This is a genomic window from Pseudomonas sp. B7(2017) (genome assembly GCF_002112745.1).
GTDB classification, from domain to species: Bacteria; Pseudomonadota; Gammaproteobacteria; order Pseudomonadales; family Pseudomonadaceae; genus Aquipseudomonas; species Aquipseudomonas ekonensis.
This window is the reverse complement of the sequence record NZ_NEIP01000023.1, coordinates 1-57,671: the sequence shown is the minus strand read 5'-3', so window position 1 is coordinate 57,671 and position 57,671 is coordinate 1. Positions and strand designations below refer to the sequence as shown.

The 57,671-nt window shown below is 63.2% G+C and carries 47 protein-coding genes (1 of these 47 running past the window's edge); 11 read left to right on the top strand and 36 right to left on the bottom strand.

Annotated features, from left to right (window positions below):
• The 4 genes from CAG29_RS26355 to CAG29_RS26340 all read left to right on the top strand — a co-directional run.
• On the top strand, positions 1 to 725 hold the 3' portion of the coding sequence (locus CAG29_RS26355; protein ID WP_085695382.1) for an alkaline phosphatase family protein. 721 nt of this gene lie to the left of the window's left edge; only the last 725 of its 1,446 coding nucleotides appear in the window; its start codon lies off the left edge, out of view; it ends in the stop codon at positions 723 to 725.
• Positions 704 to 1,843, top strand: a complete 1,140-nt coding sequence (locus tag CAG29_RS26350) for a hypothetical protein (RefSeq protein WP_085695381.1) — start codon at positions 704 to 706, stop codon at positions 1,841 to 1,843. The genes CAG29_RS26355 and CAG29_RS26350 overlap by 22 nt, the downstream gene beginning before the upstream one ends.
• Before the next feature lie 10 nt (positions 1,844 to 1,853).
• Complete coding sequence (locus tag CAG29_RS26345) at positions 1,854 to 4,229, top strand: hypothetical protein (RefSeq protein WP_085586546.1); 2,376 nt, start codon at positions 1,854 to 1,856, stop codon at positions 4,227 to 4,229.
• 72 nt (positions 4,230 to 4,301) lie between these two features.
• Positions 4,302 to 5,351, top strand: coding sequence for a hypothetical protein (locus CAG29_RS26340; protein WP_085695380.1), 1,050 nt, complete (start codon positions 4,302 to 4,304; stop codon positions 5,349 to 5,351).
• A 25-nt stretch (positions 5,352 to 5,376) separates the two neighbouring features.
• On the opposite strand, the gene CAG29_RS26335 is transcribed toward CAG29_RS26340, so the two are convergent.
• Together CAG29_RS26335 and CAG29_RS26330 are read right to left on the bottom strand one after the other, a co-directional pair.
• Complete coding sequence (locus CAG29_RS26335) at positions 5,377 to 5,919, bottom strand: hypothetical protein (protein ID WP_085586551.1); 543 nt, start codon at positions 5,917 to 5,919, stop codon at positions 5,377 to 5,379.
• Between the two features lie 78 nt (positions 5,920 to 5,997).
• Complete coding sequence (locus CAG29_RS26330; protein ID WP_218189833.1) at positions 5,998 to 7,257, bottom strand: CdaR family transcriptional regulator; 1,260 nt, start codon at positions 7,255 to 7,257, stop codon at positions 5,998 to 6,000.
• A 252-nt stretch (positions 7,258 to 7,509) separates the two neighbouring features.
• Between CAG29_RS26330 and CAG29_RS26325 the strand changes: the two genes are divergently transcribed.
• Positions 7,510 to 8,379 carry a phytanoyl-CoA dioxygenase family protein gene (locus CAG29_RS26325; RefSeq protein ID WP_085633745.1) on the top strand — a complete coding sequence of 290 codons (870 nt, stop codon included), beginning with the start codon at positions 7,510 to 7,512 and terminating at the stop codon, positions 8,377 to 8,379.
• A 62-nt stretch (positions 8,380 to 8,441) separates the two neighbouring features.
• Here the strand turns inward: CAG29_RS26325 and CAG29_RS26320 are convergent, their stop codons facing one another.
• The 8 genes from CAG29_RS26320 to CAG29_RS26290 all read right to left on the bottom strand — a co-directional run bounded on the left by CAG29_RS26320 (position 8,442) and on the right by CAG29_RS26290 (position 18,683).
• The gene (locus CAG29_RS26320) at positions 8,442 to 9,413 is read right to left on the bottom strand and encodes a YCF48-related protein (RefSeq protein WP_085695379.1); all 972 of its coding nucleotides are present in this window, start codon (positions 9,411 to 9,413) and stop codon (positions 8,442 to 8,444) included.
• Positions 9,414 to 9,423: 10 nt separating this feature from the next.
• Positions 9,424 to 11,838 carry an RND family transporter gene (locus tag CAG29_RS26315; RefSeq protein ID WP_085695378.1) on the bottom strand — a complete coding sequence of 805 codons (2,415 nt, stop codon included), beginning with the start codon at positions 11,836 to 11,838 and terminating at the stop codon, positions 9,424 to 9,426.
• A gap of 8 nt (positions 11,839 to 11,846) precedes the next feature.
• On the bottom strand, positions 11,847 to 13,490 hold the full coding sequence (locus CAG29_RS26310; protein ID WP_368665201.1) for a DUF1302 domain-containing protein: 1,644 nt from the start codon (positions 13,488 to 13,490) through the stop codon (positions 11,847 to 11,849).
• A 26-nt stretch (positions 13,491 to 13,516) separates the two neighbouring features.
• Positions 13,517 to 14,938, bottom strand: a complete 1,422-nt coding sequence (locus CAG29_RS26305) for a DUF1329 domain-containing protein (protein WP_085695377.1) — start codon at positions 14,936 to 14,938, stop codon at positions 13,517 to 13,519.
• Between the two features lie 423 nt (positions 14,939 to 15,361).
• Positions 15,362 to 15,508 (bottom strand): hypothetical protein, encoded by a 147-nt coding sequence (locus CAG29_RS28610; RefSeq protein WP_170930403.1) that lies wholly within the window; start codon positions 15,506 to 15,508, stop codon positions 15,362 to 15,364.
• Positions 15,509 to 15,589: 81 nt separating this feature from the next.
• Positions 15,590 to 16,252 carry a hypothetical protein gene (locus CAG29_RS26300; RefSeq protein ID WP_085633753.1) on the bottom strand — a complete coding sequence of 221 codons (663 nt, stop codon included), beginning with the start codon at positions 16,250 to 16,252 and terminating at the stop codon, positions 15,590 to 15,592.
• Between the two features lie 48 nt (positions 16,253 to 16,300).
• Positions 16,301 to 17,671, bottom strand: a complete 1,371-nt coding sequence (locus CAG29_RS26295; protein ID WP_085586566.1) for an FAD-binding oxidoreductase — start codon at positions 17,669 to 17,671, stop codon at positions 16,301 to 16,303.
• A gap of 124 nt (positions 17,672 to 17,795) precedes the next feature.
• Entirely contained in the window at positions 17,796 to 18,683 is an 888-nt protein-coding gene (locus CAG29_RS26290; RefSeq protein WP_085586568.1) for a phytanoyl-CoA dioxygenase family protein, read from the bottom strand.
• A gap of 401 nt (positions 18,684 to 19,084) precedes the next feature.
• Between CAG29_RS26290 and CAG29_RS26285 the strand changes: the two genes are divergently transcribed.
• The gene (locus CAG29_RS26285; protein ID WP_085586570.1) at positions 19,085 to 19,696 is read left to right on the top strand and encodes a TetR/AcrR family transcriptional regulator; all 612 of its coding nucleotides are present in this window, start codon (positions 19,085 to 19,087) and stop codon (positions 19,694 to 19,696) included.
• Between the two features lie 284 nt (positions 19,697 to 19,980).
• Here CAG29_RS26285 and CAG29_RS26280 read toward each other — a convergent pair whose 3' ends face one another.
• The 5 genes from CAG29_RS26280 to CAG29_RS26260 all read right to left on the bottom strand — a co-directional run bounded on the left by CAG29_RS26280 (position 19,981) and on the right by CAG29_RS26260 (position 26,233).
• Complete coding sequence (locus CAG29_RS26280; RefSeq protein ID WP_085586572.1) at positions 19,981 to 20,856, bottom strand: alpha/beta fold hydrolase; 876 nt, start codon at positions 20,854 to 20,856, stop codon at positions 19,981 to 19,983.
• The gene (locus CAG29_RS26275; protein ID WP_085586574.1) at positions 20,853 to 22,379 is read right to left on the bottom strand and encodes an NAD(P)/FAD-dependent oxidoreductase; all 1,527 of its coding nucleotides are present in this window, start codon (positions 22,377 to 22,379) and stop codon (positions 20,853 to 20,855) included. Before CAG29_RS26275 ends, CAG29_RS26280 begins: the two co-directional genes overlap by 4 nt.
• A gap of 372 nt (positions 22,380 to 22,751) precedes the next feature.
• Entirely contained in the window at positions 22,752 to 23,267 is a 516-nt protein-coding gene (locus CAG29_RS26270) for a transcriptional regulator (RefSeq protein WP_085586576.1), read from the bottom strand.
• A 40-nt stretch (positions 23,268 to 23,307) separates the two neighbouring features.
• Positions 23,308 to 25,620 carry a PqiB family protein gene (locus CAG29_RS26265; RefSeq protein WP_085695376.1) on the bottom strand — a complete coding sequence of 771 codons (2,313 nt, stop codon included), beginning with the start codon at positions 25,618 to 25,620 and terminating at the stop codon, positions 23,308 to 23,310.
• Entirely contained in the window at positions 25,613 to 26,233 is a 621-nt protein-coding gene (locus CAG29_RS26260) for a paraquat-inducible protein A (protein ID WP_085640983.1), read from the bottom strand. Before CAG29_RS26260 ends, CAG29_RS26265 begins: the two co-directional genes overlap by 8 nt.
• Before the next feature lie 226 nt (positions 26,234 to 26,459).
• Here CAG29_RS26260 and CAG29_RS26255 point away from each other — a divergent pair, with 226 nt between their 5' ends.
• On the top strand, positions 26,460 to 27,098 hold the full coding sequence (locus CAG29_RS26255; protein ID WP_085695375.1) for a paraquat-inducible protein A: 639 nt from the start codon (positions 26,460 to 26,462) through the stop codon (positions 27,096 to 27,098).
• 19 nt (positions 27,099 to 27,117) lie between these two features.
• Here CAG29_RS26255 and CAG29_RS26250 read toward each other — a convergent pair whose 3' ends face one another.
• The 9 genes from CAG29_RS26250 to CAG29_RS26210 all read right to left on the bottom strand — a co-directional run bounded on the left by CAG29_RS26250 (position 27,118) and on the right by CAG29_RS26210 (position 37,732).
• Positions 27,118 to 28,497: an aspartate aminotransferase family protein gene (locus CAG29_RS26250; RefSeq protein ID WP_085695374.1), complete on the bottom strand. Its 1,380-nt coding sequence runs from the start codon at positions 28,495 to 28,497 to the stop codon at positions 27,118 to 27,120.
• 83 nt (positions 28,498 to 28,580) lie between these two features.
• A complete protein-coding gene (locus tag CAG29_RS26245; protein WP_085695373.1) occupies positions 28,581 to 29,834 on the bottom strand; it encodes a diaminobutyrate--2-oxoglutarate transaminase in 1,254 nt (417 codons plus the stop codon).
• 89 nt (positions 29,835 to 29,923) lie between these two features.
• Positions 29,924 to 31,255, bottom strand: coding sequence for an APC family permease (locus tag CAG29_RS26240; RefSeq protein ID WP_085640990.1), 1,332 nt, complete (start codon positions 31,253 to 31,255; stop codon positions 29,924 to 29,926).
• Between the two features lie 10 nt (positions 31,256 to 31,265).
• Positions 31,266 to 32,423, bottom strand: a complete 1,158-nt coding sequence (locus CAG29_RS26235) for an iron-containing alcohol dehydrogenase (protein WP_085633769.1) — start codon at positions 32,421 to 32,423, stop codon at positions 31,266 to 31,268.
• Between the two features lie 151 nt (positions 32,424 to 32,574).
• Complete coding sequence (locus tag CAG29_RS26230) at positions 32,575 to 34,233, bottom strand: acyl-CoA synthetase (RefSeq protein WP_371916662.1); 1,659 nt, start codon at positions 34,231 to 34,233, stop codon at positions 32,575 to 32,577.
• A gap of 94 nt (positions 34,234 to 34,327) precedes the next feature.
• Positions 34,328 to 35,095 (bottom strand): SDR family NAD(P)-dependent oxidoreductase, encoded by a 768-nt coding sequence (locus CAG29_RS26225; protein WP_085695372.1) that lies wholly within the window; start codon positions 35,093 to 35,095, stop codon positions 34,328 to 34,330.
• Positions 35,095 to 36,267 (bottom strand): acyl-CoA dehydrogenase family protein, encoded by a 1,173-nt coding sequence (locus tag CAG29_RS26220; RefSeq protein ID WP_085586592.1) that lies wholly within the window; start codon positions 36,265 to 36,267, stop codon positions 35,095 to 35,097. The genes CAG29_RS26225 and CAG29_RS26220 overlap by 1 nt, the downstream gene beginning before the upstream one ends.
• A 53-nt stretch (positions 36,268 to 36,320) precedes the next feature.
• Positions 36,321 to 36,677, bottom strand: a complete 357-nt coding sequence (locus CAG29_RS26215; protein WP_085586594.1) for a DUF6285 domain-containing protein — start codon at positions 36,675 to 36,677, stop codon at positions 36,321 to 36,323.
• Entirely contained in the window at positions 36,674 to 37,732 is a 1,059-nt protein-coding gene (locus CAG29_RS26210; protein ID WP_085695371.1) for a phosphotransferase family protein, read from the bottom strand. Before CAG29_RS26210 ends, CAG29_RS26215 begins: the two co-directional genes overlap by 4 nt.
• A 203-nt stretch (positions 37,733 to 37,935) precedes the next feature.
• Here CAG29_RS26210 and prpR point away from each other — a divergent pair, with 203 nt between their 5' ends.
• Entirely contained in the window at positions 37,936 to 39,888 is a 1,953-nt protein-coding gene (gene prpR, locus CAG29_RS26205) for a propionate catabolism operon regulatory protein PrpR (RefSeq protein WP_085695370.1), read from the top strand.
• Between the two features lie 15 nt (positions 39,889 to 39,903).
• On the opposite strand, the gene CAG29_RS26200 is transcribed toward prpR, so the two are convergent.
• Positions 39,904 to 41,418, bottom strand: coding sequence for a sensor domain-containing diguanylate cyclase (locus CAG29_RS26200; RefSeq protein WP_085695369.1), 1,515 nt, complete (start codon positions 41,416 to 41,418; stop codon positions 39,904 to 39,906).
• A gap of 232 nt (positions 41,419 to 41,650) precedes the next feature.
• On the opposite strand from CAG29_RS26200, the gene CAG29_RS26195 reads away from it, so the two are divergent.
• Positions 41,651 to 42,589 (top strand): NAD-dependent epimerase/dehydratase family protein, encoded by a 939-nt coding sequence (locus tag CAG29_RS26195; protein ID WP_085695368.1) that lies wholly within the window; start codon positions 41,651 to 41,653, stop codon positions 42,587 to 42,589.
• Positions 42,590 to 42,619: 30 nt separating this feature from the next.
• Here the strand turns inward: CAG29_RS26195 and CAG29_RS26190 are convergent, their stop codons facing one another.
• The 3 genes from CAG29_RS26190 to CAG29_RS26180 form a co-directional block, all read right to left on the bottom strand.
• On the bottom strand, positions 42,620 to 43,255 hold the full coding sequence (locus CAG29_RS26190; protein ID WP_139831400.1) for a hypothetical protein: 636 nt from the start codon (positions 43,253 to 43,255) through the stop codon (positions 42,620 to 42,622).
• Positions 43,256 to 43,327: 72 nt separating this feature from the next.
• Positions 43,328 to 44,479, bottom strand: coding sequence for an N-methyl-L-tryptophan oxidase (gene solA / locus CAG29_RS26185; protein ID WP_085695367.1), 1,152 nt, complete (start codon positions 44,477 to 44,479; stop codon positions 43,328 to 43,330).
• A 131-nt stretch (positions 44,480 to 44,610) separates the two neighbouring features.
• Complete coding sequence (locus CAG29_RS26180) at positions 44,611 to 45,384, bottom strand: methyltransferase domain-containing protein (RefSeq protein WP_170930072.1); 774 nt, start codon at positions 45,382 to 45,384, stop codon at positions 44,611 to 44,613.
• Positions 45,385 to 45,674: 290 nt separating this feature from the next.
• Here CAG29_RS26180 and CAG29_RS26175 point away from each other — a divergent pair, with 290 nt between their 5' ends.
• Entirely contained in the window at positions 45,675 to 46,793 is a 1,119-nt protein-coding gene (locus CAG29_RS26175; RefSeq protein WP_085695366.1) for a histidinol-phosphate transaminase, read from the top strand.
• On the opposite strand, the gene CAG29_RS26170 is transcribed toward CAG29_RS26175, so the two are convergent.
• The 7 genes from CAG29_RS26170 to aepX all read right to left on the bottom strand — a co-directional run bounded on the left by CAG29_RS26170 (position 46,750) and on the right by aepX (position 55,726).
• Positions 46,750 to 49,038, bottom strand: coding sequence for an FAD/NAD(P)-binding protein (locus CAG29_RS26170; RefSeq protein ID WP_085695365.1), 2,289 nt, complete (start codon positions 49,036 to 49,038; stop codon positions 46,750 to 46,752). The two genes, CAG29_RS26175 and CAG29_RS26170, sit on opposite strands and share 44 nt — an antisense overlap.
• A gap of 13 nt (positions 49,039 to 49,051) precedes the next feature.
• On the bottom strand, positions 49,052 to 50,182 hold the full coding sequence (locus CAG29_RS26165) for an alanine--glyoxylate aminotransferase family protein (protein WP_085695364.1): 1,131 nt from the start codon (positions 50,180 to 50,182) through the stop codon (positions 49,052 to 49,054).
• A gap of 125 nt (positions 50,183 to 50,307) precedes the next feature.
• Entirely contained in the window at positions 50,308 to 51,705 is a 1,398-nt protein-coding gene (locus CAG29_RS26160; protein ID WP_085586610.1) for a class I tRNA ligase family protein, read from the bottom strand.
• Positions 51,702 to 52,067 carry a cupin domain-containing protein gene (locus tag CAG29_RS26155; RefSeq protein ID WP_139831532.1) on the bottom strand — a complete coding sequence of 122 codons (366 nt, stop codon included), beginning with the start codon at positions 52,065 to 52,067 and terminating at the stop codon, positions 51,702 to 51,704. The genes CAG29_RS26160 and CAG29_RS26155 overlap by 4 nt, the downstream gene beginning before the upstream one ends.
• A gap of 212 nt (positions 52,068 to 52,279) precedes the next feature.
• Complete coding sequence (locus CAG29_RS26150) at positions 52,280 to 53,287, bottom strand: hypothetical protein (RefSeq protein WP_218191448.1); 1,008 nt, start codon at positions 53,285 to 53,287, stop codon at positions 52,280 to 52,282.
• A complete protein-coding gene (gene aepY / locus CAG29_RS26145) occupies positions 53,284 to 54,411 on the bottom strand; it encodes a phosphonopyruvate decarboxylase (RefSeq protein WP_085586613.1) in 1,128 nt (375 codons plus the stop codon). Before aepY ends, CAG29_RS26150 begins: the two co-directional genes overlap by 4 nt.
• Positions 54,412 to 54,415: 4 nt before the next feature.
• Positions 54,416 to 55,726: a phosphoenolpyruvate mutase gene (aepX, locus tag CAG29_RS26140; protein ID WP_085634119.1), complete on the bottom strand. Its 1,311-nt coding sequence runs from the start codon at positions 55,724 to 55,726 to the stop codon at positions 54,416 to 54,418.
• Positions 55,727 to 56,469: 743 nt separating this feature from the next.
• Between aepX and hutC the strand changes: the two genes are divergently transcribed.
• Positions 56,470 to 57,207 carry a histidine utilization repressor gene (gene hutC / locus CAG29_RS26135; RefSeq protein ID WP_085586615.1) on the top strand — a complete coding sequence of 246 codons (738 nt, stop codon included), beginning with the start codon at positions 56,470 to 56,472 and terminating at the stop codon, positions 57,205 to 57,207.
• 179 nt (positions 57,208 to 57,386) lie between these two features.
• On the opposite strand, the gene CAG29_RS26130 is transcribed toward hutC, so the two are convergent.
• On the bottom strand, positions 57,387 to 57,671 hold a 285-nt coding region (locus CAG29_RS26130; RefSeq protein WP_170930459.1), incomplete at its 5' end, for an aromatic amino acid lyase.

Below are 57,671 nucleotides of genomic sequence, written 5' to 3'. Positions count from 1 at the left end.
TGCTGCTGTCCGAGTACGGGATCGAAGCCGTCGAACGTTCGGTGTCGATCAACCGCACACTGCGTTCGGAAGGCCTGCTGCAGGTGCGCCAGTCGCTGACCTGGGAGCTGCTGGATCCGGGCGCCAGCGCCGCCTTCGCGGTGGTCGATCATCAGGTCGCGCACATCTATGTGAAGCACGCCCGCGACATCCCTAGGGTCAAGGCGCTGTTGCAGCGGGAACCGGGCATCGAACAGGTGCTGGACAAAGGCGAACAGCGCGCCCGGCAACTGGATCACCCGCGCAGCGGCGAGCTGGTGGCCGTGGCTGCCGCGGGACACTGGTTCGACTACCGCTACTGGCTCGACGACCGCAAGGCGCCCGACTTCGCCCGCACCGTGGACATCCACCGCAAGCCGGGCTACGACCCGCTGGAGCTGTTCATCGACCCGGCCATCCGTTTTCCGAAACTCAAAGTGGCGCGCCGCCTGCTGCAGAAGAAGCTCGGCTTTCGCTACTACATGGACCTGATTCCGCTGGACACGGCACTGGTCCGCGGCAGCCATGGCCGGCCGCCTGCCGACGAACAGACCGGCCCTTTGCTCATCACCGATTGCGACTTGCCGTTGCCGCAGCGTTTGGCGGCGACGGCGGTGCAACAACTGCTCCTGCGGCATTTCCTGGGGCAGACCTACACCCACCTGGCCAATGCCAAGGAGCTCACATGCGGCGAGCCATCTCCATAACCGTTCTCAGTACCCTGGCAGGATTAGCCCAGGCGGGAACGAACGACACCTTCGATTGCAGCAACTTCCTGCAATTCGGCGGCGACCTGAACAAGACCCGGGCCGAATTCGCGCAAAGCCCGGAAACCATGAGCTGGAACTGGTTCGCCTGTCTGAACCAACCGGCCTCCGCGAACAGTCCCGACCGGGTCTGGGAAACCATGAAACCGTCGGATCAGGTGTACCTGAGCAACGGCGCCCAGCCCCTGCCCTACGCCCAACGCGTGCCGACGCCCCAGGCCGTGCTGGACAAGGCCACGCAGCAGCAGATGAACCTGAACCGGGTGTTCCACAACCTCAACGCCATCCAGCAGGTGGACGGGCTGATCCTGGAAATGGGCGGTGACGTGCCGGAGGCCGAGCGCGGCAAGCCGGTGCGGTTCCAGTTGCTGATGGGCGAAGGCACCTTCGACTACATCGTCGAGAAGCAGGTCTACAACATGAATGGTCAGTACGCGCTGACCAGCAACCTGGCCTTCCCTTCCGACGCCTGGGAGCTGAAGTCCGGCTGGCTGTGGATCGGCAATGACCCGGCCTACCAGAAGCGGCTGGAAGACGACGGTTACTACATCGGCCAGGCCTACTACCAGGACAAGGACGGGTATCAGGTCGGCTACGCCGCGCTGAGCGCCCTGCACGTGATCAACAAGCTGAACCCCGGCTGGGTGTGGACCACCTTCGAGAACCGCAACAACAGCAAGTACACCGTGACCAATGCGATCCCGCCCACCCCGATGACCAACAGCACCGGCCCCACCCCGGCGGCGCAGCCGGTCAACACGCAGTTCCAGGGCCAGTTCCCGCAGTTGGCGCAATACGAACAGATCGGCACGCAGATTCGGACGACCCCCACCCTGCTCGCCAACTCTCAGCTGGAGTCGGCCTTCCAGAGCCAGTCCTCGTGTTTCGCTTGCCACGACACCGCCGCGTACTCGAAGAAAGACGGCTACTTCAATTTCGCTCTGAAACAGCAAGGAGGCATCGTTTACCCCACTGCCTTGGTGCCGGCATCGGATTTCGCCGGTTACAACAAACTGGATTTTGTCTGGTCGCTGAAGCGCGCCCAGTGGCAACGCTAAGGAGCATGACATGAGCGTACTGAACTTCCCCCGCATCTACATGAACGGCCATATGTTCTGGAACCCGCCGACGGCCAACAACAACGACACCTACCCGCTCTACGACGCGGTGAAGATGGAGATGAACTGGCGGTTCCTGGAGCACTACAACGTCACGCCGGAAAACGCCGCCGCCGACCTGATGCCCTGGATCATCACCCCACGGGTGCTGCACGAGGCACCCGCCTACGTCACCCAGGTGCCGGGCAACGTCGGCATGAGCTCCCCCACCATGCTGCCCGGTGAATGGGATCTGTTCGGCGACAACGCCTGCGGCACCGTCAACTACGACCAGACCCGCTCCGTCATCATCGGCGGCGAGTTGCCCAACGGCGGTTACGTCGATCAGGATCCGCTGATCAACCAGACCTACAACCTGATCGGCAACCCGTTCGGCAGCACCAGCCCCACGGCGGCCCGCTTCGTCGACGTCAGCCCCTGGGAGAACACCTTCACGGCGCTGTACTTCGACAAACTGGTGCTGGGCGACGACCAGTGCGGCCTGACGCTCAACCGGCAGTACCGGATGCTGGACCGCTTCCTCAACTTCAACTGGGCGGCGACGCTGCGCGGCCTGATCTACGTGACCGTCACCTGGCAAACCTGCTTCCCGAGAGAGAACCTGAACTGGGCCGTCGGCGATTCGGCCCTGCTGCGAAACCTCAAGGAACAGATGGAACAGCAGAACGCCCAAGGCTTGATGTTCCGGTTTTCCTCCTACCTGACCTGCTACGACAGGAACGGCGTGTTCAACAACTACCCCTTCGTCGATACCCGTTCCGATTCGCCCTTGGCGTTGGCGAAGCTGCAGGACATGTACCAGCAAGGGCTGGACAACGTCGGCAGCATTTTCTTCAACCCGGCCTACAGCCGCACATCAGGCACCCTGGGCCTGTGGCTGGACGGCGAGTACCCGACGGCGCCGTCGGGCCGGCGTCTGGTTCCGGCCAAGCCGGTTCCCGTCACCGGCATCGGACAAGCCGACAACAAGGTGACGCTGGGCGTCATCTCGGCGCAGGCCCATGGCGACACCTTGTCGCTGGATCTGTTGAACACCTTCCCCAGCTACGCGTTCGACTCGAAGGCCCCCATACCGGTGGCGGAAAAGTTCGAGGCCGGCAACTACAAGCTCGGGATACGCCAAGGCGACCAGTTCACCCCGTTGGCGGGTTTCGGCTTCAAGGAATACCGGCAGTCCGAGTTCGACAAACGCTCGGGCATCCTCGATCTGCCGCTCGACGCCGAGGCGCAGAAGCAACTGCAAAGCGGCACCCTTGAGCTGCAATTGCAGACGTCTCCCCCCGTGGTGGCCGCGACCCAGCAGATGTGGACCGCCGAGGTGGTCGAAAGCGGCAGCTTCATCGACGTGGGCGAGAGCCGCACGCTGCACATCATGGTGCAGCGCGACGGCCAGCCCGCGCCGCAAGGCACCGTGCTGACGGTGGCGGAGTACAACAACCCGTACCTTGTGGGCACGTCCGATTACTACCTGGCGTTCAGCAACCCGGCCGACTTCACTCTGTTCATCGATCATCCGCAAGACCGTTCGAAGAACACCTCCAACCTGCCCCAATTCGAAGGCATGCCTGCGGTTGCCCGCAAGGTCAACGAAGGTACGGGCCGTCAGCTCGTCGCGACCCGCGAAGCCGTGTCGTCCCCCACCGAGCAGCCGGTCAGCTACCGGCAGTACCTGCCCACGCCAGGCTCGGTGGCCCTGAGCCCCTGCCTGTCGTACGAGAACCCCATCCTGGCAGAAGGGCAACTGAAGGATGAGCCCAACGGCTCGGTACAGTACAGCTACACCCGGATCCAGACCGACGCCAACGGCGTTGCCCGGTTGACCGTCACCGGACGGGCGGCGGGCTTCCCGACCCTGCGTTTCTTCTTGCACGACAGCGGGCAGCCGCCGGCCATCCCCTTCAGTTTCGAGACGGGGCAGGCCTACCTCGACTTCCTCTCGCCGCTGCGCGTCCTGCCGCGGGAGCCGCAGATGGAGCAGGACTTCGTGGATGCGTGGAACAGCATCTACCGGCAAGCCGACGCCGGCGAGCTGATCTGGACGACCTTCATCTACCCGCGCATCCTGGAGCCCTTCTATTACCTGTACCCGATCATGAACAAGTACATGCCGCTCAATTCGCTGCCGCGGATCGAAGGTGCCATCGACCAGTTCATCGTGCTGATCAGCAAGGAGTACCAGGAAGAAAGCACCCTGGCGATGCCCATCACCCGGGACCTGCCGCAGAGCCGGCGGGCGATCCTGGAGCTGTGGGCGAACGCGCTGGTCAAGCATAACTACCCACCCGTCCCGCTCAGCCTGAGCGACTACCCGCCACGCAAGGCCTGAAGCGGCAGCGCTTCACGCAGGAACGCCGGGTGACAGGCCTGTCACCCGGCGCTTGTCCACGGAGAGAGACCCATGCCTATGCACATCCCGGCGCAGCCCCACGAGGTTCTGCGCCCCCAGACGATCATCGCCGAAGGCCTGCTGAACCCCCGCGGCGTCTGCGCCGAGGCCGACGGCAGCCTGCTGCTGGCCGAGGCCGGTTCCGGCCTGCCGGACGAACCGTTCAGCGGCCGGATCAGCCGGCTGCGGCCAGATCCGCACACCCCCGGCGCTTACCTGCCACGGGAAACCCTGGCGCAGGGTTTCCGCGCCATGAACATGCAGGCCCGCATGCTGCGGGACGAAATCATGGGGCTGTCGGACATCGCGTTCGGTGACGACCGCTGCCTGGTCAGCCAGACCGATTACGTCGAAGGCTCCAAACTGCTCGACCTGCACTACAGCCCGCCGGAACCGGTGTGCCACAGCCGGGGCAACCTCAACGCCCTGTGCTACCACCCGGGGCGCCGCAGCTGGCTGGCAGTCAAGCCCGATACCAACGAACTGGTGGCGTTCAGGCCCGGCCAAGAGGAACGCGTGCTGGTCCGGTTGCCCGACCTGGATCAGGGCCAGGAAGCGGTGCCCGTCACCCTGGTGCACGAACCGGCGACGGACGCCGTGCTGATCAGCCTGTTCTCCGGCGAACTGCACGGCGATCCGGATCGCAAGGGCATCGACTTCGCCGACAAGGCCGGCCAGGTGGTCCGGGTGTGGCCGGACAGCGGGCAGATCGAGCGCCTGATCGACGGCCTGCAACTGCCCACCGGGCTGGCCCTGAGCCCCGAGGGGGATGTACTGGTGCTGGAACTCTGCGAGCGCCTGCAGCAACCCTTGACCGCCGACTGGCAAGGCGAGCCCCGGCACGGCGGCTTCACCCGATTCAGCGGACGGCTGCTGCGCTGCGACCTGACAACCGCCCAAGTGACCGTGCTCGCCCGCGACCTCGACACCCCCTCCAACCTGTGCGTGCTGCAGGACGCGGTGCTGATCAGCGAAGGCATGGGCCTGACGGGCCGGCCGCTGCCCACGCCGGAGGGCGGCGTGGTGCCGCTGCGCGGCCGGTTGCGTCGGGTGCAACTCTAAAGGGGAAAGGCCCTGCGCCGAAACCTCAAATCAGGAATGAAGCCCCGGTCATCAGCAGCCCGAAGATCAGCAGCATCGTCGTCACCCGCGTGCTGACCCGAAGCTTGGGCTGATGCTCGACCACTTTGCCGACCGCGAAATACAGCCGTTCGAGTATCTGCTGCTCGTCGAGGTCCTTCGACTCGAAGATCGAGTCGATCACCGAGCCTGCATTGGGAAACGGATCATGCAGGAACGGCGCCGCGTCGAACGCGCCTTGCTGCAAGGCGCGGGCCGAGAGCATGGCGGAAGCCACCAGCGAGCCCAGGGCCATGACCGCGCACCCCGCCTCCAGCGCAGTGATCATGTCGAGGCTGGCGGACACGCTGAAGCGCAGTATCGCGCCGTACAGCGTCACTACGCCGGCCAACGCGCCGAGCGACAGCGTGAACATCAGGCGCAGGTACACCGTCACCAATCCGCGCGAGACGGAAATTTGCTCAAGATAGATTTTGACCAGCGTTTCGATGGTCAGGCGGCGGGCTTCGAATGCGAAACGACGTTCTTCTGCCGGGGTTACGGGGTGCATCGACAGCTCCTCAAAAACAGCAAACAGGGATGATCAACAATATAGGAACCAAATGGCAGAACCGTGAGCGGAACCGACTCACGCAAGGCTGTCGTCTTCATTCAGCGGGGTGTTCCAGATCAACAGTTCAAGGGCTGCGGCAATCTGGATACGGTGGTCGGCAAACTCGATGGGCAACAGGTCCTGGGCCCGCTCCAGACGGCGCAGCAACGTATTGCGGTGGGTGCCCAGGGCCTCGGCGGTCTGGGTGATGTTGCAACCGTTGGCCAGGAACGCATGCAGTGCGTGCTGAAGCACCGTGGACTCGGTCGCCAGCCGACCGAGGGTACTCACCACAAACTGCTTGGACGCCCGGGCGTCCTGGGTCATGAGGGAAACCATCCGCACCTGGTCGATGCGGGTGACCGCCGGCGCGCCGGCCAGGCGCCCCACCAGGCTTTGCGTGTTCAGCGCCTCCAGGTGCGAACGCCGGAAGCCGTTCAGGCCCGCCGCAGGAGAGCCGATGGCCGCGCGGATCTTCGGGAACTGCTGAACCACGCCCTGCAGCAAGCTTGGGTCCAAAGGCTTTGCCGCGCCGGCCCAGAGCCAAACGGTGGCGGGACCTGCAAACACGATCAGGGGCGCCGCGGTGCCGGTCAGGCGAGCCAGGGCGCGGGCCATCTCTTCCAGCGGGCGGATCTCGGCATCCTGGATCTCGCTCCAGATGACGTAGGCATAGTGTTTCTGCTGGAGGGAGTAGCCCAGCCGCTGGCTCAACTGTTCGGTGTCCACGTCGCGGCCATCGAGCAGCCGCGTGACCAGGCTGCGCTTGTCGATGTGGTCGTGGTGGGTCAGTGCGCTCTTTTCTTCCAGGACGATCTGGGTGATCACCCGCATGTTGCCGGCGATGAACTCCGAGATGGAGCGGGACGACACCTCCAGCAACTCTTCAAGCAGCACCGGATCCTGCGTCAGGCCGAAGGCCATCTTCATCCACATTTCCCAGGCCGCGCTTTGCGTGGTTCTGGCGGAGTTCATCAGGACTTCCGACAGCCCTCTGCGCGCCAGCTCCCGGGCGGTGTCCACCATGTCGGCGGACACATAAACCCCCACCGGCTCGCCAGGGCGCTGCATGTTGGCGTTCGCCCAATGCAGCAGCTCCGAGCGGTTGGCCCGTCGGCACGCCGCGAGGATCACCGGATCCTCCAGCAGCTTTTCGTCCTCGGGCGACGAAAACAGTGACTGGTTCAGGCGCTCGATCCATTCCGGCGGCAGGCTTTGCGCCCTCTCCGCGCCTTTGCGCATGAGCTCGCGAACGGCTTCCGACGGGCGTGGCCAGGGCTGTGCGGTGGTGTTCATGTGATGTTCAAATCAACCCAAAAAAGCCATTGGAATGGTGCACTTTGTATCTTGTCGAAAGTGCCCGGCAAAAATAGCATGAACCCACTGCCTGAACCAAATGACCCTAACGAAGCGCCCTGCTTCTGCACATTTGTCTTGAGTTCAGTGCAGTCACTTCCGTAACGGCCGGCCTGTCCAGTGACGCAGTTCAATGCGTCTCTGAGCGCCCGCCTGCGCGAAATCCGTTCCTCTTTAATTGGAGTCGCTTCAATGTCCAGCGATCGAAATTCAACCGCCAGCCTGCCTATCGTCACCCGCTCAAACTCAGCGCAGGAAATCGTCTCGCTCAGTGACGGCGCGGGTGCGGTCATCATCCGGGGCTTCATGACGCCGGAGCAAGTCGCGCGCATCAACCACGAACTGGACGCACCGCTTGCGGCGTTGAATGCCGGTTCGAAACATGAACTTCAGTTGGTCAAGGATTTTCATGGCTATCAAACCAAGCGGCTCACCAACCTCATTACCTACAGCAAGACATTCCGCGAAGAGATCCTCGATGACGACCTCTTCCACGAAATCGGCCGTGAACTTTACGAGTCGGAATGCGGCGACTGGTGGCTGACCACCGCGCAACTCATCGAGATCGGCCCGGGCAACACCGCGCAGATGCTGCATCGGGACTCGGCCCAGTACTATCCGTTCGTGGCCATGGACAAGCATGCACCGCGAGCCATCACCAACCTGATGCTGGCCCTGACCGACTTCACCGAAGAAAACGGCGCCACACGGGTGATTCCAGGCAGCCAGGATTGGGACAACTTCGAGGATGTGGGATCGCCCGAGATGACCATTCCCGTCGAGCTGAAGGCCGGTGACGCCGTGCTGTTCGGGGGCAAAGTGGTTCATGGCGGCGGCGCCAACGTCACAGCCGACCAATTCCGTCGTGGCCTGACGATCCCGCTGCAGGCCTCGATCTTGACGCCCGAGGAAGCCTATCCGTTGATCGTGCCGCTTGAAGTGGTCAGAACCCTTTCCCCTCGCGTGCAGAAGATCATCGGCTTCCGTTCGCAGTACCCCCTTGCCAGCCCGGGTCTGTGGCAGCATGACTACGCGGACCTGGCGGATTATCTCAAGCTCTGACCTCAAGCTCTGACCGATGCAAAAGGTTCGGGGGAAGGCAACCGCCTTCCCCCGAACCGTTTTCACTGCCCTGTCGACGACGTGAGCAACACGCCACGGCGGGAAAACAGCACCGGCGCCCCTTGCGGATCGAGCAGCGCCGCCGTCAGCGAAAGTCCATCCACCGACTGACTCTCCTCGAAGCGCTCTCCCCCATCGCTGCTCTTCATCATCAGCCCGTCCAGCCCGACCGCCAGCACCCGACCGCCGGACACCGCCACCGACGTGACGGAGCCTTTGCTCTGGGTCGGCACTCGGCGAAAATCCTTGCCCTCGGCCGTGCCGTGCATCAGCGTGCCGCGCTGGCCGCCCAGCAACAGGCTGCCGTCTGCCAACACGGCGCCGGACCACAGCGTGCCTTCGTAACCGGTGCTGATGTACCGCCAGCTTTTGCCTTCATCCTCGGAAAGCAGAACCTGGCCGTGTTCGGCGGTGGCATAGAGCTTGTGTTGGCCATCGGCAAACAGCCCCATCAAATTGAGGTCCGCTTTCTTCGCGCCCGGCGGCGCTTGCAAGGTCTGCTCCGTCCACGTCAGCCCGCCGTCCTCGGTGGTCAGCACCAGGGACCAGAGCCCCACGGCGACACCTTGTTGGGCATTGAAGAAATGCACGGCGAACAGCGGCCGATCCTCTTCGTTGGACATGCGCTGGACCTGCCAGGAGTCGCCGCCGTCCGCAGTGACCAGGATCGCGCCCCAATGGCCCACGGCCCAGCCCCGTTTGGCGTCGACGAACGACACCCCCGTCAGCGGCGTGGACAACGGCACCGAGCTGGCCTGGCGAAAGCTTTTACCGTGGTCGTCCGACAGCAGCACGATCCCGTGGTCGCCGACCGCGACCACCCGCTCGCCGGCCCAGACCGCATCGAGCATGGTGGCATGGCTGGCATGTTCCGACTGCACCGCCGGCACCACCTGCAACGGCGAAGCCTGCAAGGAAAACGGCGGCAGCATCGCGGCGATCAACACGCCGATGGACAAAAAACCGTTACGCATGACTCTCTCCTCAATGCATCAGCACGCCGATCATGCGCACGGGGCGCCTGCGCGGGAAAACCCGTTCCAGCCAGACCGCAAAGGCCGGCAGCACGGTCATGGCCATGACCATGTTGACGATGAACATGAACGCCAGCAGCTTGCCCATGTCGGCCTGGAACTTGAGGTCGGAGAACGCCCAGGTGGCGACGCCGATCGCCAGGGTGATGGCGGTGAAGATGGTCGCCATGCCGACTTCCAGCAACGCATGCTCCACGGCTTTGGTGATGGGCTGGCCAAAAGCCTGGTGCAGTTGCAGGCGGTTGTAGATGTAGAAGGCGTAATCGACGCCGATGCCCACCGCCAGCACCATCACCGGCAAGGTGGCGATGGTCAGGCCGATCTGCAGCTCCTTCATGAACCAGTAGCCGATGAAGGTGCCGATGGTCAGCGGCAGGCAGCAGACCAGCACCGCCCGCCAGTCGCGGTAGACGACGAACACCAGCAAGGCGATGGCGGCGTAGACGTACAGCAGCATCGGGGTTTCGCTCTTCTCCACCTCTTCATTGATGGCGGCCAGCACGCCGGCGTTGCCGGAGGCGAGGCGCACCGTGACGTCGGGGGACGGGTTTTCGCTGCGCAAGGCCTTGGCCGCGTCCACCACCCGGTTGATCGTGGTGGCCTTGTGATCGGCCAGATACAGGTGCACCGCCGACATGCTGCAATCGGAACGCATCAGCCCGGGTGTGCGCGCGACTTCGGTGGCCAGTGCGGCGTAGTTCATCGGGTCGATGGGCACCGCGCCCATCTTCGGGTTGCCTTCGTTGTAGCCCTCGTTGAACTGGCGCATGGTGGACGAGAACGAGGCGACGGACAAAACCCCGGGCACGCCCTGCATGGCCCAGACGAAACGGTCCTGGTACTGCCCCGCCGCGACGTTCTCGCAGGCAGCCTGGCTGTCTTCGCCGGTGCTGTCGCGGTTGGCCTCGAACACCACGCTGAGCCAATCGAGGCCGATGTCGTAGTTGCTGGCGATGGACACGGCGTCGCGGTTGAAGCGCGAGTCTTCGCGCAACTCAGGGGCGCCGGCCTGCAGTGTGCCGACGACCCGGTCATGGCTTTGCCAGATCGCCACCACGAAGACCGCCAAGGCCACGCCCAGCACCCACTGTGCGTTGCGCCGCTCGGCGAGCCGGCTCAGGCCGTGCAGCCAGCGGGTGCGGCGCTGGCGGGAGACTTCCTGCGCGGCAGCGTACTTGTCGTCCACCTTGAGCAAGGACGCCACCAACGGCAGCATCACCAGGTTGGTGACGATCTTGTAGGCCACACCGAGCGACGCGGTGATCGCCAGCTCCCGCACCATGGGAATCGGGATCAGCAGCAACGTCACGAAGGACACCAGCGCCGTCACCAGCGCCAAAGTGCCGGGCACCAGCAGCCCGGTGAAGCTTGCGCGCGCCGCCTGCTCGGCGCTCTTGCCGACGGCGATCTCACGCACGATGAAGTTGATCTGCTGCACGCCATGGGACACCCCGATGGCGAAGACCAGGAACGGCACCAGCACCGCCAGCGGATCGAGGCCGTAGCCCAACAGGCGCAGGCTGCCGAACTGCCACACCAGCGACGCCAGGGAGCACACCAAGGCGAGCAAGGTGAAGCGCAGCGAGTGGCAGTACCAATAGACCGCGGCCGCCGTCAGCAGCAACGCCAGCAGGCAGAACTCCAGCACCGCCGAAGCGCCATCGGCGATGTCGCCGATCTGCTTGGCGAAGCCGATCATCTGGATCTCGAAATCGCCGTCCTCGAAGCGCTGCCGGACTTCCTTCTCCAGCGCGTGGTTGAACGCGACGTAGTCCAGGTGGGCGCCGTTGGCGTCGAACTCATTGAGCTCTGCGGTGATCATCGCACTGCTCTGATCCCGCGAGACCAGGGTGCCGATGAAGCCACCCTGGGCGCTGGAGTTGGCGATGGTCGCGATGATTTCATCGTCCAGACGTTCGGGCGTCACCGTCCCCGGCACCAACGGGTCGGCCCGGAAGCCCTCTTCGGTGATCTCGTTGACGAAGGCATTGGGCGTCCACAGCGAACGCACGCTGCTGCGGGACACGCCGGGCAGGAAGGTGATCGCCTGGGTGACGTCGTAGAGCCGCTTGAGGCCCGGCGCGCTCCAGATCGCGCCGTGGCGGGCCTTGACCACGATGGTCAGGCGGTTCGCGCCCATCAGGTCGTTGCGGTAGGCCTCGAAGGTCTTGATGTATTCGTGGCCGATGGGCAGTTGCTTTTCGAAGCCGGCATCCATGCGCAGCTGCACGGCGAACCACGCCATGATCAGGGTGAAGACGGCCAGGCTCGCCAGCACCAGCCGGCGATGCCCGAACAGGACGCCCTCGACGCGCGGCAGCAGGCCGCGCGTCCTTGCTTCAGTCAATTTCACAGAACCATTCACGGCAGGCCTCACAATGAGCGGGAGATCGCGATGCCGACATAATCTCGGTCACGGTAGAGCTGGTCGTAAGGCGTGTCGCCGCCCATGAACTTGGCGTAGTTGAGGTTCACCTGCCAACTGGCCGGGTTGCGCACGAAGTTGAGGTACAGGTTCATGCTGCTGGCGTCTTCCGTGAAGGTGGCGGTGAGGTTCGGCGTGCGCCCCCCCAGCGAGCGCGAGTAGAAGATCCCCGGCGTGACTTGCCAGCCCGGCAGCAACGTACCGTCGTAGGTCAGGCTCATGTCCAGGTTGATGCCCGAGGACGTCTTGTTGCCGTGGGCCTTGGGCGGGATCGCCGGATCCAGTTGCCACGTGTTCAGACCGGGCGCGAGCGGCTCGCCGTTGACCTCGTCATGCAGCCCCGGGTACTTGATGACCACCAGTTCCGACAGCAAGGTGCCGGTGCTGGCCCCGGTGAAGTCCAGCAGCGTCGGCGAGTTGGACGGCGTGAAGCTGTACAGGCCGGTCAGGTGCCACTGGAATTTCTTTTCGTCCTTCCAGCATTTGCCGCCGTTGTTCGCGCACAGGTCGACGACCGGATTGAGCATCACCGCATCCTTGGGCCGGTACGACAGCTCAGTGCCGACCGCCCAGTCGCCGATCGGCATGTTCGCGCTGACGCCGTACATCATGCGGTCTTCCTGGTACTCCCAGGTGGGTGCCACGGCGAAGGTGTTCGGATCGAGCGCCACGCTCAAAGTCGGCAACTTGTCGTGGTAGCGCATCACGTACAGGCCGTAGTTGATGTCGCTGTCCTCCGGCTGCCAGCGCAGCGAAAGGCCCCACTGGCCGCTGTCGCGGGCCTTCTTGTCGGAGAACCCGTAATCGCCCATGCCCTTGCCCGGGCCGTTGCTCGTGGACCAGTAGCTGCCCACCGGCGGCAATTCGCTCTTGTTCCAGCCGAACTGGTAGTAGGTCTCGATGTTGAGCCCCGAGCCCAGGCCGGAAGCGACGCTGAGCATCGGCGCCGGCAGCACGGCCTCCTTGAGCTGGACGCCGGGGCGCGCCAGGGCCTGGTAGTCGTAGGCGTTGGTGTTGTTGATGCCGCCGGCCACGAACAGGCTTTCGCCCCAGTTGATCACCTGGTTGCCCAGGCGCGCCCGGACGCGCTGTTCGCCCACGTCGAAGCCCTTGCTCACCCACAGGTCGAGCAGTCGGGCCTTGAACGCGAGGTCGTCGTGGGCAGAGTCGCTGAGGCCGTCGCTGCCGACGCTCGCGGGGGTGTTGAAGGACTGGGTGCCGGTGGTGTCGGTGGCGGCGAAGTCGCGGATCCAGCTGCCGCGCGCCAAGAAGCTGACGTCGTTGGGCATTTTGAGCAGCAGCTCGTGCGTGCCTTTGAGGTAGTTGGTGAACAGGTCGCCGCGGTCGTAGTTCAGGTCGCCCTGGTCGGCGACACCCGAGCTCTGTGCCAGGCAGCCCGAGGGCGCGTTGTGCCCGGTGACGCCCTGGTTGATCAGGTTGCAGGCGCGCGACTCCGTGCGCAGGCCCATGCCTGCGGTGATCGTGGAGTCGAACGAGCCGCGGATCGTTTCGGTTTCAAACGTGAAGCCCATTGCAAATGGGGTGGCGCACGCGATGACAAGGCCTGAAGCTTTCGTAATTGTTTTTTTCATGCTGGCTCTCGATCTGACGACGTTCGTTAGCGTTCGCTGATGGCTCGCAGGTTATCGGAGGTGAAGAAATCCCTTTTCAGGCGCGGGCTGGCGTTGTCCTCGGTGAGCCAGCGGATGTCGCTCTTGCCCGCGCCGACCGTGGTCATGTCGAAGAGGTAGCGGCCGTCCACCAGGTTGTACTGGATCTGGGCTTCCACATCGCAGGTGCCGGTTTCGTACACGGGCGTGGAGAGCCCTTCGCGCACTTTCCAGATCTGCCCTTGCTTGTCGTAGTCGACGGCCATCACCGCGTTCCAGCTGTCCTCGTCGATGTAGAACAGACGCTTCGGCGCCTGGTGGCGCATGCCCTGGCGCACGTTGGCTTCGACGACCCAAACGCGGTGCAGCTCATAGCGGCGTGCCTGCGGCGCCACCGAGTCGTTGCCGGCGAAGGCTTCCACTTTGGCGGCGGTGTCGTAGGCGCCGAACATGTTGTAGGGCACCAGCAGCTCCTGCTTGCCGACCAGCTTCCAGTCGAAGCGGTCCATGGTGCCGAAGAACACGTTCCCTTCATCGACGGTGTACTGGTTGTCGAGGCCGATCTGCGGCGCGTCGTAGGAGTACGACGGCATGCGCCGCACACGGCGTTGGCCGGGGAAGTAGTAGAAGGTGGTGGCCTGTTCGCCGGCGACGGCGGTCTGCACCGCGGCCTGACCGGCCAGCGCCGCCGGCTCCAGGTAGTTGAAGAAGGTGGCGTTCTCCAGGCGCCCGACGGACGAGAACAGCGCACTGCCCTTCTTGCCCCACGGCGTGAAGAAGAATATGTCCACCGACTGGCGTGACCACTCCCCGCCCTTGCGCGGCGAGATCCCGGAAACGCTGCGCGGGATTTCGACGCCGACGCCGCGGTAACGCATCTTCATGTTCCACATCACCTCGGCGCCGTTCTTGGGGGCAGGAAACGGAATGCCGGGCACATGGGCTTCTTCGAGGGCGAGCCCCGCGGCGTCAAGCTTGGCGAAGCCGATGTTCTGCTTGGTGTTCTCGGCCACGAAGTCCGGCGCGCCGCAGGTGCGGCGGGTCTGGTAGACATCCATGCGGTAGCCGGGAATCTTCTTGAACAGCTCAAGCTGGCCGGGAGACAGCTTGGCGGCGTATTGGGCGACGTTGTTCGAGTCGATGCTGTACAGGGGCTTGTCGCCCTTGAACTTCCAGAAGTCGCCACGAACCTGCCCGTAACTCCATCCCGCGCCCTGGGGCCCCGGCTGCGTCCAGGCCGGAATGTCTCCGCTTTTGCTGGCGGCGACCTCACCGCCCAAGGGGGTCAGCTTCGTCCCCAGCATGGCGGGCTCCACGCTCTCGGCCTGGGCCGAAAACACCACCGTCGCTACAGCGATCCCCACGATCAGTTGCCGGATGGCATGACGGGGAAAGACTGCGCCTTTTGGATGTTCAACTACGTCATTCATTGCAAGATCCTCAGGGGGCTTTAACCGGCGGCTCGACCGCCAAATGCAAGAAAAGCTGGATGCCTCATGGGTAGATCACCTGACATGATCATTTGATCAAGTCCGAAGATCAGAAAAGCAAGCCATATGCCAAAATCCGGGGATTTGGATTTTTCGCCGGCGTATCAATGGGTTATGGGTTGGCTGTGAATTTGTGTGCGTCGACGGCCCGCACTGCTCTGTAAAATATGGAAACACCTGTTACGAAGATTCACTCGACCCTTCGGGCCCCAAGGGCCATTTCAGGCCCCACTCCGTACGCACCCGGTGTTCCGCCTCGCGCTGCCCCGCCACGGGGCGCCCCGATCCCTTTTGCACCGGCTTAGAACCTTCTGTGTCGGCGCGCGTCGGCAATTCGAATCGGGTCGGGCTGTCCTGCCCGCTTCACATATGCTTGAAGAGATCGCTCATGCTGACGATCGGATGTTTGGTCGGCGGCATGGGTGACGGCCTCACAAACTCTGTTTTCAGTACGTAGATGGTGCTCAGGGTCAGGGCGACGCCAAAGCAAGCGAATCCGAAACGACGCATGGCAAACCTCCAGAATCAACCTTGTTATTGTTTGAACTTGATTGCTGTCCTACACATCCGCCTCATCGCGAGGCTTGAACCTTACCTGGCGCCCAGCAGCGAGCGGGAAGCCACTTTGCGGGTTCGCTCCAAGGCGCCGTAGGCGTAATACGACTGCACGATCGAATAGGACCAGGTCAGGAAAGCGAGGGTCATGAACACCAACTTGGTGTCATCCCCGGCGATGGGGAAGAAGTCGTACCTGAGCGCGATGGTCAGCCCCGCCACCCCGCCCAGCGCGGTCGCCAGCGCATGGAAACCGGCGCCTGCGCGCACCAGCCGCCACGTGAAGTAGCACAGGTACACGGTGTAGAGAGACCACATCACCACGTAGAAGTAAGGAAGCGCCCCTTTGGTGAAGTCGGACAGGTAGTAGAAAAAGGTCGCGGCAAATCCGCCGACGAACAGCAGGATGTCTTTCGCCCGGGATGGCTTGTAACCATGGGTGACGGCCATCAACCCCAGCGTGGCGATGATCGGCACGCCGACGCCCCGCGAAAAGGCGTCGAGAAACAGCGCGACCTCGTAATTGCCTTTCCAGCCCGTGGCGATGTAAGTGGTGAAGTTCGTGGCAGAGATGCCCACGATCAGGAACTCCAGCCCTAGCAGGTAATTTCCTTTTCTGATGAATCCCACCCCGTAGCACAGCCCGGAAATCACCAGGACAATGCACGAGACCAGTGCGCACGCATCGATCAGTTCCACAATGACAGCCTCTTATAGTGTTGTGGCGCCTTACCTGCGCCAGGGTTTTCAGCGCTTGCGGGCGCTGTCCTCGCGGACTTTGCGGTTGGTTCGTTCATCCATCCATTTGGCCGCCGCAAACGCCGTCTTCAACGCGCACCACTGGAACGGCTCGGGCAGCATCGAAGGCGTCTTGTGCTCCAGCGCCGTCAGGTGCGAGGGATCCGTGCCGTTGATCCGTGCGGCGAGGTACGAGCCCATCACCGATTGCGAGGCCAGGCCGTGGCCGGAGCAGCCCGCCGCATAGAAGATGTTGTGTTTCTCGCCGGTCGTGCCGACCACGGGCAATGCGTCGTAGGCCGCGCTGATGTAGCCGCTCCAGCAATGCTGGATGCCGAGGCCCTGCAAGGTGGGAAAGCGCTCGCGCAGCCCGCGCACCAACGCGGCATAAGCGCTGTCGTCCGGCACATTGGGGGTCTTGGAACCGTAGGCGTAGCCCAGCTGTTTGGTGGTCAGCACCATCGTGTCGTGGGCGGTCAGGCGGTGGCTCTCCATGGTGAAGTGCGGGGTGATCAGCCCTTCCCGGTTCTTCCAGCCCAGGGACGCCAATTGCTCCGGCGAGAGTCGCTGGGTTTCGATCGCCGACACCCGGATCGGCGCCACCTTGTTGCGCAGCAGCCCCAACTGGGGGGTGTAGGCGTTGGTCGTCAGCACCATGACCGGTGCGGTCGCGCTGCCCGACGGGGTCTTGCAGGTGATGGACGGTCCTTCGCTGAAGGACAGCAACGGCGTGCGTTCGTACAGTTTCACGCCGGCGGCGAGCGCCGCGCGGCGCAGGCCGGAGATGTACTTGCCGGGGTTCAGGGTGCCGCCGCATTGCCCGCTCCCGAACAGGAAGGCCGGCGGGATTTCACGGGCACGCATTTCCGCCGGGTCGATGAAGCGCGTCACCGAACCCAACTCATGCCCCAGCTTCATGTTGGCGCGCAGGCGCTTTTCCTGGGAAGGATGGACCGCTGCGCGGATGACGCCGGAGGGGTTGTAGTCGCAGTCGATGCCCAGCTCCGTCAAGCGCCTTTCCACATAGATCACCCCGTCGTCGTAGAGCCGGACGAACTGCCGGGCCCTTTCCAGTCCGACGCGTTTGACGAAGAGGTCAAACTCGATGCCCATGCTGCCGAGCAGATAGCCGGCGTTGCGTCCGCTGGCGCCGAACCCGGCGAACTCCTGTTCCAGGACAATGACCTTGGCGCCGGCCGCATTCAGTTCGAGCGCAGTCGACATCCCGGCGAAACCGCCACCGACCACGATCACATCGGCCTGTTCGTCGCCGACGAGTTCCGGTTGCAGGTCGATCGGGCGCTCCACCCAGCCGCCCAGGCTGCGAAATTTCAGCGGTCCGGCACCGCTGTTGCCGATCGCGTTGTTTGAGGCATTCATCTGTTTCGCTCCTCTGTGCATCCATCCCATCGGGCACGACGGCACGCGCCGCCCAAAGGGAGCGTGTCGTCGCCGTTCGGTCAGCGGGCTGACCGTGTTGCCGGCAGGGCCTTTCTGTGGGGGCTTAGATGCCTTTCCCGACCTCGGAGAAGGACTCCAGGGCAAGCAGTTCTTGTGGGTCCCGCATCTGCCCGTCGATTTCCACCCAGCCGAGCAGCGTGCTGCTGGCGCTCCAGCCCAGCAGGCGTTGCAGCTCGCTGGGCAGTTGCCGGACGCGTTCGATCGGGATCGACAGAAAATGGTTTTCTTCCAGCCGCAAGAAGGCCAGGTCGTAGGCCATGGTCAGGCCGGTGCGTGGCTGCGCCGTGGTGTTGGCCCCGCCGCCGTGGTACACCGAGCCCATCCACAACAGTGCGGAACCGGCCTTCATCTCGGCCGCCACGGTTTCTTCCTGGGTCGGCATGCGCTCGTCGTCCCAGGTGTGGCTGCCGGGGATGACGCGCGTTGCGCCGTTCTCTTCGGTGAAGTCGGTGATGGCCACCATAATCTGCAACCGGGCCTCGCGGCCGAACTGCGGGTGACGCCAGAGCGAGGTGGCATCGTCGCGGTGCAGAGGCTGCAAGCCTTGCCCCGATCCGATCTGGATCGCCTGGGTCATGCTCAGTTGGATGTTGGGTTCGATCGGGATGCGGTCGCTGCCCACCCATACGTGGGTCGGGGTCTGCAGGATTTTTCTGGCCGTCTCGATGAAGAGCGGGTTCAGCGCGACCTCGATGGCGGTGTCGCTGCGTTCGAAAATGCGCGCGACACGCCGGGTCTGGGTGCCCGCAAAGTAGGGATCGACACCGCAAGGCGTGGCGTTCAGGTAACGGTCGAGTTCTTCTTTAAGGGCCTGCAGCGTTTGCTGCGAAACAAAATCGGAGATGATGACGCCGCCGTCACGCTTAATGGTTTCGACCACCGCCTCGACAGAATCGCTGCTGCTTAAAGTCTTGAGTGTGAGTGTTTGCATTTATCAATTCCTGCCTATTGGATTTCACGTCAGAAAGAGGCCGTTCCACAGACTTGGCTATATAAAGGACAATTTTGATCGCTCGATATGATCATTTGACCAGGTCGCTTGATTAAAGCAATACACATGCCATTCTTTGAGGAGGCGCAAAACCGAGAAAGTTGAATGCCTGAACCCTGTAAGTTGGATATAAGCGATACCAACCTACCCACTTTTTTCCGGAGTTCTCTTTGATGTGTCACTTCAGGCCGGGTACTTACGAAACACTCACATGGCAGGAAAGGAAATCATTGATCCCTGCCCAAGCACGCATGGATTGAGACGCAGCCATGCGTTAGCATCCATCCCCGCAGACACTGAACCGGGTTACTGACGGAAACACCGAAAAGGAGGCTGAGCCTATGGCCAGAATGGGCGCGGAAGTGCGCAGACAAGATTTCATCGACGCCACCGTGAAGGTGATCGCGAAGTACGGCGCCGCCAACGCGACGACTCGCCGGATCGCCGCAGAGGCCGAGTCTCCGCTGGCGTCGTTGCACTACACCTTCCACACCAAGGATGAACTGTTCTATGCGGTGTACGAGTCGCTGATCAACACGCCGCAACAGGCTTTGGAGCAGATTCCGACGGGCGCCACCGCCGCCGAAGCCGTGGGGGAAATGCTGCGCCAGGCGGTCGACTGGTTCATGACCCACCCTGATCTGGCCATTGCGCAGTCCGAGCTTTTCACCTGGTCGTTGCGCAACAATCCGGCCATGGCGACCCAGATCTATGCCGATGCCGGCCGGGCGACAGAGCAGGCCATCGAAAAGGTCGTGGGCGCGGGGCTGGACAAAACCGCGTTGGTCACCGTCAGCCGTTTGCTGATCAATCTGCTCGACGGGCTGCTGGTCGCTTGGTCCGCCCACAGCGACGCGGAGCGTCTGAAGACGGACACCGACGCGGCCTGTCAGGCATTGAAGCTGTTGGTGGCGACTTTCGAAAAGGCTCCCGAAGCAGCCAGAACGTCATAAGAAGCCGGCGCGGGACCCTGACGCTCAGAACTTTTCAAGTTTCCGATTGCGTCTGTCCCCTGCCCGCTCGACAGCGTTGTCGAGAAATAAACATAACGCCGGCGCAATAGAGAGCAGGCAACTTCAAGTCGGTGAGAAAGTTATAAAACGAGTGCGCAAAAAATAATGACTACTTGAACGCGTCATTTGAAATAAGGCAGGCGAAGCAGAAATAAAAAAATTCAAACGTGAGCATGTAAAAAGAGGGGAGCAAACTGCACTCCCCTAAATGAGACAAATGCTGCTTACAGCATATGCCCTGCCAATAGCGAAAGTAGCGTGTCGTTTAGCGAGTTGGGAAAGTCATGCCCCATGCCCGGCAGAAGAACCAACTTCGATCCGGGGATAGCGTCGGCGGTGGCGAACCCTCCGCTGGTGGCGACCATCAGATCCTTATCCCCGTGAATGACCAGTGTGCTGCACCTTATTTGCTTCAGTTCATGGGTGCGGTCACCCGAGTTGATGATGGCGCCGATCTGCCTGGCGGTTCCCACATTGTTCAGCTCATCCCCTCCCCGACCCCAGGCTTGCGCGGCATAACTGCGCAAGCTGTCTTCGCTCCACTCCAGCGTGGAGCCGATGACGCGCATGATGTCCACATAGTCCCGTACGCTTTCCGTCTGGTTCCTGGGCGGGCGACGCAGCAGCTTCATCAGCGCCTTGAGTGCCGGCTGCCCCACGCGGAGCGATCCGGTGGTGGAAAAAATCGAGGTCAGGGTGATGACCCGCTGCGGGTAACGCGCCGCCAGCGTCTGGGCGATCATGCCGCCCATGGACATCCCCACCACGTGCGCTGCTTCCAGCTGCAGGCTGTCCATCAGCCCGATCACGTCATCCGCCATGTGGCCCAGGTCGTAGCCGTCAGTGGCCTTGCGGAAAAACTGCTGCAAGACCGTCGGCGGCGTCGCATCGGTGAAGAAGGACCGGCCCGAATCACGGTTGTCCAGGGTGATGACGCGCAGACCCTGGCCGACCAGGCCGGCGATGATCGCCTGCGGCCAGTAGGTCAGTTGCAGCCCCAGGCCCACCACCAGGATCACGGCCGGGTCGGCTTCAGCCCCGTAGCTGCGGTAACAGAGACGTCCCTTGCCCGCCAATTCACAGAAGTTGTCTTTGCTCATCGACCTTCACTCACAGGCTCCAGGCCGACGGTTTCCTGCCGGCGGACAGCAGGTGCCAAGGTGAACTTGAGGCAGTCTTCGGCCACCGTCCCGCGACGCAGCAGTTTGACGTCGCGGAAGTAGTCCATCGACATCACCCACGGCTCGCACGGGCCTTGGCGCGGCATGCCGTCCAGGGCGCGCTGCACGTAGCCGGCACCGAAGTCCAGCAGCGGACGGGTCTCGATCCCTTCAGGCGCCTGGGGCTCGCAGACGGTGTGGCCCTGCTCGTCCATGAAACCCAGCAGACGGCAGAAGTGGTCGCACAGCAGGCACACCTTCAACGTCCAGGACGAGTTGGTGTAGCCCACCGCGAAGGCGAAGTTCGGAACACCGGACAGCATCATGCCTTTGTAGGCCAGGGTCTGGCTCAGGGTCACCGGCTGGCCGTCCTTGTGCAGGGTGATGCCGCCGAAGAGCTGCACATTGAGCCCCGTGGCCGTGACGATGATGTCGGCCTTCAGTTCCTTTCCGGACTTGAGCAGCACGCCCGACTCGGTGAACCGCTGGATGTGGTCGGTCTCCACGGACGCCTTGCCCGCGCTGATGGCCTTGAACAGATCCCCTTCCGGCACCGAGCACAGCCGCTGGTCCCAAGGGTCGTACGGCGGGTTGAAGTGCACGTCCACCGGATAGTCTTTCGGCAGTTCCTGACGGGTCAGCCAAAGGAGCAGCTTGCGGGCGAGTTTCGGGAAGCGCTGGCAGAAACCCCAGAAGCCCAATGTGATTTTGGCGTTCTTCCAGCGGGTCAACGAATAGGCGGTCTGCGCCGGCAGCACTTTGCGCAGGAACGCGGCCACGGCATCCTTGGCCGGCTGATTGATGATGTAGGACGGCGTGCGCTGCAGCATGGTGATGCTGGCCACCTTGTCCGCCATGGCCGGGATCAGCGTCACCGCCGTGGCGCCGCTGCCGATCACGACCACGTGCTTGCCGGTGTAGTCCAGGTCTTCCGGCCAGTGCTGCGGGTGAACGATCTGGCCCTTGAACTGCTCCGCGCCCTCGAAGCGCGGGCTGAAGCCTTGGTCGTAGCGGTAATAGCCGCCGGCGCCGAACAGCCAGCGGCACTCAACCGTACGGGTGACGCCCAGGTGACCGTCCTCGACCTGAACCGCCCACAGGCCTTTTTCGCTCTGCCAGTTGGCCGACACGACCTTCTGCTGGTACTGGATGTAGGGCTCCAGCCCGTACTCGTCGACCGTCTCGCTCAGGTACTCGAGGATGTCCTTGGCGTCCGCCAGGGATTTGTCTTTGGTCCAGGGCTTGAAATCGAAACCGAAGGTGAACAGGTCCGAGTCGGAACGGATGCCAGGGTAGCGAAACAAATCCCACGTTCCCCCCGCTCGCTCACGAGACTCAAGAATCGCAAAGGCCTTGCCCGGCTGGTTGCGTCGCAGATAAGCCGCGGCGCCGATGCCGGACACGCCAGCGCCCATGATCAGGACATCCAGCGGCTCGGTGGGAAGAACTGCGTGAGAAGACATGTCGCCTCCTGTTGTTGTGTTATAGAGACCTGATCATGTGATTTGATCATGCGATCATGGTAAGTCGCGCTGTCGCCACGCAACAAGGTACAAAATGCACCACGATCCGACTGCTTTGGTGCAATCTGCACAACAAACAAGCAGCCCCGCAACTTCCCCCTCTGTGCGCTCGCGTCAAACTTCGTGTTTCAGGGGGAGCAATGAAGAGTCTTGAGGACTGTAGCCGATCAGCAGACAACGGCCCGCCTGCGGCATCACGCCGCGAGCGAGCATCGAGAGAGACATTGAGGAGGTGTTTCGAGGAAGTATCGCGAGGAAAAGCAGACCACGCGCCAGGCTCAACCGCCGGCCCGTGGCCTCATGCAGCGGCCGTCACATCTTGGCCTTGCCCACCAACGGGATGCGTTGCCCGGTTTCCAGCATGTCCGCCGCATCCAGCTGCTCTTCGATCTGCAGGAAGCGCATGGCGGTCACCGGGGACATCTTCTCGGCCACCTCATCGATGTAGCGGTTCAGGAGCATCTGCCGTTTGACGTGCAGGGTCTTGTAGACCTTGATCATCTTCGCCGCATCCTCATCGGTGACCGCGCCGGAGCCGTAGGCCCGCGCATACTCAAGCAGCAGCTGGAACGTGTCGCGGTTCAGGCCATCCGTTTCGTTGCGGTAGCGGGTGTAGATCGGCCAGAAGGTTTCGGCCTGCGCGCCGTCGAGCGCCATATTGGCCTCCACCATGCGCTTGCGCTTGTAGTTCAGGGTTTCGATCTGGTTGTTGATCTTCTCCTTGTTTTCGCTCATCACCTGGTCCACCGACGGCAAGGGTTCCTGGGCCGGTGCGGCATACGCGCAGCCGACAGCGAATAAAGCGGCAAAAATGAGGTGCCTGGACATCAGTTGACTCCTGTTGCGTTAACCAAAAAATTCGGCGCGATCATTGCGCGGTTTCCTTGAGCGGGATCTTCGGCGCCCACACCAGCCATTGCTCATCGACGGCCTCGAACAGCGCGAAGGTCTGGCCCGGCCGGGCCGGCTCGCCCATTTGCCCGTTGTCCGGCGTGGCGAAGGCGATGCCGCCTGCGACCATGGCCTCCAGGGATTCGGTGCGCACCGACACCCCTTTGAACAGGCCGGCCTCGATGCCGATTCCGCTGGCGTTCCAGAAGCGGCTGCCGGTGTGCACCAGCGGCGCGTAACGCGGCTCGATCAGGACGCTGATCAGCACCCGGTCCGCCTGCGGCCCCAGGTTCATGTCGACCACCTTGCCCACCGGCATCTTGCGGTAGGTCACCGGGCTGCCGAGCTTGATCGAGCCCTTGTCCACGGCGCTCAGGGTCAGGCGCAGGCCGCTGCCCTGCCCCAGCAGGTTCGGTGCTTCGGCCAGGGTCTGGAAACGCGTCTGGCGCTCTCCCGGACGACTGCCGGCCAAGGCCTCGATGTAAGGCCCGCTGACCAGCGTGCCGAGGTGTTCCGTGCGCAGCAGGCCCAGCGCCGGGCGCACCACCCAGAAGCGCGTGCCGCTGCGGGCGAACGATTCGCCATTGGGCAACAGGCGCGCCTTGAGCTGTACGCCGGACAGGTCGGCCTTAAGGTCGACGCTCTCGACCTTGCCGATCGTCAGCCCCTTGAAGCGGATGGGCGTGCCTTCGCGCAGGCCTTCGCCGTCCTCGACGCTCAGCTGGATCTCCACGCCCTGGGCCAGTGCGGCCTCTTCGCTGTCGTAGAGGGAGAACCGCCGGTCCTTGCCCGAGGCCGGCGCTTTCGCATCCGGGGTGTCGAAGGCGATGCCGCCGTTGATCAGGGTCTGCAGCGACTCGCTCTTGACCTTCAGGCCCGTCAAATCGCCGCTCAGGGTCACGCCGCTGGCGTTCCAGAACCGCGTGGAGCTGTTCACCAGGCGCGCAAACTCAGGCTCGACATGCACCCCGATCATCACCTGCCGGTTGTCCCCGGACAGTTGGTAGCTCTGCACGCTGCCGACACGGATCTGCCGGTAGAGCACGGGCGCGCCGACCTCCACCGAGCCGCGCTTGTCGCTGGTCAGCACCAGGTGCAGGCCCGGCACGTTGATGTCCATGGCCGGTGCCTTGGAAAGGACGCTGAACTCGCGCCGCGGCGCGCCGCTCTTGGGGAAACGCACGGCGATGTAGTTGCCCTTCACCAGCGCGTCCAGGCCGGTGATCCCGGCCAGCGAGATGTTCGGCTTGACGGTCCAGAACTCGGTGCCCTCCAGCAGCATGGCCTCGACCCGAGGATCCATCGCCAGCTCGGCGGTGGCGCCGCTGAAGTCCTGGTTCATGTCGACGCTCTTGACCAGGCCGACCTGCACGCCGTTGTACATCACCTGCGTCTGCCCCGGCTGGATGTCGCTCAGGTCCTTCATCCTCAGCGACACCCGCAGGCCGACCTGGGCCGCGTCATAGTCCTCGTACAGGCGAAAAGGCTTGCTGCTGTCTGTGGGCGGGCTGTCGCGGTGGTTGTCCGGCGTGGCGAAGGCAATGCCGCCGGCGGCCAGGGTCAGCAGCGATTCGCTGCGTACCTTGAACCCCGACAGGCCGCCGGAGATCGACAGGCCGCTGGCGTTCCAGAAACGCGTGTGCTTGCGCACCAGGTCCGCATAGGCCGGTTCGATGTGCACCTTGATCTCGATGGTGCGCTGATCCTCCCCCAGCTGAAAATTCTTCACCTGGCCCACCAGGATCTGCTTGTAGAACACCGGGCTGCCCTGCTCCAGAGAACCGAGGCGATCGGCCTTGAGGGTGATGTGCAGGCCCGGGACCTTTTCGGACATGGGCGGCGGCTCCTTCAGGGCCGTGTAGGCGCGCACGCCTTGATCGCCCTTGTCGCCCTTGGCCGGATCGACGGCGATGTAGACCCCGGAGACCAGCGTCTCCAGGCCCGTGACGCCCGCCAGCGACACCCGCGGCTTGACCAGCCAGAAGTGGGTGTCTTCGTTCAGGTAATGCTGGGTTTCCTTGTTCATTTCGATGGTGGCGAGCACGCCCTTGATGTCGTCGCTGACATTCAGTTCCACCACCTTGCCGACCGCGATGCCCTTGTACAGCACCTCGGTCTTCTTGGCCTGGATGCCGTCGCCGCTCTCGAAGCGCACCTGGATGACCGGGCCGGCCTCGTCATAGGCGCGCCAGGTCAGCCAGGCGCCGATGACCAAGGCCAGCAGCGGCAGAATCCAGATCGCCGACCAGTTGGAGGTGGGGCGTTTCGTCGGGGTGGGGAGGTCACTCATGTTCATTGTCCACGTCGGTGTTGTCCCAAATGAGCCGGGGGTCGAAAGTCAGGGCGGCGAGCATGGTCAGCACCACCACGCCGGCGAAGGCGGCGGCGCCGAGGTTGGCCTCGATGCGCGCCAGGTTGCCGAAGTTCACCAGCGCCACCAGGATGGCGATGACGAAGATGTCGAGCATGGACCAGCGGCCCACCCACTCGATGAAGCGGTACATGACGATCCGCTGGCGGGCGGACATCGGCTGGTGCCGCTGCACCGAATAGAGCAGCAGCGCGATCCCGGCCAGCTTGAAGGTGGGCACCACGATGCTGGCCACGAACACCACCAGGGCGATGGGGATCATCCCCAACTGCAGCAGGCTGATGACGCCGCTCATGATGGTGGCCGGCGCGCCCTTGCCCAGGACGCTGACCGTCATGATCGGCAGCAGGTTGGCCGGGATGTAGAGAATCGTCGCGGTGATCAGCAAGGCCCAGGTGCGCCGGATGCTGTCGGGGCGGCGCACATGCAGCAGCGCCTCGCAACGGCTGCAATGCGCAGGCTGCGGAGCGTCGATGGGATTGAGCTGATGACAGTCGCCGCAGACCTGGATGCCGGCATCGATCGCACGCATGGCTACCCTCCTCGCGCGGCTTGCGCCGAACCATTGCCGACAGACGCCGGATGCCCCTCCTGGGCCCGTGAACCTCCGCTCCCGATTGCGCGCACTGTGCCCATGACTCACCTGAGGCTTGATTGAAAACGGCGCGAATGCTACTTTTCAATCCCTAATGAGTCAATATTGTCTCATATGATTTATTTTTATCTTGGCTGTTCTTTTTCCAGAGACCCGGCACCCGATGTCCCCTTTACCTACCGGCCGCTTGCCGGACCTTCCCCTCGACGCGCTGCTCGCCTGCCATGAGTGCGACCTGCTCATGCGCCGCGAACCGCTCGCGCCCGGCGAGAAATGCTGCTGCCCGCGCTGCGGCTACGAGCTGGCCGTGCATCGCCCCCACTGGCAGAGGCGTTCCTTCGCGCTGGTGCTGACCGCCCTGCTCCTCTACATCCCGGCCAACTTCCTGCCGATCATGCACCTGAGCCTGCTCGGGCAGACCCGCAGCGAAACGGTCTGGGGCGGCGTGCTCGGGCTGTTCGAAAGCGGCATGCAAGGGGTCGCGGTGGTGGTGTTGCTGAGCAGCATGGCCATCCCGCTGCTCAAGCTGCTGTGCCAGTTGCTGGTGCTGTTGAGCGTGCGGTTCAAGGTGGCGCGCCGGGCCGGCCTGCAGCTGTACCGCAGTTATCACCACCTGCGCGAATGGGGCATGCTCGAGGTCTACCTGTTCGGGATCCTGGTCTCCATCGTCAAACTGGTGGACATCGCCGACCTGAGCCTGGGCATCGGCCTGGCCTGCTTCGTCGCCCTGCTCCTGACCCAGGTCTGGCTGGAACTGAGCATGCCGTCCCACCAGGTCTGGGAGGCGCTGTCCGACGATTAACGCCGGGCAGCGCCTGCCGTCAGATCAGGCCTTGGGAATGGGCCCACTCCGTCGCGTCATGCAGTGTCTTGCCGAACGCTTCGAAGATCGCGTCCACGTCGTCCTGCGTGGTGATCAGCGGCGGGCAGAACGCGATCGTGTCGTAGATGGCACGAACGATCAGCCCATGCTTGTGAGCCTGCCTGAAGACGTAGCTGCCCAGGATGCCCGGTTGGCTGAACGGCTGCTTGCGCGCCTTGTCCGCCACCAGTTCGATCCCACCCATCAGGCCGACGCCCCGCACATCGCCCACCAACGGGTGATCGGCGAAGGCCTGCAGCCGCTCCTGGAACACAGGCGCCAAGCGCTGGACATGGCCCACCAGATCGCGCTCTTCGATGATGCGGATGTTCTCCAGCGCCACGGCCGTGGCGACAGGATGCCCGGTGGCGGTCAAGCCATGCACGAACGCCCCCAGCCGCTCGCTTTGGCTCACCAGCACGTCATGGAGGGCATCGGACACCAGCAGCGCCGCCAGCGGCAGATAGGATGAGGTGAGCTGCTTGGACAGCACCAGGATGTCGGGCTGGATCCCGTACAGCTCGGAACCGAACATCGTGCCGAGCCGGCCGAAGCCGGTGACGATTTCGTCGATCACCAGCAGGATGTCGTAGCGTTTGCACACCGCCTGGATCGCCGCCCAATAGCCCTTGGGCGGCGGCAGCACGCCGCCTGCGGCGATGACGGGCTCGCCGATGAATGCGGCGATGGTCTCAGGCCCCTCCACCAGGATGTGCCGCTCCAGTTCCTCTGCCAGGCGCAACGAGAACGCCTCTTGCGACTCCCCCGGTTTGGCGAGGCGGTAATAGTTGGGGCAGGTCAGGTGGTGCACCGGAATCGCCGGCAGATCGAAATCGCGGTGGATCGACGGGATGCCGGTCAGGCTGGCGGACGCGACGGTGGTGCCGTGGTAGGCCTGCTGGCGGGAAATGAATTTCTTCTTGGCGGGTTTGCCCCGAGCGTTGTTCACGTACCAGACCAGCTTCACCACCGAATCGTTGGCCTCGGAGCCGGAGTTGGTGAAGAACACATGGTTGAGGTCGCCGGGGGCCAGTTCCGCCAGTTTTGCCGCGAGCGCCGCGGCTGGCGCGTTCGTCTTGTGGCTGAAGGTGTGGTAGTACGGCAGCTGATTGAACTGCGCCATCGCCGCATCGGCCAGCCGCTTTTCGCTGAACCCCAAGGCCGCGCTCCACAGGCCCGACATGGCTTCGATGTAGGCATTGCCCCGGTCATCGAAGACCCGTATGCCCTCTCCCCTCGTGATGACGAAAGGCCCGGTCTCACGGTGCAGCGCCAGGTTGGTGTAGGGGTGGATCAGTGCGGACAGATCGTCGCGCACGGTAGAAGTCACGCTGTTCATTCGCGGATTTTCCTGCTGCGAAGTGGGGGGCGATAAGGCCCCTTGCAGCGCCAACCTCGGCGCGCTGCAAGGGGCTGGCCGGTTTACTGGCTCAGTGCGGCGGCGACCGATTCGGCGAAGATCTTCAGGCCCTCACCCAATTGATCGGTCGGCGTGTTGATCGGCGGCATCAGCTTGATGATTTCCCCGTTCGGGCCGCAGCGGTCGGCCAGCAGGCCTGCCCTCAAGGCACGTTGCTGGGCGTCCTTGGTCAGCGCGACGTTGCCGCGGCCGAAGTCGATGCCGGCCACCATCCCACGGCAGCGCGCGCCGACGACGCCGGGGATTTCGGCGATGTCGGCCACGCCCCGCTCCATCAGCGCCATGTTCTCGGCCAGCAGTTTCAGGAAGGCCTCGTCGTGCCAGTAGCCGAGGGCGATCTGCGCGGTCAGGAACGCCAACTGATTGCCGCGGAACGTGCCGATGTGGTCGCCCGGCTGCCACACGTCCAGGGCGGAACGGATCAGCACGATGGCCATCGGCAGGCCGAAGCCGCCGATGGATTTCGCGCAGGTCACCAGGTCCGGCTGGATCCCTGAGCGCTCGAAGCCGAAGAAGTCGCCGGTGCGGCCGCAGCCGGCCTGAACCTCGTCACAAATGAGGAGCACGCCGTGGTCCGAGGTCCACTGGCGCAGCCGTTGCAGCCAGAGGTCCGAGGCCGCATAAACGCCCGCCTGGATCTGCACCGACTCCACGATGACCGCCGCAGGCAGTTCCGTTCCGCTGGCCTGGTCGTCGGCCAGGCGTTCGAGAAAGCCGATGCTGTCGAACTCGCCGTACGGGCTGTCCTCGTAGGGCACGAAAATCACCTCAGAGGACAACGCGGCACCGCGCCGGGTACGGTTGCCGGTGACGGCCAGGGCCCCGGCCGTCATGCCGTGGTAGGCGCCATAGAACGAGACGACCTTGCTGCGCCCGGTGGCCTTGCGCGCCAGCTTCAGCGCGGCCTCGACGGCGTCCGCGCCGGTGGGACCTGTGAACTGCACCTTGTAGTCCCAGCCGCGCGGATCGAACAGGTCGCGCTTGATCGACTCCAGGAAGCGGCGCTTCATGCCGGTGTGCAGATCCAGGGCATGGGTGATGCCGTTGGCCGACAGGTACTCGATCAAGGCGTCCCGCATGCGCGGGTCGTTGTGGCCGTAGTTGAGGGCGCCGGCCCCGGCGAAGAAGTCCAGGTAGTCGCGGCCGTCTTCGCCGCGAATCTTGCTGCCCACGGCGGTATCGAACACCACGGGCAGGTCGCGGCAATACATCCGCACGTTGGATTCAAGCTTTTCGAAGGTTTCTATGTTGTTCATGCGTAGCCTCTTGCAATGGATCCGGGCCTGTCTGGAATTGACAGGCCCGGGGGATTCACAATCCCTTGTGTCGATGGATGGAGGGAAACCTAAGCCAAGGCGTCCGGCACGGGGCTGCGGAAGAAACCGGTGCGGCACGCCAGGTAAACGGTGCCGATGCCCAGCCAGGCGCACCCCAGGATCAGCGCATCCTTGTCCAGGCTGATGAGCATCCAGCCGGCGGTGATCACGCCGATGACCGGCAGGATCACGCCCCGCAGCAGTCCGGCGCCGTCCCGATATCCGGCATCGAAGGTGAGCCGCAAGGCGCACAGGTTGACCGCGGTGAACGCGACGAAGGCGCCGAAGTTCACCAGGGACGTTGCGGTGGCGATCGTCAAGGCAAAGCCCACGGTGCCGAACGCCCCGGACAGCAGGATGTTGAACACCGGCGTGCGGAAGCGAGGGTGCAAGCTGCCGAACAGCTTGCGCGGCAGCTGGTTGTCCCGGCCGAGGGCGTACAGCAGCCGGCCGACGCTCGCCTGGAACGACAGCCCCGCCGCGAAGTGCGCAATGATGATCCCCGCCAGCACCGCAGCGAAGAACACATCGCCGCCGATCATCCGGGCGATCTCGAACGCCGCGCCGTCCACGTTGGCGAACGCCATGGAGGGATGCGTCAGGTGCATGAAGTACGACGAGCCCACATACAGCACCCCGCCGATCACCGCGACCAGCAGGATCGCCCGCGGAATCGTCCGGCTCGGATCCTTGGTCTCCTCGCTCAATGTGGACAGCGCGTCGAAGCCCAGGAACGAATAGGCGGCGATGGCTGCACCGGCCATGGTCGTGGCGAACGGCACGTCCGGGTTGAAGAACGGACTGGCCGACAGCAGCCCGCCGGGGCCGTTGGCCGCAACGATGTAGTGCCAGCAGAGGCCGATGAAGACCGCAATGATCGCCATCTGGACAACCATCAACATGATGTTGAAGCGGTTGGCCACCTGGATGCCCAGCACGTTGAGCACCGTGCTGGAGACGATGAAGCCGACGATCCACACCCACTGCGGCACATCCGGGAAGGCCATGCTGAGGTAACTGGCCCCCAGCAGCCAGATCAGCATCGGGATGAAGAAATAATCGAGCAGCGCCGCCCAGCCCACCATGAACCCAAGGTTCGGGTTCAGCATCTTGCGGGTATAGGTGTAGGCCGAACCGGCGGCCGGGAACACCCGGACCAGGCGGCCGTAGCTCAACGCGGTGACGATGACGCCCAGCGCGGCAATCGCGTAGGACAAGGCCGTGGTGTTCTCGCTGGCCTGGGAGATCACCCCGTAGGTGCCGAACACGATCAGCGGCGCCAGGAACGCCAGACCGAACAGCAGCACGGAAAACGGGCCCAGGGCGCGCTTCAACGAAGCATCGGAAGATGACTGGCTCATGATCTCCCCCTCAACCGGCGAAGCGGTAAGCGGCGACGATGATCGCGTGATAAGTCTCCACGGTCATGGCCTTGGCGTTGCTGGGGTCGGAGAAGTTCTTCTTCGACTTGTCGGCGATGGTCAGGAAGTCCTCTTCACGTACCCCTTTCACGTCGGCGAAACGAGGAATGCCCAGGGCCTTGCTCATCTGGAACAGGTACTCGACCGCCGCTTGGGCGGCGCTGGCCGGCGCCAGGCTCGGGTCGATGCCCAGCGCGTAGGCGACCTGGGCATGGCGCAGAAGGTCCGCATCGATGTTGTGGCCGAACACAAACGGCAGGAAGATCGCGTTGCCCACGCCGTGCGGCGTGTCGTACATGCCGCCGATGGCCTCGGAAATGCAGTGCACGCTGCCCACGTCGGCGTTGCCGAAGGCCATACCGGCGATCAGGCTGGCCACGAGCATCTGCTCGCGGGCCTCCAGGTTGTCCGGCTCCTGCACGGCGGCCTTCAGGTGTTGGCTGATCAGGCGGATGGCATGCAGCGCCAGGCCGTCGCTGATCGGGTTCGACACGCGGCAGGTGTAGGCCTCGATGGCGTGCGTCAGGGCGTCCATGCCGGTCGCGGCGGCGATGGCCGACGGCAGCGTCGCGGTGATGTTCGAGTCGAGCAGCGCCAGCACCGGGCCGATCCGGTAGTCCAACAGGTTCATCTTGAAGTGGCGCGCGGTGTCGGTGATCACCGAGAAGCACGTCACCTCGCTGCCGGTGCCCGCCGTGGTGGGGATCGCCACGATCGGCAGCACCCCGTGGGTGAGCTTGAAGGAACCTTCGTAATCTTCGATCCGGCCGTCGTGGGTGAGCAGCACGCTCAAGGCCTTGGCGGCGTCCATCGCGCTGCCGCCGCCGATGGCCAGCAGGCCGTCGATGCCTCGGCCCCGGAGTGCCTGCGCCGTGCGGTTGATGTCATCGCTGCGGGGGTTGGCCTTGACGTCCGAGATCTCCTCGAACGCAATGCCCGACGCGTCCAGGCTGGCGTAGATGCCGGTCAACAGCCCGGCGGCCTTGACCCCGGCGTCCGTCACGATGAGGACGCGCGCAAGGCCCAGCTCACGCAGATGCTCGCCCGTGCGCTCGCGCAGGCCAGGTTCCATGACGACTTTGGTGGGGAGTAGGAATTGGAATTTCATACGTACCTCTTGCCGGTCAGGCTCAGTTTTTGTCGTTGTTCGGGTTCTCGGCAGTTACATCTTCCGGGCTGTACGTCCTGCCCGAATCCCGGCGTGTGCAACGCCGGGGTCACGTCCTGTGTTGATCTTGTTGTTGTTCAATGTGCAGCCGTCAGGATCCGGTATCGGCGGTCTCCTGTTGCCGTGCCCACTCGCGCAGCACGAATTTCTGGATCTTGCCGGTGGCCGTCTTCGGCAGCGGCATCAACGACACATGCCGCGGCGCCTTGAAGTGCGCCAGGCGTTCGCGGCACCAGCGGATCAGGTCGTCGCCGCTGATGTCGGCCAAGGCGTCCTCGCGCAGGGTGACGAAGGCGTGCGGGGTTTCGCCCCAGCGCGCATCGGGGCGCGCCACCACGGCGGCCTCGATCACGGACGGGTGCTGGTAGAGCACTTCTTCGATCTCCAGCGAGCTGATGTTCTCGCCGCCGGAAATGATGATGTCCTTGGCCCGGTCCTTGATCTCCACATAACCGTCCGGGTGCAGCACGGCCAGGTCGCCGGTGTGCAGCCAGCCGTCGGCCAGGGCATCGCGGGTGGCCTGCGGGTTGTCCAGGTAGCCTTTCATCACGGTGTTGCCGCGCACCACCAGCTCGCCCAGGGTCGCGCCATCGGCAGGCACCGGCCGGCCGGTGTCCATGTCCAGCACCGTGGCCTCTTCGAGCATCGGGTGGGCGACGCCCTGGCGGCTCATGAACCGGGCCCGGGCCTCCAGCGGCAGCTCGTCGATGCCCGGCTGCCACAGGCACAAGGTGCTGGGGCCGTAGCTTTCGGTCATGCCGTAGGCGTGGGTGATGCTGAAGCCGCGGGCCTCCATCGCCGCGATCACCGCACTGGGCGGCGCCGCCCCGCCGGTGATCACCGACACGCTCGTCGACGGCGTTGCCGAGTTGCCGTGCTCGGCGTGGATCAGCATCGACATCACCACCGGGGCGGCGCTCAAGTGGGTCACCCCGTGCTCGGCGATGGCAGCGTGGATGGCATCGGCCTGCACCTTGCGCAGGCACACATGGGTGCCGCCGGACAGGGTCACCGCCCAGGTGTGGCTCCAGCCGTTGCAGTGGAACATCGGCAAGGTCCACAGGTAGACGCTGCGCGGGCCGAGCTGAAAGATCAGCGCCCCGGCGCAGGCATTGAGGTAGGCGCCGCGGTGATGCAGCACCACGCCTTTGGGGTCGCCGGTGGTGCCCGAGGTGTAGTTGATGGCGATGGACTGCCATTCGTTCTGCGGCGCGGTCAGCGGTCGGCCGGGGTCGCCTTGGGCCAGGAAGCTTTCGTAGTCCAGGCTGCAGTCCAGATCGTGAGCCGGCCCCTCAGCCTGGCTGTCGTCGATCCCCACCAGCAGCGGCGGCGAATCGAGCAGGGCCAAGGCTTGGCGGACCACCGGGCCGAACTCGCGGTCGCAGATCAGCACCTTCGCGGCGCAGTGACGCAGGATGAAGGCGATGCTGCGTGCCTCCAGGCGGATGTTGATGCAGACCAGCACGGCGCCGGCACCGGGCACGCCGTAGTGGGCCTCCAGCATTTCCGGAACGTTCGGCGCCAGAATGGCCACACGCTCTCCCGGCCGCACGCCGACATGCTCCAGGGCGCTGGCCAGGGCGCGGCTGCGCTGGTGCAACTGGCGGTAGCTGTAGCGCCGCTCGCCGTAGACCACCGCATCGCGTTCCGGGTACACCTGCGCGGCGCGCTTGAGGAACGACAGCGGCGACAGCGGCACATGGTTGGCTTCGTTGGGGGCCAGTCCGTGCTCGAAGGTCGAGGTCATCATGACCGCCCCTCCATCAAGACATCGCCCAGGCATCGCACATTCATACACACCTCCTGTCCGTTGCGGGTTCTTGTTGTTCTTGCGTTAGGGCGCCTCACAGGCTGCTGCACAGGTGCCCGGCGTCGACCACGATCTCGGCGCCGCTCATGGCCCGGCCGGCATCGCTGGCGAGCAGCAGCAACGCGCCGTCCAGGTCCTGCGGCTGGCTGAAGCGGCGGCCGGGAATGCGCAGACGCAGCTTTTCGCCGGCCTCGCCGGTGAGGAAGTCCTCGTTCAGATCGGTCATCACGTACCCCGGCGCCAAGGCGTTCACGCGGATCCCGTGGCGCGCCAGTTCCAGGGCCATGGCGCGGGTCAGGTGGGCCAGGCCGGCCTTGGCCGCCACGTACGGCGCAATGGCCCCCGCCACCCGACTGGCGAGAATCGAAGTGACATTGATCAGGCTGCCGCCGTGCCCGGCGGCGATCATCCGCCGGGCGCTTTCCTGGGCCACCGTCCAGGCGCCTTTGAGGTTGGTGTCCAGCACGCGATCCCAGGCCTGGTCGTCGCAGTCCAGCAAAGGCTGGCTGTCGCTGACTCCGGCGTTATTGACCAGCACATCCAGCGATCCGGCGGCATCGAGCACCCGGCAGACGTCATCGCGGCAGGTCACGTCGAGGGCGAAGGCCCGGGCACGGCCGCCGGCCGCCTCGATCGCTTCCACCAGCGTCTGCAACGGCTCCAGGCGCCTGGCCGTCACGATCACTTCGGCGCCGGCGGCGGCCAACGTCATCGCGAAATGGCGGCCGAGGCCGCTGGAGGCGCCGGTGACCAAGGCGCGGCGCCCCTCAAGGTCGAACAGTCGGGCAATAGAGGGTTGCATCACCGATCCCCCAGACGTTGGTCGAGCAGCTTCTTCGCCAGGCTCATGCGGTGCACTTCGCTCGGGCCGTCGTAGATGCGGAATGGGCGGATGTCGCGGAAGATCCGTTCCACCACGGTCTCCCCGGTGACCCCGCGCCCGCCCAGGACCTGCACGCAACGGTCCACCACCCGCCACAGCGCTTCGGCGCTGATCACTTTGGTCATGCTCGAATCGACGTTGCCGCGCCCGCCCTCGTCCAGCACCCAGGCGCAGTGCCAGATCGCCAGGCGCACCACGTGCAGGTCCATCAGGTTGTCGGCCAGCATGAAGCCGACGCCCTGGTGTTCGCCCAGCGGCTTGCCGAAGGTTTCCCGGGTGCGGGCGTAGTCGCAGGCGATGTCATGGGCGCGCCGTGCGGCCCCCAGCCAGCGCATGCAATGGGTCAGGCGTGCCGGCGCCAGGCGCACCTGGGCGTAACGGAAGCCTTTGCCGATCTCCCCCAGCACGTCGCTGGCCGGCACGCGCAGGTTGTCGAAGCGCAACTGCCCGTGGCCGCCGGTGAAGCAGCTGTCCAGCGAGTCCAGCTGACGTTCATGGACGATTCCTTCGCGCTGCATGTCGGTGAGGAACATGGTCGCGGTGCCGTCCTCCATGCGCGCCATGATGATGGCGAAGCCGGCGCCCTCGGCCCCGGTGATCAGCCATTTGCGGCCATTGATCAGGTAATCGTCGCCGTCGCGGACGGCGGTGGTGCGCAGCATCGAAGGGTCGGAGCCCGAGCCCGGCGCCGGTTCGGTCATGGCGAAACAGGAACGCACGTGCCCCTGCACCAGAGGCCGCAGCCAGCGGTCCTTCTGCGCGTCGGTGGCCACCACGTCCATCAGGTGGATGTTGCCTTCGTCCGGGGCATGGATGTTCATCGCCACCGGGCCCAGCGGCGAATACCCCGCCTCCTCGAACACGATTGCCTTGGCCACATGGCTCAGGCCCAGTCCGCCCATCTCAAGGCTGGCGTGGGGCGTCAGCAGGCCGGCGGCCCGGGCGCGGGCCTGCAAGTCCACGCGCAGGGCGTCGCTGGGGCCATGGGCGCCCTGGCGCGGGTCGTTCTCGAACGGGATGACCTGCTCGGCGATGAATTCGCGGGTTTTGCGCTGCAGTTCAAGCAGCTCGTCCGGGAGGGTGAAGTTCATGGTTATCCTTCTTTTTCTCTTGGCAGTTCGGGAAATGGAGGGCGGCGCGGCGCTCACGGCACGGCTTTGGGATTGCTGATCGCCAGCCGGGTGAGCGTCATCTGGCGCAAGGCCTCGGTCAGCGAGCGCTGGCTGTGCGCGGCATCGTGATGGCCCTGGCGGATGTCCCGGGCCAGTTGCCGGCGGGCCTCGCGCAGCGGCGCCCCGCCGTCGCCGGTCAGGACGCTGAGCAACGCCAGTTCCTGGCAGCGGGCATCGGCTTGCAGACGGTTTTCCCGGGCGGCGATGGCCATGGCATTGGCGATCATTAGCAGCGGGTAGCGCAGTTCCCCGGGCAGCGCAGGCAGCAACTGTTCCAGCAGGGTCTGACGGGCGATCTCCAGCAGTTCATGGGCGTTCGGCTGGGTCATGGCGCGTCTCCGCAGGTCAGGTTCAGGATGTCGAGTTCGAGCTCCGGCAGTAGGCGCGCGGTCAGTGCCAGCTCAAGGGAAGGCTCTTCGCCGGACAGGTGGCGTTGGCCTTGCTGCAGGGCGATCACGGCCCAGCGCAACGTCGCCATGACCTGCCAGTAATGCAGTTGGCCGGGTTCGATGCGCAGCGGCGAAACCGAGTGGTAGCCGGCCAGGAAATCCTCGAGCCGGCCGATGCCGCCCGCCTCCAGGTCCGGCCGGGTGAAGCGCCAGCAACGGGCGGTGAACCAGCCCAGGTCCTCGCAAGGGTCGCCCCAGCCGGTGAACTCCCAGTCCAGCACTGCCTCCAGCCCTTGTTCGCTGGCCAGGTAGTTGCCGGTGCGGTAGTCGCGGTGCAGCAGGCAAAGGTGCGTGCTGCGCGGTGCGTTGAGCTCGCACCAACGCAGGCCCCACTCCAGGACCGGATAGGCCTCGTCGAGGGTGTCGAGGTAACGGCGGTAGGCGCTGACGGTGCCCAGGGCCGGCGACGCCTCCGGTACGGGCAGGAACGCCAGCGCCGGGCACGGCGGGCGAAGCTGATGCAGACGCGCCAGGTTGGCACCGAGTTGAGCGGCCAAGCGCGTCCGGCCTTGGGGGCCCGCGTCGGCGCTGAGCAGGCGTCCGGCCGCAATGCCCGGCACATGTTCCATCAGGAAGAACACCCGCCCATGGACGCTCGTGTCACGGCACAGCCAGAGCGGCCGCGGCACTTTCACCCCGGCCTGGTGCACCGCTTGCAGCACGGCGAACTCCTGCTCGCGGCCAAGGCTGGCCGGCAGCGCCGAGAGCGCGTCGCGGCGCAACACCCAGCGCCGCGCGCCGGCCCACGGGCCGCCTTCGATCTGCAGTTCAAGCAGCCAGTTTTCCTGGATGGCGCCGCCGCTCAGGCGTTTGCGGGCCTCAATGACCACCCGGGTCGCTTCGGCTTGCTGGCGGATGAAGTCGACCAGATTCCCGTCGCTGGTCTTGGTCGAGAACGAATCATCAGCCTGATGCTTAGTTAGGGAACTGCTCATGGATCCAAGGGCCCCGCCTGCACTTTTTGAAGTTGTTGGGTCAGCTAGAGCAATGCTTGGGCCAACTTTGCGGCGACGGGCTAGAGGCCACGCGGTTCGGGCGTCTGAGATCTTTCGCGGGTAGGTATGAACGGAACCGGCGTTTCACACCTGCAATGATTTGGTTCAGTATTGGGACATTTCACTCCTGAACAGGTCTCGCCATGCACTCCCCCGCCTCCAAGGTCGTCGTGCTGATCAGCCACCTGCAACGCCCCCGGCAACGCAGCCGCCTCGCCCAGGTGGTGGCCGGGCTCACCGGGGATTACCCCGACACGCACATTGAAGTGCTCGACACCTCGGTGTCCGAAGCGCTGCAGACCGCCCGCGAGCTGGAACAGCGCGGCGAAGCCGATGTGTTCGTCTGCGCCGGCGCCACGGCCGCCTACCTGCGCAAGCACCTGGCGCGGCCGGTGCTGACGATGCACGTCGGCGGCGATGACCTGCTGCGGGCGCTGGGGCGGGCCCGCGAGCACTCCCCGCAAGTGGCCCTGCTCAGCTACAACAGCATCAACCACGACCTGCAAGCCATGAACGCGCTGTTCACCGTGCAGGTTCATCAGGCGGCCTACACCTCGCTGGAAGAAGCTCGCCAAGCTGTCGAACACGCCGCCCGGCTGGGCTGCCGCAGCATCATCGGTTCGTCGACGGTGGTGGAACTGGCGCTGCAGGCCGGCCTGCACGGCGTGCTGTCGCTGAGCGAGGACACCGTGCGCAAGGCACTGGAAGAGGCGTTGGGCATCCTCGACAGCCAACGCATCGAGATCGCCAAGCGCCGCCATTTGAACGCCGTGCTGCAACACATCCCCACCGGCGTGGCGGCGGTCGACAACCAAGGCGTGGTGCAGTCGCTCAACCCGGCCCTTGCCCACTTGCTCGATCTGCCGGCCGGCGAAGCGCTGGGCCGTCCCCTGCAGCAGCTGTGCCCCGAACTGGATCTGCCGCAGGCATTGGAAGACGGCAGCGGCGAAGAAAACCGGGTGATCCGGCTCGGTTCCCACGCGGTGGTCAGCAACCTGTTGCCCATCCTTGAGAACGGCGAGCGCACCGGCCTGGTCCTGACCTGCCAAGACATCACCGCCGTGCAGCGCGCCGACCAACGCATCCGTTCCACCCGCCGCCCGGGCGCGTTCACCGCCCGTTACCGGCTCGAGCAACTGGCCGGCAACAGCCAGGCCAACCGCGACATGTTGCAATTGGCCAAACGCTTCGCCGCCAGCCACTCGACGATCCTGATCACCGGCGAAAGCGGCACCGGCAAGGAACTGCTGGCCCAAGGCATCCACAACGAGAGCCCCCGCCGGCAGGGCCCGTTTGTCGGCATCAACTGCGCGGCGTTCCCGGAATCGCTGCTGGAAAGCGAACTGTTCGGCTACGAGGAAGGCGCCTTCAGCGGTTCGCGCAAGGGCGGCAAGCCCGGCCTGTTCGAAGCGGCGCACCGCGGCACGCTGTTTCTCGACGAGATCGGCGACATGCCGGTGTCGTTGCAGACCCGCCTTCTGCGCGTGCTGCAAGAGCGCGAGGTGCTGCGCCTGGGCGGCACCGAGCCGATCTCCATCGACGTGCGGATCATCGCCGCCACCCACCAAAACCTGCGCACCGCCATGGACGAAGGCGACTTTCGCAGCGATCTCTACTACCGCCTCAACATCCTGCGCCTGCAGACCACCCCGCTGCGCGAACGGCCAGAGGACATCGCCCTCATCTGCCGGGGCATCAGCCAGCGCCTGCTGGTCCAGGGCCAGCCGCCGGGGGCCGCCGACATCCCGGCCGCCCTGCTCCCGCACCTGAGCCGTTATGCCTGGCCGGGCAATGTCCGGGAACTGGAGAACGTGATCGAACGGGCGATGCTCTCCGCCCGCGAACTGCTGCACGACCACGGCCTGGACGAGCAATACCTGGCCCGCGTGCTGCCCGAACTGTGCGAAGGCCCAGCCCTGACCCCGGCCCCGAAAACGTCTTCACGGGAATCGGACTTGCAGATGATCGGCAAGGCCGCGCAACTGCGGCACGTGCAGGAAACGCTGGACAGTTGTCAGGGCAACCTCGATGAAGCGGCGCGCCGGCTCGGCATCAGCCGGACCACGTTGTGGCGACGGCTGCGCTCCGTTCAGTGATGAGGCATTGAGGGCTCACTCGGCCGCATGCACCCGCGTGCGGTTGCGCCCCTCATGCTTGGCCCGGTACAGGGCCTGGTCGGCCAGGCTGACCCAATGCTCAAGTGAAGCGTCGCCGTCGAGCTGCACCATGCCGATGCTGACGGTCGACGCCAGCTCGCCGCCGGGCACCGGCAACCGGTGCTGGCTCCAGGTCTCGCGCAGGCGTTCCAGCAAGGCCAAGGCCTGTTCACGGTCGGTCTGCGGCAGCAACAGCACGAACTCCTCGCCGCCATAGCGGGCAAACAGGTCTGTGCGCCGGACATGGCTTTCGCACACGGCGCTGAAGGCCTTGAGCGCTTGGTCGCCCACCAGGTGGCCATGGGTGTCGTTGACGCGCTTGAAGTGATCGATGTCGAACATCGCCAGGCACGCCGGACGGCCTTGTTGGCGGGTTTTGGTCAGTTCAAGCTGAGCTTGCTCGATGAAGGCCCGGCGGTTGAGGACGCCGGTCAAGGCGTCCCGCGCGGCGGTCCGGCGCAGTTCCTGTTCCAGGGATTTGCGGCCGCTGACGTCGCGGATCTCCGCGACCTGTGTGCCATCGTCGAGGGCAGCGAGCGTCAGCTCCGCAGCGAACCGGCTGCCGTCGCAGCGCACTGCCACACGGTCCAGCGCCACACCGTCGCAGCGGCTCAGCTGTTTCTGCAAATCTTCGTCGGTTTCGAACAGCTCTTCCAACGGACGCTCGTACAAAAATTCCCGCGGGCAGCCAAACAGGTGCTTGAGCACCGGGTTGGCATCGACGATCCGGCCTTCACGCACGATCACCACGGCAGCGCTGGTGATGTTCATCAGGCGTTCGAAGCGCACCGCACTGCTCTGGGCCGCCAGCAGAAAGCGGCGCAGGCTGAGCAGGGTCAGGCCGAACAGGCACAGGATCCACAACGGATAACCCACGTTGTAGGCAAGCATTTCGGCGGCCGGCTCGACGTCTTGGCGCCCCTGGCTTTGCGACAACCCCTCGAACAGACCGAGCACCCCGCTGCCGGCCGCGCTCAAGGCCAGCAAGCCAAACATCAGCGCGGCGAAGATCCGCGCGCTGTGCAGCCGACGGTCGCCCGGCAGCCGCAGCAGCGCATAACAAGCCATTCCCCGGATGAAGGCGCTGAGGAACGCGTACAGGGCCACCACGTCACCGGTCTCCAACGGCTGCAAAAGCCAGTGCCAAAGCCACCAGGGCGCCGCCGCCAGGAAAGTCACCGGTATCAGCCACCAGGGCGTGGGGCGGCCGAGGAAGCGGAACACGCCGATGACCAGCACCGTTTCTCCCGCGGTCAGCAAGCTGTGGCACAAGACGTTGTAGGGCAGCGAGGCCGTATAGGCGGTGCCCTGCGCCAGGTATTGGCCCACCGTCACCAGCAGGACGCCGCACGTCCAAAGGCCGGGCCCCGGATGGGGCCGCGAGTAGTACCACAGGGCCAGGCAAATGATGGCGCTGGCAATCAGGATGTTGGTACCGATCAGGTGGGGTGACAGCAACAAGGCATTCATGGCGGTGGGAGTCTGCAAACCGAAGGGGTCGATCACTGGACGGAGCGCCCGGCGAGGCCTACGAGTTTTCTGCCGGGCCCGTCCGAACTTTAGGCGGCCGGCGAAAAATCCGCCCGTCGGGCTCCTGGTTTGCCCGCCGCCGCCCAAAGAATGCGCTTGACCTTAAAGGCAGCTTTAATCTTAGGGTGCACACCACCCCGACTCGACATCCTCAATCCTCATAGGAAACACCATGCAAACCGTCCTGGGAGCAACCGGCCAGATCGCCATGGAGCTGGTTCGCGAACTGCACCGAAACCATACGCAAGACATCCGGCTCGTCAGCCGCAAGCCCCTCAAGGTCAATGACACCGACACCTTGGCGCCGGCCGACCTTTTGGATGCCGAACAAGCGACCAAGGCAGTGAAAGGCAGCAGCATCGTCTACTTCACCGCCGGGCTGCCGCCGGACACCCAGGTGTGGGAAACCCAATTCCCCGTGATGCTGCAAAACGCACTCGACGCGACCCGCGCGGCCGGGGCGAAGTTCGTGTATTTCGACAACACCTACATGTACCCCCAAGATGCCCGCGTGCTGAGCGAAGACGCTCCGTTCGAGCCGTTCGGCCGCAAAGGCCGGGTGCGCGCACAGATGGCGTCCATGGTCCTGCGGGAAATGCAGCGAAGCGAGATCCCGGTCGTCATCGGCCGCGCTCCGGAGTTCTATGGGCCAGGCAAGACCCAGAGCTTCACCAACGCGCTGATCCTCGACAACCTCAAGGCCGGCAAGACACCCCGCGTACCCGTGCGGGACGATACGAAGCGCACGCTGATCTGGACCCCGGACGCCAGCCGCGCCCTGGCCGCGCTGGGGAACGCACCGGACACCTACGGCCAGACCTGGCACCTGCCCTGCGACGACGACCGCCTCACCTACAAGCAATTCGTGGCCCTGGCATCCGGCATCGTCGGCAGGGAACCGACCTACAAGGTGCTCGGCAAATGGACGCTGACGGCCGCCGGCCTGTTCGTCAAACCAGTGCGCGAACTGCGCGAGCTGCTGCCGCGGTACGAGCACGACAACCTGTTCGATTCCTCGAAGTTCAAGCGGCGTTTTCCGGAGTTCGAGGTCACGACCTATCGCGAAGGGCTCACCCGGATACTGACCGGCCCTGGTCGCAGCATGGGCTGACCGTGCCGGCACATCGAGACGAATCGCTGTTCAGAACTCACAGGACCAGCGCCACTCGCCCTGAGCCGAGCGAAAGAACAAGCCGACACCGTTCTCTGCCCATTTCCAGTTGATCAACGATTCCGAAGCGATCTGAAACACGAACTCGTCGAGCCTGGAGGTGCGCAGGATTTCAGAAGGATAGCCACCCACCTTGGTTCCGGTGCAATGGGCGGCCGCCCCGTCGCAGGAACGCCCCGCTGTCTGGCTTTGAAATGCATCGGCCCCCTCGTGCGCCTTGCGCCAATGGATCGGGTAGGAATGATCGGGGGACAGAACGTTGTGAACCGCCGACAACCCCTCGGCGCAAGCGTATTCGCGGATGGCCCAGCCCTGGCCATGAGGCTGTCCGAACGGGTAGCTCTGAAGGTTCATGTACAACACCAGGACTGCGATGTGCCTCAATTGCACAGGGACAAAAGGCAGTTCATCGACCCTGATCTGAAGCAACGGAAACATCGGTTTTCCTTCCCAGAAAAGCGTGTCTTCGCCGGCATGGCGAACGCCATGGAAAAAACGCGAATCGACATAGGCCGTCGGGCGTGTCGGTTTGCCGATGACCGCGACCGAAACGCTTCGCCCAACGACATCCAGTCTGTCCGGTGCATTGATCGTGCTTGAGTCCATTCTGTACCCCTGTCCTTTGTGACCGTATCGGGCAACGCCGTCATTGGCGCGCTCATGCACTGGAGCGTTCGCTCAGAAACGATCCGGGCTGAACGCCTGGATCGGAACCGTCGTCGCCCCCTCCAGCGCCAGCTGGGCGGCGGCCAATCCTACTGCCGGCGCATGCTTGAAGCCATGGCCGGCAAAGCCGCCGCACAATACGAAACCAGGCAACCGATCGGACTGCCCGAGGATAAAGTCCCCGTCAGGCGCCTGTGCGCTCATGCAAGGCCGAGCGAAGGCCGGGCGGGCCGAGAGACCCGGCAGCGCCGCTGCGACAAAATCGCTGACCGGTTGCAGTTCCTTGTCGTCCGGTTGCCTGCCCTTGTTGTCTTCCGGACGGTCGAGCCATTGTTTTTTCTCGATGGAAGCGCTGCTTACGCCGACTTTCACGCCCATGCCGTCGATGTCGGGGATCCCCCAGCCATCCAGCGCCCCGCTCTTGTAGGTGAACACGGGAAAGGACGACGGCCCGTAGCCTGACGGATCTTCGAGGGACTTGAACCATGACAGCGTCGAGCGCTGCAGGCGGATGGGGCAGTCCAGCTTACGGGCAAAATGGTTGAACCAGCCCCCCGTCGCCAGTATGACTTTCGATGCATTGAACGTCCCGGTGTCGGTGATCAGCTTCAGGGGCTTCCCCGCCCGGTCGGCCTGTATGTCCAGGCACCGGGAGCGCCTTTCGATCCGCGCACCCTGCCGAACAGCGACGGCGATGGCCGCCAGCACCGACGCCTCAGGACGGATCACCCCGGCGCTAGGCTCATACAGGCCCAGATCGCCGCTTGCGAGTGAAAACTGAGGAAAGCGCAGGCCCATGGCCTGTCGGGTCAGGCACTCGAACGGGATGCCGTGGGCAGCGGCATTTGCCATGGCGTCTGCGATGAGGCGGCTTTCACCGGGTGCGACGGTAAGGCCGCCGCACAGGGTCAGGAGCGGCTGACCGCTCTTTTGACCCAGCGCCTGATAAAGAGCGAGGGACGTTTTGGCAAGCGGGACATAATGCTTGCCCTCCGCCCCCAGTGTCCGGAAGATCCTCGACCCGCCGTGCGATGCGCCATTGGGGTGCCCGGGGTCGAACTGTTCGAACGCTATGACCTTCGCCCCTTGCTCCGCAGCCTGCCATGTCGCCATCGCCCCCATTACCCCTAGTCCGACGACCGCAACGTCAAAGCGATCAGACATGGCATTCTCTCCTTCCCGCCAACCCTGGCGGCATTTCCGGCAACGCTGCCGGCGCTGAAAAACGTCGCAAGGGCAAAGGCATTCCGAGGCACCTCACAATCCTTTGCCGTGTTCGATCGATGCCGTGTGATTCAGGGACGGCGTGCGGCAAGCACTGTCCACACCAGCAGTCCATCGCGGGCGAAACCGATTTTCTTGTTCCAGCGATCCAGCAAGTTGTCGTATTCAGCCGAGGACAAGTCCTGCATGAACAGTTCCTTTTGCGTCAGCAACAGTTCCCTTCCCTCCAGCATACTGTTCAATAGATCCTCGGTTCGATCACTCAAGACGATATCGGTGAAACCGGCGGCGGTCAGGATTTCGATATAGCGCGACGGCAACATCATATGTTGGCCCCAGGCATCCATAATGTTGTCGAACGCCGTCGACTCAGCAGGCCCTTTGCAATAGTCCGTTATGAGAACTTGCCCGTCCGGCCGCAGTGCCTGATGTAAACGCCCCCAGATATCCGCCTTTTCTTGCTCGCTCCAGAACGCGCCGCAGTCCCGGGTCCACACCACGTCGAACGAGGCGGGTTCCAGCAGCGCTGTCGTGCGTACATCGCCGGTCGTAAACGTTACGCCCTTGATCGGCGAATTTCGGTAACGCTCAAGGCATATCCCGGTCATGTCCGGTGCCGCGTCCAGGCCGACCACCGCGACACCGAACTTTTCAGCCAGTCGAAGGCAGTCTCCGCCCAGCCCGCTCCCGACGTCCAGCACGCTCAACCCCTGCCTCAGGTCGAGCCTGGCGGCCAGTCGGTCGAAAACCGCCTCGCTGCCCGGGCCCTGATACCCATGCCCGTAGAGTCGCTCGTGTCGCAATGCCACTTTGCGCGAATAACGCTCATCCATAACCGCCGACATATGTTCGTCCATCCTGTCTTGAAATGAATAGTGAAGTCAGAGCCCCACACTAAAAGAACAAAAAACAATCATTGTTAACATCGTTTTATGACAATTACATGACCACTCCCCAATGACTTGTTTATCAAGAACACCGACCTGACAAATATTGTCAAAAGCAACGACTGCGCCAATGCAATTGAATTAACATCCTGCGATACAGCCAGAACAACATAGGCAGACGAACGTTTTTTCGTTCTGCCGACAACAGTTGCCCGCCCCGTTTTTTCTGACGACCGCACGAGGAACACATGAAGGAACAATGGAAAAGTACCCACTTGGACAGTCTCCCGCTGCGCAGTGACCTGCGAGGACAAACGCCTTACGGAGCACCTCAGCTCGACGTTCCGGTGCAACTCAATGTCAATGAAAATCCCTACCCTCCCTCGGAAAAAGTTGTCGCTGAAATTACCAAAGCCGTGACGCTCGCCGTCCAGAACATCAATCGCTACCCCGACCGAGAGTTCCTGGGGTTGCGCGGCGACCTGGCGTCCTACCTGAGCGAAGACACCGGGACACCGTTGCAGGCCGAGAACGTGTGGGCGGCCAACGGCTCCAACGAAGTCCTGCAGCAACTCCTGCAAGCCTTTGGCGGCACCGGGCGCACTGCGCTCTGTTTCGCCCCGACCTACCCCATGTACCCCGAGTACTCGCGCAACTCACTGACTCAATGGGTGGAGGGGCGACGCCAGGAAGACTTCAGCCTGGACATCGGACACGTGCTGGATTTGATCAATGTCCATAACCCCTCAGTGATCTTTCTGACCTCCCCCAACAACCCCACGGGAACCGCACTGACCCTTCCCGAGATCGAATCCGTCCTGATCGCCGCCCCCGGCATCGTCATCGTGGATGAAGCGTATGCCGAGTTCCGGCGCGCCGGTGTCCCCAGCGCGGTGTCTCTTCTGCCCCGCTACCCTCACCTGGTTGTCAGCCGGACAATGAGCAAGGCGTTCGCGTTGGCCGGCGGTCGTCTCGGTTATCTGGCGACCTCCCCCGCGATTGTCGATGCACTGCGCATCGTTCGGCTGCCCTATCACCTCTCGGCCGTCACCCAGGCGGTGGCCCGTGCCGCCCTTTCACATCGTGACGCCTTAATGGCCAACGTGGATGAACTGAGACAAGAAAGGGACAGAACCGTGACCTGGCTGCGCTCCATCGGCCTGGAGGTCGCTGATTCTGACGCTAACTTTGTCCTGTTCGGACGTTTCGATGACCGCCATGCCGTCTGGCAGGGCCTGCTTGAACGGGGGGTACTCATCCGTGAAGCCGGCCCTGCGGGATGGTTGAGGGTCTCCATTGGAACCGCTGCTGAAATGCACGCCTTCAAAGAGGCGCTGGTTTCGGTTCTGGCCGCTCCGGCCGCCTGACCGGCTCGTGCCCCGAGCTTCTCTCGGGGCTGCTTGCGGATGTTTGCGCCTGCACATGCCCCCAGAACCCCTTCAGCCATTTAAGGATGTCCTGCATCACGTAGTGGTTCTGCGAGGGACGCAGCGCCGACAGCAGAAACGACTTCCCGCCCTCCGCCGGCGGGCCCAGCACCGTGATCTGCGTCTCGACCGTTCCATCCTTGCGGATCGGGTGATGGTCGTCTGTCAAATCAATCCCGCCAGGCACGTAGCGTTCTCCCGGCAATGAGTCGTTGGCCCACATGCGCACTGTCCCTCGGGCAATCAGGTTTCGGTACAGCCTTGATGCGTCCTTGCGGGGGTCAAAGGGATGAAGCCTTGCGTTGATCAGCGTATCCACCCTGGCCAGCCTCCCGGTCTGCGCCCCTCTGACCGTGAAACAGCCATGCGCCTGATCGGTTTCGACCACCGCGCCCGGGCCGATGCCGACATCCAGCAGACCGCACTCTATCAACGCCCGGACTTTTTCCATGATCTGCGCCGCAGCGCCGTTTGAAAGCCGGTTGTGGATGCTCAAGTACTCTCGCTGGAAGCGCTGATGAGAGGCGGCTGTCAGCCCGGCGTCGTCAATCGCATGGGAGATCACCGAGCGCAGGTCCCGCCAGACGCCGTCTGCGGCAGCCTTATGGGGGTTGTGCAGGTTTCCTTGAGCCGCCCACAGCAGATCGCGGTCCATGAAGTCGAGCACCGCTGCGCGATACGCGTGCCCGTCAGCACAATCGCTCGGCGAAACGGGATTGATCGTCAGTTCCCAGCAGAACCTGTTCCCGCGCACATCATTCTCCAGCCGCCAAGGCGACGACCAGGCTTGGGCGATACCGGCTAGGCCTGCGGGGTCATGCAGCTGCATGCGCGCCTGTTCCCGCGCCTCGGCACCGTGAACGACACCGATCCAGTGCTCCAGAACGCATTCGACCGACCACCCGGCCGCCTGCCGCTGGGCTTGCGCCACCGTCGCTTGCCCGGTCAGCACCCGGGACAGCACCGCCGTCACCTCATCGACGATGCCTTCAATCGCGGCGAGTCCGTCGAAGTCAGCGGGCAAGGTGGCTTCATTGGCGGCATGCGCCTGAAAGTCAGGCAGCACGCGTGCCGAAACCAGAACGTCGATCGAAGGCCCGAACAGTGTGAGGTAGTGGAGGTAGCCCATCTCCAGCTTCAGCACGGGCAACAGGTCCGCGTCAAAATCAAACTGCGGCCGTGCCTTCTCGGCTTCGCTGCGCCGGCCGGCGAGCTTTCGGCGCAAGCGGTCAACGGTCTCCCTGGTAAAAAAGACCCCCTGATGCTCCAGGTTCACCGGGCTGGTCTCCTTATGGTTTTCCGGGCGCGCAAAGGTAAACAGGCCCGAATGGCTGAACGCCAGGATGGAGGATGGTTCCCGGCCACTGGGCTGATAGTGCAAGCCGCCGTTTTGCGCCTTGGAGAACCACCCCCCTCGCCCCTCCGTCAGATGCAGGATCACATCGATCGCGGTCAGGCCCATGCCCCAGCAGCCGACCGTTTCGGGCCTTTCCTGGGTGGGCGACGGAAGCGCCCTGTCCAGCGGGTAGGCAAAAGGGACGTAGGCGGCCTGCTCGTGGCGCCGGGCAAACTCGATCAACGCTCTGGCGTCGTCGCACCGGTCCGGATCATGGTGGGTGTGCCCCGTCAGCAGCAGCACATAATCGACGAGGAACACCTCGCCCGCCGAATCTTCGACATGGAACCGTGCGTCTTCGGCGAGGACATCGACCACCTCGGTCGGGCGCAGGATCACCTTGGCTCGGGAATCGGCGTCTATGTCACGAATGAAGTCCATCAGCATGTCCTGAAGGGCCAGCCCATGGACATAGCGCTTGGGCCAGTCGGTGGGGCCCAGATCGAAATCGCGATGGCCGGTCAACGCATACTGGCGCCGACACCACTCGTGCAATGTCGGACGCTTGTGCGCCGCACGGAGGGGGCCCGCATCCGTGACACTTTCATCGGCAGCGAAACTCACCTGGCCGGCGATCCTGTTGAGATAGCTCGTCTTGGGTTGGGAGCCACTGTGCGCCTGGCCCGCACCGAATTCACCGCTGCGCTCGAACAGGTACACTTCCAGCTCCGCATCAGGGCCGAGCCGCTCAAGCGTCGCCGACAGACGCTCCATCGCATAGACCGCTCGGGGGCCGCCACCGACCACAGCAAGCCGGTATGGCCTGCCGTTCACAGAAAGATTATTCATCGCGAACCCCGTCTCAACGATCGTGCGTTACAGGCCGGACAGACAGAAACTGCGCCATCGTCTCCAGGAAGCCGTCGATGTCCTCCGCGGACATGCACCCCATGGTGGACAGCCGGAAGAACCTGTTCGCCAGATGTTCCTGGGCGGTGTAGATGACGTACCCGGCGCTTTTCAGCACCGGGTGCAGATCCGCATAGTGGACACCCTCCGGCAAGCCGACCGTGGTCAGGCCGACCGCTCGGTGTTCGGGAGCCAGCAAAATGCTCAGCCCCAGTCGGGTCAAACCGTCGCGCAGGCGCGTCGCCAACCGACGGTAGCGCGAGTTTCGCTCCGCCACCCCTTCCGCCATCAGCAGGTCCAGCGCGGTGTCCAGTGCGTAGAACAGGGGAACGGCGGGTGTGAACGCCGGTGCGTTGGAGGTCTCTTGCGCAGTGAAATGGCGATGCAGATCAAGGTAAAACGTACGTGCCTTGTGGGCTTTCAGGGACGCGAAATCCGCTTTGAGAGCGCACACGAATGACAGGCCCGGCATCCCCTCGATGCACTTGCCGGCGGAGCCGATCAGCCAGTCGATGCCATCACGTGACTGGTCGATCGGTTCAGCCCCCAGGCTGCTGACGGCATCGACAATCATTTTGCAGCCGTGCCGATGGGCAATGGCGGCCAACCCGACAATGTCATTGAGCATGCCGGTGCTGGTCTCGTGATGGACCACGGCCACATGAGTGACGCCGGGGTTTTCACGGAGGGTTCTGTCGATCAGTTCCTTATCGACCGGCACGCTCCAGCCCAGCGTCAACCGAACGCTGGCGATGGCGTGGATTTTGGCGATGTCATGCAGACGCTCGGCGTAGTGTCCGTTGTCGATGATCAGCACGGTGCCGCCGTCCGGTATCACCGACGCCATCGTCGCTTCGACCGCCGCGGTGCCTGAACCGGTCAGCACGACCGATGCGTACCGGTCATCGCCCCCCGACACTTGGGTGATCTTTTGCCGGACGGCCGTCATCAGTGCTGCAAACTCCGGCTCACGATGACACTGGTCGGGCCCCGCCAACGACAATCGAACACGCTCTTGAGTTGTGACAGGCCCCGGGTTCATCAATACCTGGCGTTTATCGGCCGCACCCTGTGTAGAAGCCATATGCAAACCTCCTCCCTGAGTCAGTGGACTGACATTCAGAATGATTGATCAAACGGCGCGCACCCCGTGTCTGAACGCGACACCAGGACGGCGCGGATAACGAGTGCACTGAGGTTCAATCGCCTTCAGCCAAGCGACAGGGCGTCCAGCAGCGCTTCAAGAAAACCGTCGATGGCCGCCGCTTCCTGAGGTCTCGCCACCGTTTTCAGGTGAGCCGAGTAACTGCCTGCCTTATTGATGACATTGAGCAGTTCCTCAACGCTGAACGCCCGTGCGTCTGTCATTGCCGACAACCGCTGCTTGAATGCGCCTACGGATGCGTAGGGCGTGGTGTCTGCGCCCCCTGCTGGCTCGCCGCCTGATACGGGCGCACGACTATGGCTCTCGGCGTACCCCTTGGTGGCGAACTCGGGGCAACTGTCGGCCAGGTTGGTCCTCAATCGTTTGAGTTCACCTTCTTTCAGCAGGTCGGCAGCCCAGATGACGTTATTGCGGCTTGATGAGATCTTGGCGTTGTTCAGGAACAGGAAAAAACTGGCCTTCAATGCCGTGGGCACCATGGCGGTGATGCCCAGCACCATGGAAAGGTAGGGAAACAGGAACGCATAGTAATAAGAGTTATCGATCCCGAAGTAGGCGACGACCTCAGGCGGGTGCTCCAAAGCGTTCAAGCGCCGCACGGACTCTGCAAAACCGACTGATGTGTCCACATTGCACGCTTTCAGAACGGAATACAGATGCCCGAAGTAGATCTCAATCCAGGGATTCAAGGCCCCCTGCATCGTTTTGGGAAACACGCCGTACGCGGCATCGTAGCTGAACCCGATCCGGTGGGCCTTCAGGTGCTGGAACATCGAGTCGATGCGACGGTTGCCCGAATGCAGCGTGTCGACCACTTCTGCGATCCGTTCAACTTCCTTGGCCGTGATCGCAAGGAACTGCACCTCTTTTTCGCTCAGGACATGATCCGCATGACCGCAGGTATCGCACACCGGTGCGATCGCTTTTTCAAACGCCATAGGGATGCAGCAATTTTCGCAGACGTTGAGAAAGGCGTCGTGAAGACAATGGCTGCAAAAGCCTTTCACGTTGGCCTCATACAGCGAACTGTCACACTTTGAGCAATGCTTTGCCTTGGCGGTTTCCAGATTCAGCCGGGGGATCAGGTGCTCCACCGCCGAATCGAGAAACGCCAGGTATTGCGTCGAGGTGTTGTCGATGAACAGGTCGTGGTCGATGCCGAACGATTTGAAGTCATGCTTGATGCCCGCCTGGACATCCTCGAAGAACTCATTGACGTCACGGCCCAGTTGAGCCGCCTTTTTCGGGACGTAGCTCTGATAGGTATCGATGTGGGACAGGTGTTGGACGGGCCGTCCGCTCACAAACCGCATCAGCCGTGAATGCAGGTCCGCACGAAGGTAAGGGCCTGAGATATGGCCGATGTGCAGACGACCGTTGGGCGTCGGAGGTGGCGTCAGGATGATCATGGGCGATGAAGGCGAACGGCTCACTGTGCTCATGCCGGCACCTGCTCGGTGCTCACCGCTTTCCACCACAGGCTGAACAGGCGGGCCTTATCGGTCGACGTGTTTTTGAACGAGTGGCTTTGTCCGATTTTCGCGAAAGCGACATCGCCCGCCTTCACGGAATGAACGACGCCATCCAGCGTGAAATCAGCCGTGCCATCGAGCAGCAGAAAAATCTCTTCTACGTTTTCTTTATTGATGTGCTCGCGGATGGTTTCACCTGGATAGAACTCGACCATGGCAGCGCCCATGGCCTCCTTCTTTGCGGAAGTCAGGGCCAGCAAGTCACTCAGGCGGCGTACCGATACATCATATTCGGCATTGTATTTACTGCTTTCATCACGATCGATAGTCACGCTTAAATCCCTCTTAGGTTAACTATGTTTTATTGAACTGCGGGCAATGCAAAGCCCTTCGTGGATATCGCTTGTTTGCGCAAAACCTGAGCGCAAAACAAGCGACACCACAAATCATCAAAACAACAGCGATCATTTGGACATGCCCTTCGCAGGCGAGTCCGTCTTTCTTTTAACAGCGGCTCGTTCGCTTCATCGCAACGATGGCTGACTTACCGTAACGAAATGACGAGCAGGCCCAGCAACATCACAGCGACACTGATGATCTTCAGGGGCGGCGCTGTTTCCTTGAGCCACACCACGCCAATCAATACCCCTACGGGAATCGACAGTTGCCTCAGCGCGACGATGTAACTGACATCCGTACTGAACGCCATGGCGATGAGAACAAGTCCGTAAGTAGCGGTAATCATCAAACCGGTGACGAGTATCGAGCGACGATGCTCGCGCCAGACAGGAGCGAACACCGTTCGCTCTGAACTCATCACCGCAATCAACGGCAGTCCCCACAACACCGTGGTCAACGCTTGCAGCACCATGTAGTTGGCGCCGGCCGTCAATCGTGAAAAGCCGGCATTGACCATCATATCCAGCGCCACTTTGTCGATCACCGAATAGCCTACGGTTCCTGCGGCGGCCAACAGCGCATAGCCCAATGCCGGGTTGAAGTATGTTTTCAGTCGAAAGGAACGGAAGCTGCTCAACGGCAGACAGAGTGCGCCCAACACAATCAAGACAATGCCGTACCAGTCTCTGGCGACCAGCGCCTGGCTGCCCAGCAGCCCCACCGTCACCATGGGAACCATCACCACCGGCAGCGCTCGGGCCAGCGGGTAAATGACGCTGACATCCCCACGGGAATAGGCCCAGGCCAACCCGCCCATGTACAGCATCTGGCAAAGCCCGGTCGCCAGCAGCAGCCACCAGAACATCGCCGGCAGCTTATCCAGGCCCGCCCCCAGGCTCAGCAGCGGGCTGAACAGAATGGCGCTCGTGCCGATCGCCAATATGAAAAAGCTCAAGGACGGCGCCTGTTTCTTGCCGAGCAGATTCCAGCCCGCGTGCATGCATACCGACAAAAGAGTTATTGCAAATGCCATTGAGTTCAAACGCTTTTTCTCCTTGTGCTTGTCGCTTATCCCTGGCCTGCCGCTGCATGAGCCGGCACCCTGCCGATCGCCGGTGCCGGCCACGGACGGCACGACAAGGTTGGGATTCAATCGGAAACGAATGCCATGAACCCCGCCAGCCTTTCCTTCAAGTCCATCGAGGGCCGACCCAGATCGCCTCGGGCGCCCTTGTCGACCATGATCTCCAGCAAGGCCGGGCCCTGCGCATCAAGCAACCACTCGATTTCCTCAAACAGATCGCCGCGCGCGACGCAGAGCGACACGTAGCTGTAGCCACAGCCGACGAACACTGACTGCAGGTCGATCGATTGCGCGACGGTCGGCTGACCGCCCACGGAGTCGTGGGCGCCGTTATTGATGACAAGGTGCTTGAAGTTGCCTTTGGCCCTCGTCCCTGCAATGGCCGCGCTCCCCATGTGCATCAGCAGCGCGCCGTCCCCGTCCAGGCAGATCACCTGGCGATCCGGCTTGTGCGTGGCAATCTCGAGGGCGATCTGCGAGGCGTGCCCCATGCCGCCGATGGTCAGGAAGTCCGCGTCATGCCCTTGTCCGTGCCTTTTGCGGCACTCGAACAACTCCCTGGAAATCATGCCGGTGGTGGCAACCACAATGTGGCGTTCATCGAGCCGCTGGACCAGCGCATCGATGACGTCTTCGCGAGAGTAGGAAAACACCTTATTGCCCTCGACGCGGGGTTCGAAGCTGCCGACGGCCCCGCCCTTGACCACCAGTGCATAGGCGCGGGACTGAGAGGCGGCGGTCTCGACCGCTCTTGATATGGCTGCCCGGGCGAGGGATTCGTCACCGTCAATCACGTCATAAGGTATTTCCATGGCCTCCAGCAGCGCCAATGTCACGCGCCCTTGCTTCAGGTGCTGCGGCTCATCCTTCACCCCAGGCTCGCCTCTCCAGCCAATGATCAGAATCATCGGGATAGAGTAGACATCGGGATCGCCCAGTGACAGCAACGGATTGATTGCATTGCCCAAGCCCGAGTTCTGCATGTACACCGCCGGGATGCCGCCTGTCGCCAGGTGATACCCCATCGCCAAACCGATGGCGCCGCCCTCGTTGGCCGCGATGACATGATGGCTGGCGGGTGTGTGCTCGGAAACGTAGAAGCAGAACGACTTCAACAACGAGTCCGGCGTGCCCGCAAAGTACTCGACACCCTTGCTTTTCAGTGACTGGTAAAAAAACTCTGGAGAAATCATCGAATCACCGCGTCCCTGGTATCAGATCCAAAATCTCGTTGATCGGCATGCATTCCGACTCGCACTCCATGGAGCGGCCATGCGTCAGGATCGACTGCGCGATGCGGCTCATCGCCGGATAGGAAGCCCGCAACATGTGGTTGGCGTAGATGACGATGTTCACACCTGCGCGGGACAACTCAATGTCAGTGATGCTGTTGTAACTGGAGGGAACGGCGACAAGGGGTACGCGCTCATCGAACATCGCGTAGTGCCGGCAGAACTCCAGGATCTCGGCAGGGGATTTTTCACGGCTGTGGATCATGATGCCGTCGGCCCCGGCCGCGATGTACGCCTTGGCGCGCGCTAGCGCGTCATGCATGCCTTTCTCGAGTATCAGGCTTTCGATTCTCGCAATGATCATGAAGTCATTGGTTTGGCAGGCCGCCTTGCCGACTTGGATCTTATGGCAAAACGCTTCGATACTTTCCTGATCCTGCGTGACGGAGTTGCCGAACAGTGAGTTCTTCTTCAACCCGGTCTTGTCTTCAATGATGACCGCAGAGACACCGACCCTCTCCAGGCTCTTCACCGCCAGCGCAAAGTGCTCGGGTTTGCCGCCGGTGTCGGCGTCATAGATGAGCGGTTTGGTGGTGACCTCAAAGATGTCGTTGATGTTCTGCAGACGCGACGTCAGGTCCACCGCCTCGATGTCGGGTTTCCCCTTGGATGTCGAGTCGGTCAGGCTGCTGGACCACATCGCATCAAACGTTCGGGATTCTCCGCCTGATTCGACCTGCAGGTTTTCGATAATCAGCCCGCACAGCGGTGTATGGGCCTCGAGCACCCGGACAAAGGACTTGGCCTCAAGAAGGCGGCTCAGTTGCTGCTGCCTGGAATGCGGTCTGGCGTAGGCCTTGTTCAAGCGCTCAAACACTGACGCATTCGAGCCTGTGTGAGATTGATCGCTGACAATCAGTTTCCCGCCCCAGCCGGAAAGCGCCTGTTCGACGCGTTCCCGCTCGGGCCGACCGATGCCCTTGCCTTCATCGTCCCAGTGGAGAACGTAGGTCGGTTGTAAATCCAGAATGTTGGTGATGGCGTCCGCACTGTCTTGAGGCACCACCTTGGAGACACCTTTGACACGACTGAAAACACTTGCACGCTGTTCGAAATTCAATATCGGCTCGCGTCCGGACAACGCCATCGCCTTGTCCGTCAACACACCAACGACCACAGAACCATATTTTTCCGCTTCACCGATCACGTCAATGTGACCCGAATGAAGAATATCAGCGTTCATCTTTACGTATACAACATTGCCAGCAATATCCATATGCCCTATTCCAGATCTTCATGATAATGCTATTGAAGTTGACGTCTCGAACCAACCGCGCCCGCCCTGCCCATTAGAACCAATAGGCAAGTTTTAATCAGAGCAAACACGAGTTCACCCCAACAGAATGCGCAGGCCAAACATATATAAGAATTGAATAAGTGAGCGACGACCATTGGCTGCCTGTAAGGCTACAGTGCCGTAACTGTCGGGCAACACGAAACAAGATACTGGTATTGCAGAGATCGGGAGCCGTTTCGAAGCAGGCGAGTCTGATTGGACGTTATGCTTCTCAGGAATCTTATTCCATCGACGGTGAAGTGCTTTATTACTTCCGAATCGAAGTATCTTGTCATGAAATAAACATGTCAATATTTTTTTATCGGAGCAAAACTTTAATATTTAATTCACTTTCATGTAGCAATTGTGAAATATTGCCCAGGCTCGCCTTCTGCAGAAGTTGCACTGCATTATATGTACATACAACTATAGCCATGTAAGAAACATATCGCAGACACCGTACGGTGAAAGACAACGAGAACATCGCAAGTGCGGCACCTGAGCGTTCCGCGACAAAGGAGAACAGGCGCAGGACGAGGCGCAGCGGCCATGCCCTGCTCCGGCACGCCATTTGAATGCGCCCGGCACTTGCGGCTGTCCCTCCTAAGCTGTGAGGATAGCGGCTTTGTCGCCAAGACTCGGCAAGCGCCTTTGCCGTGGAAGAGATTCGGATTGATTGACTGATGACTAAGAATGCGCCGCAAGCGCGCTATCAACGCGCGAAGGATTTCGTGCAAGGCAAGCTTCGCGCCGGGGTCTGGAAACCCGGCGACCTGATCCCTTCCGAGCATCAGTTGGTGCAGGAGCTGGGCATGTCGCGCATGACGGTCAACCGTGCCCTGCGCGAACTCGCCGACGAAGGCCACCTGGTGCGGATCTCGGGGGTCGGCACGTTCGTGGCCGAGAGCAAGCCGCAGTCGAACCTGCTGCGCATCACCAACATCGCCGACGAAATCATCGCCCGGGGGCACAGCTACACGTGCAAGGTGCTGCACCTGGCACGCGAGGCCGCCTCGATGCAGGTGGCCGCTGCGTTGGCGTTGCCTACAGGGGCGTCGGTGTTTCATTTGATCTGTGTGCACAGCGAAGAAGGCGTGCCGGTGCAATTGGAGGACCGCTACGTCAATCCCGAGATGGTGCCGGAGTTTCTGCAGCAGGCGTTCGGCGAAAGCCTGCAACCGGCCCGGTACCTGTTGCAGGTCATCCGGCCGGATGAGATGGAGCACATCGTCGAGGCCAGCCACCCCAGCGGCGACGAGAGCAAATACATGCAGATCGATGACAACGAGCCTTGCCTGGTGCTCATGCGCCGGACCTGGAACCAGGGCAAGATCGTCACCTATGTGCGCCTGGTCCATCCGTCGTCGCGCTACCGTCTGGGCAGCCGTCTTCCGGTCAATGGCGCCCACAGGGAAAGTTGATCCCTCAGGGCTCCACCGCTTTCAAAATCCAATCGCAATGCCGCTTCCGCAAGGTGTACAGGCTTCAATGCGGGAGCAGCTGTCTTTACGGCGCCTGGACTGCCGTCATCGCTGGCAAGCCAGCTCCCACAGGGGACTGCGCAGAACCCGTGGGAGCTGGCTTGCCAGCGATGAGGCCCTTACAGGCTCGGCAGCAGTTTGGCAGGCACCAACGCGCTCAGGCACCGCGACGCCAGCAGCCCGGTCGCCGCGTCGATGTCCGGCGCAAAGAAACGGTCCTTCTCGTAGAACGGCACCTCGGCGCGCAGGGCCGCGCGGGCCTGCTCCAGCGCCGGCGAGCTCTTCAGGCCGTCGCGCAGGTCCAGCCCCTGGGCCGCCGCCAGCCATTCCACCGCGAGGATCCCCCGGGTGTTCTCGGCCATTTCCCACAGGCGCTTGCCGGCGGCCGGGGCCATGGAGACGTG

Bases quoted from the DNA above. Each gene is read 5' to 3' on its own strand.
- CAG29_RS26350 (WP_085695381.1), top strand. From the start codon at position 704: ATGCGGCGAGCCATCTCCATAACCGTTCTCAGTACCCTGGCAGGATTA.
- CAG29_RS26345 (WP_085586546.1), top strand. From the start codon at position 1,854: ATGAGCGTACTGAACTTCCCCCGCATCTACATGAACGGCCATATGTTC.
- CAG29_RS26340 (WP_085695380.1), top strand. From the start codon at position 4,302: ATGCCTATGCACATCCCGGCGCAGCCCCACGAGGTTCTGCGCCCCCAG.
- CAG29_RS26335 (WP_085586551.1), bottom strand. From the start codon at position 5,919: ATGCACCCCGTAACCCCGGCAGAAGAACGTCGTTTCGCATTCGAAGCC.
- CAG29_RS26330 (WP_218189833.1), bottom strand. From the start codon at position 7,257: ATGAACACCACCGCACAGCCCTGGCCACGCCCGTCGGAAGCCGTTCGC.
- CAG29_RS26325 (WP_085633745.1), top strand. From the start codon at position 7,510: ATGTCCAGCGATCGAAATTCAACCGCCAGCCTGCCTATCGTCACCCGC.
- CAG29_RS26320 (WP_085695379.1), bottom strand. From the start codon at position 9,413: ATGCGTAACGGTTTTTTGTCCATCGGCGTGTTGATCGCCGCGATGCTG.
- CAG29_RS26310 (WP_368665201.1), bottom strand. From the start codon at position 13,490: ATGAAAAAAACAATTACGAAAGCTTCAGGCCTTGTCATCGCGTGCGCC.
- CAG29_RS26305 (WP_085695377.1), bottom strand. From the start codon at position 14,938: ATGAATGACGTAGTTGAACATCCAAAAGGCGCAGTCTTTCCCCGTCAT.
- CAG29_RS28610 (WP_170930403.1), bottom strand. From the start codon at position 15,508: ATGCGTCGTTTCGGATTCGCTTGCTTTGGCGTCGCCCTGACCCTGAGC.
- CAG29_RS26295 (WP_085586566.1), bottom strand. From the start codon at position 17,671: ATGAATGCCTCAAACAACGCGATCGGCAACAGCGGTGCCGGACCGCTG.
- CAG29_RS26290 (WP_085586568.1), bottom strand. From the start codon at position 18,683: ATGCAAACACTCACACTCAAGACTTTAAGCAGCAGCGATTCTGTCGAG.
- CAG29_RS26285 (WP_085586570.1), top strand. From the start codon at position 19,085: ATGGCCAGAATGGGCGCGGAAGTGCGCAGACAAGATTTCATCGACGCC.
- CAG29_RS26280 (WP_085586572.1), bottom strand. From the start codon at position 20,856: ATGAGCAAAGACAACTTCTGTGAATTGGCGGGCAAGGGACGTCTCTGT.
- CAG29_RS26275 (WP_085586574.1), bottom strand. From the start codon at position 22,379: ATGTCTTCTCACGCAGTTCTTCCCACCGAGCCGCTGGATGTCCTGATC.
- CAG29_RS26270 (WP_085586576.1), bottom strand. From the start codon at position 23,267: ATGTCCAGGCACCTCATTTTTGCCGCTTTATTCGCTGTCGGCTGCGCG.
- CAG29_RS26265 (WP_085695376.1), bottom strand. From the start codon at position 25,620: ATGAGTGACCTCCCCACCCCGACGAAACGCCCCACCTCCAACTGGTCG.
- CAG29_RS26260 (WP_085640983.1), bottom strand. From the start codon at position 26,233: ATGCGTGCGATCGATGCCGGCATCCAGGTCTGCGGCGACTGTCATCAG.
- CAG29_RS26255 (WP_085695375.1), top strand. From the start codon at position 26,460: ATGTCCCCTTTACCTACCGGCCGCTTGCCGGACCTTCCCCTCGACGCG.
- CAG29_RS26250 (WP_085695374.1), bottom strand. From the start codon at position 28,497: ATGAACAGCGTGACTTCTACCGTGCGCGACGATCTGTCCGCACTGATC.
- CAG29_RS26245 (WP_085695373.1), bottom strand. From the start codon at position 29,834: ATGAACAACATAGAAACCTTCGAAAAGCTTGAATCCAACGTGCGGATG.
- CAG29_RS26240 (WP_085640990.1), bottom strand. From the start codon at position 31,255: ATGAGCCAGTCATCTTCCGATGCTTCGTTGAAGCGCGCCCTGGGCCCG.
- CAG29_RS26235 (WP_085633769.1), bottom strand. From the start codon at position 32,423: ATGAAATTCCAATTCCTACTCCCCACCAAAGTCGTCATGGAACCTGGC.
- CAG29_RS26230 (WP_371916662.1), bottom strand. From the start codon at position 34,233: ATGATGACCTCGACCTTCGAGCACGGACTGGCCCCCAACGAAGCCAAC.
- CAG29_RS26225 (WP_085695372.1), bottom strand. From the start codon at position 35,095: ATGCAACCCTCTATTGCCCGACTGTTCGACCTTGAGGGGCGCCGCGCC.
- CAG29_RS26220 (WP_085586592.1), bottom strand. From the start codon at position 36,267: ATGAACTTCACCCTCCCGGACGAGCTGCTTGAACTGCAGCGCAAAACC.
- CAG29_RS26215 (WP_085586594.1), bottom strand. From the start codon at position 36,677: ATGACCCAGCCGAACGCCCATGAACTGCTGGAGATCGCCCGTCAGACC.
- CAG29_RS26210 (WP_085695371.1), bottom strand. From the start codon at position 37,732: ATGAGCAGTTCCCTAACTAAGCATCAGGCTGATGATTCGTTCTCGACC.
- prpR (WP_085695370.1), top strand. From the start codon at position 37,936: ATGCACTCCCCCGCCTCCAAGGTCGTCGTGCTGATCAGCCACCTGCAA.
- CAG29_RS26200 (WP_085695369.1), bottom strand. From the start codon at position 41,418: ATGAATGCCTTGTTGCTGTCACCCCACCTGATCGGTACCAACATCCTG.
- CAG29_RS26195 (WP_085695368.1), top strand. From the start codon at position 41,651: ATGCAAACCGTCCTGGGAGCAACCGGCCAGATCGCCATGGAGCTGGTT.
- CAG29_RS26190 (WP_139831400.1), bottom strand. From the start codon at position 43,255: ATGGACTCAAGCACGATCAATGCACCGGACAGACTGGATGTCGTTGGG.
- solA (WP_085695367.1), bottom strand. From the start codon at position 44,479: ATGTCTGATCGCTTTGACGTTGCGGTCGTCGGACTAGGGGTAATGGGG.
- CAG29_RS26180 (WP_170930072.1), bottom strand. From the start codon at position 45,384: ATGTCGGCGGTTATGGATGAGCGTTATTCGCGCAAAGTGGCATTGCGA.
- CAG29_RS26175 (WP_085695366.1), top strand. From the start codon at position 45,675: ATGAAGGAACAATGGAAAAGTACCCACTTGGACAGTCTCCCGCTGCGC.
- CAG29_RS26170 (WP_085695365.1), bottom strand. From the start codon at position 49,038: ATGAATAATCTTTCTGTGAACGGCAGGCCATACCGGCTTGCTGTGGTC.
- CAG29_RS26165 (WP_085695364.1), bottom strand. From the start codon at position 50,182: ATGGCTTCTACACAGGGTGCGGCCGATAAACGCCAGGTATTGATGAAC.
- CAG29_RS26160 (WP_085586610.1), bottom strand. From the start codon at position 51,705: ATGAGCACAGTGAGCCGTTCGCCTTCATCGCCCATGATCATCCTGACG.
- aepY (WP_085586613.1), bottom strand. From the start codon at position 54,411: ATGATTTCTCCAGAGTTTTTTTACCAGTCACTGAAAAGCAAGGGTGTC.
- aepX (WP_085634119.1), bottom strand. From the start codon at position 55,726: ATGGATATTGCTGGCAATGTTGTATACGTAAAGATGAACGCTGATATT.
- hutC (WP_085586615.1), top strand. From the start codon at position 56,470: ATGACTAAGAATGCGCCGCAAGCGCGCTATCAACGCGCGAAGGATTTC.